The organism is Bacillus sp. REN3 (assembly GCF_017912555.1).
GTDB lineage: Bacteria > Bacillota > Bacilli > Bacillales > Cytobacillaceae > Mesobacillus.
In genome coordinates this window covers 56,916-112,850 of sequence record NZ_JAERSD010000014.1, presented here as the reverse complement: position 1 = coordinate 112,850, position 55,935 = coordinate 56,916, and the positions used below count along the sequence as shown (strand labels likewise).

Sequence of the window (55,935 nt, the reverse complement as noted above, 5' to 3'; positions counted from 1 at the left end):
TTTCAAGGCGGACCGGGATTCCCTTCATTTCGTATTCATTGAACTTCCAACCAGGCTTTTTGTCGCTGGCATCTATATCAGTTCTTGCGATTGTGGAGAGCTTTTCCTTCAACCCATATGCAAAATCCAGAACCCCTTCCTTATGGTGGGCTATTGGCACGATCATTACCTGTGTTGGAGCAGCCTTTGGAGGAATGACAAGTCCGCGGTTATCTCCATGGACCATTATCATGGCTCCAATCACCCTTGTTGTAAATCCCCACGATGTTTGCTGAACATACTGCAAGTCCCCCTCCTTGTCGGTGAACTGGATCCCAAACGCTTTGGCAAACCCATCTCCAAGATGGTGGGAAGTCCCTGTTTGCAGTGCTTTGCCGTCATGCATCAAGCTTTCAATCGTATAGGTTAGCTTGGCTCCAGCAAATTTTTCCTTATCAGTTTTTTGTCCTTGAATAACAGGAATTGCCAATATATTTTCGCATACATCCGCATAGACCTTTAGCATCCTGACGGTTTCGTCAAGTGCCTCTTCATCGGTTGCATGGCATGTATGTCCTTCCTGCCACAGAAATTCAAGCGTTCTAAGGAACGGCCTGGTCGTTTTTTCCCAGCGGACAACATTCGCCCATTGATTATATAGCTTTGGAAGATCCCGATATGAATGGATGATATCTTTATAGTGTTCGCAGAATAGAACTTCTGATGTCGGCCTGACAACAAGCCGTTCAGCTAGCTCTTCGGAGCCGCCGTGCGTAACCCATGCTACCTCGGGAGCGAATCCTTCGACATGGTCCTTTTCTTTTTGCAGCAAACTCTCCGGAATGAAAAGCGGCATATAAACGTTTTCGTGCCCAGTCTCTTTAATGCGGGAATCCAGTTCATTTTTGATATTTTCCCATAAGGAGTATCCATATGGGCGAATGATCATCGACCCTTTAACACTCGAGTAGTCAATCAATTCCGCTTTTGTAACTACGTCGGTATACCACTGGGCAAAATCCTCCTCCATTGATGTAATTTCTTTTACATAATCTTTTGTCATGTCTACACCTCGCCAAATTTTTAATAAAGAAACCATCTTCCTCTTCTCATTCGATCCTTTATGGATAACAGCCATACTCCGCCATAGGTGTTTGAACGGCTGGGTTAAGCTCATCGGCGTCCCTCTTGTTAAGGCAATTCGTGTCTTAAAGACACAAAAAGGCCCTGATCCCAAAAGGGGCCAAGGCCTGGCGGTACCACCCTATTTCATAAAGCAGATTGCTTTAACTCTCCATGATAACGGAATTGATCCGCCGTGATCTTCAATAAATCCGATCCGGGACTCAGAGGCAGGTTCAAACGGCAGCCAATAGGAGCTTCACAGCTATAGCCCCCTCTCTGGAAATGACCTCTTCCATTTTAATGATCCTCATCAGCGTCACTATTTTTGTGATGATTATATATACAATGAAGGATGGTGTCAATTCTATACTGAAAAACCATGGTATTTAGTCAAACAAACCTTCTCAGCTAGATAGATAATAAATAAACCAATGATGACAGGCAAGAGCGACCTTATTTTGGGATGGGAGCCACTTTTGGTTTCAACTGATGCGGCGTGCAACCGCTTTCTTATGCAATGGGCCATAGAAAAAACAGCCTAAATGACTGCGGGATTCAATTTTGCCCCCTTATTTTGATCACAATCTTTCCTTTGGCATGGTGGGACTCGCTTAACCCATGGGCTTCCTGAAGTCCCGTCTCTGAAAAATCGAATAAATGTCCGACAAGCGGTTTCAATTCGCCATTTTTCATCATTGCTGCAAGCTGACCAAGTTGTTCACCGTTTGGTTTCAACCAGACAAAAAAAGCTTTGGCTCCATAGCTTGAAGCTTCTTCCTCGTTTGGCGGCTGGACAATCGAGACAAGCCGTCCTCCTTTTTTCAGGACCTTGAAACTTTTGCTTTGGATTTCGCCGCCCATTGTGTCGAAGACCACATCGTAATCCGAGAGTATGTCTTCAAAGTTTAATGTTCTATAGTCAATGCATTCATCCGCACCAAGTTCTTTCAGCATGCTATGATTCTGGCTGCTTGCTGTTGTTGCCACATATGCCCCTTTTTGTTTTGCAATCTGGATTGCGAGGCTGCCAACACCACCGGCCCCTGCATGGATTAAAACTTTCTCGCCCTTCTCAAGACGGGCAGCATCGAACAGGCTTTGCCAGGCTGTCATTCCAGCAAGAGGAATCGAAGCCGCTTCCTCAAAACTAATGTTATCTGGTATTCTCGCAACAAGGTCTTCCTCAGTTACGATATATTCCGCATAGCAGCCGAATCTGGTTGTTTCCGGACGGACAAATACCCTTTCGCCAATCCTGAATTTATTCGCATTCGCCCCTGTCTCTTTGACCGTCCCGGCTGCGTCCCAGCCAAGAATGATAGGAAATTCAAATGGAAGCATGTCCTTTAAGTATCCCTCACGGACCTTCCAGTCAATCGGATTAATCGAAGTGGCATGCATTTCAATCAAAACCTGGTTATCGCTTACTTTCGGTGTTTCAACTTCTTTTTCCTGCAGGACATCTTTCCCGCCATATTGTTCGATAACGATAGCTTTCAAAGGAAATACCTCCTTAGTCGATTTGAATCAGAATCTCCTTCTCACTTTGTGTTTCCCTTATTCCATAAAAATAATCACGCAATCGAATCATCGGAATATACAGAAATCATCCGCTTTCCGCATTTGGAGTGGTAAAAACGGAAAGTATTTTACAATATCCCCCAGAACCTTCAATGATGCGCTGAAAGGCATATACTGGAACATCAGGGATAATGGGAATCGGGAATCAAGCCACATTCCATATTTTTCAAATCGTTAGTTCTGTCAATAAAAGGCTAGTCGAGGATAGCGGATTTTAGTATCATTAAGGAATGTGATTGTTAAAACATGGCGATGAAAATAGATAGAAGTGAGGATACAAATATGAGTTTATTGAATGTCGAAAATTTAAGCCATACTTTTGGGGACCGAACCTTATTCAAGGATGTTTCATTCAGGCTTTTGGCTGAGGACCATGCAGGTTTGGTCGGCGCCAATGGTGTGGGAAAATCCACCTTGATGAACATCATCACTGGCCAATTGATCCATGACTCAGGAAAAGTGGAATGGACGCCTGGAGTGGAATATGGTTACCTGGACCAGCATACGGTGCTGAGCCCGGGAAAAACGATTCGAGATGTGCTTCGGGATGCGTTCCTCCCGCTTTTTGAAAAAGAAGCGGAACTTAATGAAGTAACTGTCAGGATGGCAGAAGCGACACCTGATGAATTGGAGCTTTTGCTTGAAAGGATGGCTGAAATCCAGGATGCACTTGATGCAGGTGGGTTCTATTCGCTTGATATCGAAGTCGAAGAAGCTGCGCGGGGCCTTGGCCTCGATGCGATTGGATTAGACAGGGATGTATCGGCTTTAAGCGGCGGCCAGCGGACAAAAGTATTATTAGCAAAGCTATTGCTGGAAAAACCGAAAGTCCTGTTGCTTGACGAGCCGACCAACTATCTTGACACCGAACATATCCAGTGGCTGGCGAGGTACCTAAAGGAATACCCTTATGCCTTTATCTTGATTTCTCATGATACTGAATTCATGAATCAAGTTTCCAATGTGATTTTCCAGCTTGAATTTTCAAAGTTGACACGCTATACGGCCACATATGAAAAATTCCTTGAATTAGCTGAAATCAATAAGAACCAACATATTAACGCATATGAAAAACAGCAGGAATTCATCAAGAAACAAGAGGAATTCATTGCGAAGAACAAAGCGCGATATTCCACGACTGGACGTGCAAAGAGCAGGCAAAAACAGCTGGAGAGGATGGAACGGATCGATCGGCCGGAAACAGCTATAAAACCCACATTCGAATTTAAGGAATCACGCGCAAGCAGCCGTTATGTCTTCGAAGGAACAGAGTTTGAAATTGGGTACACCCACCCTTTGCTTCCTAAGATGTCAATCACGATTGAGCGAGGAGAAAAAATCGCAATTGTAGGCTGCAACGGTGTTGGAAAATCAACCTTGTTGAAAACGATGCTTGGAAAGATTCCCCCTTTGAGCGGCAAAATTGAACACGGGGATTTCCTATTCCCTTCCTATTTTGAGCAGGAAATAAAGGCAGGAAGCATAACGCCAATCGAGGACTTGTGGAATGAATTCCCAGGCCTTGACCAACACCAGGTGCGCGCAGCGCTTGCCCGCAGCGGCTTGAAAAACGAGCATATATCCAGACCCCTTAAACAGCTGAGTGGCGGAGAGCAGGCTAAAGTCAGGCTGACTAAACTGCTCATGCATGAAAGCAATTGGCTTTTGTTTGATGAACCAACAAACCACCTGGACATAACAGCGAAAGCTGAGTTGAAAAAAGCTCTCAAAGCCTATAGAGGAACGATTGTCCTTGTCAGCCACGAGCCGGAATTTTATGAGGACTGGGTGACAAAGGTTTGGAATGTGGAAGAATGGGCCGGAAGAAATGAATAAAGTTTCTTTCGAAGCCAATTTTCAAAACTTCTCATATCACATCTGTCAATAAAAAGAGATTGTTTCAACAGTTGGGACAAAAATATTTTAAAAAGGATAATTCAAAAAGCCGGGTTCCTTCCATATGTTTGGAAGGAACCCGGCTTTTTTGAATTTAGGATACAAAGAAGCAAAGATAGGCGGATGTTCAGTGACTTAGGCTTTTCGTCAGTTGAAAAGTTCGATGGGCAATCTAAGTTTCTTTCCCCAGATAGCAAAGAGACGAGCCCCGTCCTTCGATTTGTCCTTTATATATTTTATGAGTGAAAGGTATTGAGAAATTTTCATTATATTGATAAATTTTATAAAGTGTATAAAATTTTTTTATGAAGGTGATATACAAATGAAGAAAATGATGGCTTTGCTCTTTTTATTCCTGGTTTTTACACTTGCTGCTTGTTCGGGTGAAAAAGCGGAAGATAAAGAGAAACAAGAGACTATAAAAATCGGTGCCATTCCTGATCAGAATGCGGCAGACTTAAATCGGAGCATGGAAGACTTCGCAAAGGATCTTGGCGAGAAAACCGGACTTACCGTAGAATATATTCCTTCAGTTGATTATTCTGCGCTCGTTACCGCTTTTGAACGCGGAGATATCCAGCTTGCCTGGTTCGGAGGCCTTACTGGCGTCCAGGCAAGGCATCGGGTTCCTGAAGCCGAAGCGATTGCCCAGCGTCCTGTCGATAAGGAATTCAAGTCCGTCTTCATTGCCCAAAAAGATTTGGAGATTAATAGTCTTAAGGACCTGAAAGGTTTATCATTCACTTTTGGCAGTGAAAGCTCTACGTCTGGACATTTGATGCCGCGTTATTTCATGGTGGAATCTGGCATCAACCCTGATAAAGATTTGGATGGAAGCCCTAATTATTCTGGATCCCATGATAAAACCTATAAACTGGTGGAATCCGGCGCTTTTCAGACCGGCGCCTTGAATATTTCTGTCTGGGAAGCTGCCGTTAAGGACGGCAAGGTCGATGAATCCAAAGTCAAAGTTTTTTATTCGACTCCAGAGTATTATGATTACAACTGGACAGTTAACGATATTGAAGATCAAACAAAAGAGAAACTGAAAAAAGCGATCCTCTCGATGACTGTCGAGGACAACGAAATCATGGAGCTATTCCAAACAGATAAGTTCATAGAAACCAAGAATGAAAACTATAAGGCAATCGAAAAGGTTGCCAGGGAATTGCAGATTATCAAGTAGGTGATATAAAATGCCTTCACGGCAAGAAGTAATCAGTTTCAATCGGATATCAAAAACATTTGAGCGGAAGATAGCTTTATCTTCCCTTTCTTTTCGGATCCGAAAAGGAGAGCATATTGCGTTGATCGGACCAAGCGGAGCAGGGAAAACCACATTGCTGAACCTGATGGCCTCGATCATTTCGCCTGATGAGGGCGCGATCCTGTTGGATGGCGAGCCATTGTCTTCCCTATCAAACCAAAAGAAGAGAGCAAAAAAAATCGGGATCATCCGCCAGCAGTTCGATCTTGTCGGCCAACTCCCTGTCATCCACAATGTCCTTGTTGGCAAGCTTGCTGACTGGGGATTGTTGAAATCCCTTTTATCGCTTGCCATTCCACAGGATAGGCAAACTGCGATTGAAGCCCTTGAACGAGTTGGCCTTAGCGAAAAGCTTTATGACCACACCTCGACTCTCTCAGGCGGTGAGCAACAGCGGGTTGCACTTGCGCGACTGCTTGTGCAGAATCCTGAAATCATCCTTGCAGATGAACCGGTCGCTTCCCTGGATCCTGCTAGGGCGGAAGATGTATTGGATTTGTTGACTAAGATTGCGAATGAAGAAAAGCAAACTTTGATTGCAAGCTTGCATTCTGTTGAGTATGCAAGGAAGTATTTTACAAGGTTGATTGCCCTGAAGGATGGCGGTCTCTTTTTTGATGTTCCGTCCGATCGGTTGACAGACTCACAAATAACCGCCCTCTACCAGTTAAAGGAGCAGGGGTGATGGGAAAGACCTGGTTGGATATTGACCTTCATAAACGTAAAGTATTGACACTGCTTCTTGTCTTGTTTTTTCTTTGGAGTTTAACTTCGATTAGCTGGAATCCTGATTTGCTCCATGGCGGAGGCACCAAAACAGCTGCCCAGATATTTGAGGCGTTTTTTAAACCTGATTTATCAAGAGGCATATTGCTCCTCGCCCTTGAATCTAGCTGGAAAACTTTATCATATGCTGTATCAGGCATGAGCCTGGCCGCATTTATTGCTTTTATCTTCGGAGTCCCTGCCTCGGGCATTCTCTCCAAACATAAGCGGTCAAAAGGATATATAAAAGCAAGCTTTCGTGGGCTGCTAGGCTTAATGAGAGCGATCCATGAGCTAGTTTGGGCATGGCTGTTCGTTGCTGCGATTGGCCTTTCTCCTTTTGCGGCCATTTTTGCTATTGCCATCCCATATGGCGGTATCCTGGGAAGGATTTTCGCCGATATGCTGAACGATGTCCCTGACGAGCCAATCCAGGCACTTGAAGCTTCTGGTGCATCGAAACTCCAGACTTTGTGGTATGGCTATTTGCCGATGGCTGGCCCGCATATCATCAGTTATGCTATGTATCGGTTCGAGTGTGCAGTCAGATCCTCAGCCATTATGAGCTTTGTAGGGATTGGCGGCCTCGGTTACCAAATCCAACTTTCACTTGATGACCTGCAATACAATGAGATGTGGACGTTCATGTTCTTCTTGCTTATGCTCGTATTGGCCATTGACGGGTGGAGCAATCTTTTAAGAAAGAAGCTGAGTGGATGAATACAAATACACGCTGGAAGTTGAATATCGTTTTACTCTCTTTTTATGTCATGATTTTTCTGACAGCGGCCTCCTGGCTATCGATTATCATGATCGAAAAAGCGGATATTCAGTCACTCTTTTCTATGGGGAACATTGAAAACACAAAGAAGTTCCTGTTTGGCCTTGCGGGGTTCGGCGAAGATTCCGTGGCTTTCATGGAGAAGGATAAATGGGTACTTGCTTTTAATCTGACAAAGGAAACCTTGCAAATGAGTGTTATGGCGACTGGTTTTGCTACGATTGCCATGATCTTAACAGTCCTTCCAGCAGCAAGGAATATCGCGGACGGCTCCCTTACGCTCCAAAGAAAAAAATTTGGACGTTCAACCTTCTGGTTCATTCGCGCAGGGTACGTTTTTTCCAGGGCAGTGCCGGAATTAGTCTGGGCCATGCTGATTATCTTCATCTTCAAACCAGGTATCCTCCCGGGTGCAATCGCACTTGCGCTACACAATTTTGGAATTCTCGGGAAGCTTTGTGCGGAAGTCATTGAAGACTTGGATCCCAGGCCAATAAGGAATCTGGCAACATGCGGTGCCAGTCGGCTGCAGATACTATTCTACGGCATCCTTCCTTCCATCCTGCCCAAGTTCTTGACTTATATTCTCTATCGTTGGGAGGTTATCATGCGGACGACGATTGTCGTTGGGTTTGTGGGCGCGGGTGGTCTTGGCCAGCAATTCAAGTTAAGTATGAGTTTCTTCCACTACACCGATATTTCCATGCTGTTAGTATGTTACCTGATCCTTGTTTTTGCGGCTGATTTCATTTCAGAGAAAGCAAGAGCATTCATAAAATAAACTGGCCGGCCACAGGATGAATACTGGCCGGCCTTCTTTTCATAGGCGCTCCTTCTAATTGAACTCACCGTGCTGACCAGGGCAATAGTTTTTCTTTATTCTCTTTCTGATGCCATGAATCCTGGCCGTGTCTTCAGAGTACATGAAGCGGAAAATGCCTTCTTTTTGGAAGGTATCATTAAAAGATCGTTAGATTCTCCAGACCGTTTTTTAAAAAGTATTTTTCATATTGTTCCTTCAGCTGGAACATCCTATTGATTTTCTCATCAATCGTAGAGTCCATTTTAATCTGTTTTTTAAGATCGATTGTCGCAAGCTTATGTGTCAATTGATCCCAGAAAACATATTCCTCGTATTCATCGATAATGAGTTCAACCTTTTCTTTTAAGCGTTCAACAAGGTGGTAACATTCTTCCTCCCGATCAAAAAAGACTTGGTCACGTAAACTGAAATCATCTGCTAATGATAAAATATATTGTTCCAGTCCTTCGGCTTTCCTGGCTAATTCTTCACCGGCAGCTGTCAGCCCGAGCGGCCAATTTGCAAGCTGCAGCAATTTCGCAAGTGTCAGATACTGTTCTTGCGACAATTCGATTTTCATTCCCAACTCTCCCTTCAACCTGCTTGTTCCATGTATATGTCGAATGACAGCTTGATTTTCCAATTTCGATAAAAAATGATGTATTGACGCTTCAGGACAAGCTGGTAAGGAGTGTTGAAGAACGTAAAAAATTTGCCTTCCTTTTAATTGCATCAGCCAACAACCGGATAGATTGGTGCGTTTCCTTTTTCAGACATCATACTTGGAGGTGAAGAAAAAGCACCCTAGTTCCTTGATAAAACTAACATTACCCGTGATCATAAATCAATTGGTGTGAAAGAAGGAACAGTTGCAAAAAACTTCGGCCAGGTCATTCGCTTGTTCTAGAGAAAAGTGAATATTGCCGCTTTTATCCCAAGTTTGTTTACTCCATCCCTTTGGGAGGAAAGGATACATGAAAGGAAATTATTTAATAATGGAGACAGGGGGTATAAAATGTGGATACATAAACCATTTTTTAAATACGCGACAGGAACAATTCTCATCCTGGTGATCATCTATTTATTCGGAAAAATCGACTACTTTTTATGGCCGTTGCAAAATTTCATCATCGCCATTTTCTTTCCTGTCTTGATTTCCGGCCTCGTCTACTATATTCTAAGAAAACCTGTCCGCTGGCTGGCCGCATATATTCCGAAAACAATTAGTATCTTGATCATTTTTGCGGCAGCGGCAGGAATTCTTTCTGTAGTATTCTATTTCGCCGGTTCGCTTGTTGCAGAGCAGACCGAAAAGTTGTCAGATAACTTCCCGAAGACGATTGATGTGCTCACAAAGGAATCTGAAAAAATAATGGAAAGCAGCCATTTCAATATAATGGATTCCAATCAAATGAAGCAGCGAGCCTTTTCCTCCCTGAGAAAAGTTGTTGAAACCATGGGTCAAAACCTTTTGACCGTGTTTTCTGTGATCACAAGTGTAGCAACTGTGACGGTGGTCGTACCGTTCCTTGCCTTCTTCTTCCTGAAGGATGACGAGAAATTAAGGCCTTACTTCAGGAAGTGGATTCCAGATGAACATGAGAATGAAGGCAACAAAATCCTCAAGGACATTGATAGAACACTTTTTACTTATGTAACCGGGCAATTCATCATTGCTGTTGTTGACGGCACGCTCATGTATATTGGCTATCTGATAATAGGCCTGGACTATGCGTTGCTATTAGCCATTTTTGCGATGATGCTGACAATCGTTCCATTTTTCGGGCCGTTAATGGGTGTCATACCAGCATTATTCATTGCACTGGCTAGCAGCCCGATCATGGCGGTTAAGGTCCTTATTGTACTTTTGATCGTCCAGCAGCTTGAGGGCAACTTTGTTACGCCTCAGGTTATGGGAAAGAAACTGAGCATCCATCCGATTACTGTCATCCTCTTGCTGATTGCTGCAGGATCGCTTTATGGTTTTATTGGAATTCTTATCGCAATCCCGCTTTATTCGGTGGTAAAAATCATCCTTAAGGATGTATGGAAATTTTACAGGCTCAGGAAAAGGAACGAAACAATCCATTCATGATAGATAAAAACAGGAAAACCGGCCCGAAAGCCGGTTTTCCTGTTTTTCATGTCAAGAAAGGCGTCTGCTCCTTCCTTCTTTCCTATCCAGCTCTTCATCGATCATCTTATCCAGCCGGATAATGCTCTGTTTTGCCCGGTCATTGTTTATTTTGCGGTAATGATGGTTGCCCCCTTCTTCTTCGTCCCTTTCATCGGCCCATTTTACAACCTGCTGGAGCGGGGTACGGACGATATCGTTCGTCGGCAAAAAAGAATCGGTATGAAAAAGGATAGCAAGCGAAACAGTTCTTGCCTGGACGGGGTTCTCCCCTAGCCTGATCAGGAGTTTATGCGCTCTTTCCGCTCCTTTGATTGGATGGATGTCATTTTTCCTGTAGAGTTCGTAGTCCCATTTTCCGTTTCTATACCAGGTGAAATGTCCGATATCATGCAAAAATCCGGCTTTCGCAGCTAAATCTACGTTCACTCCGTGTTCCTTAGCCAGATGAAACGCATGGTAGGCGACCGCAATTGCATGGGCCATGCCCGATCGTTTAAGGTATTTTTGGGCTATATGGTGTTCGAAAATGTCCAATAAAGTTACGTCCCTCATTCCAATACCTCCTTACTTGAAAGGTTACCCTTATTTTTATGAATGTTAACAGAATTTGTCCATGATTGCATCCATTATATCCCGATTGAATACCGACAGGCATGGCTTCAGAGCAGTCATGCCGGTTTTGAATAAAATCCATTCCAATTTTTCAGCGCCAAAAGGTTTTTTTCCCTTATTGAACAACAATTTTTGTTCGAGAAATCAAGGGTTGGCGCCATTCTTTTTGCTTGTTATACCGAAATAATTTTCGTTGTTTTTTACTATAACAACCTAATCATCCATTCGTTTTAAAACTAGCAGCAGAGTTAAAATGCCTTTTTCTTAGTACCTGGTAATAGTACTTAGGTTTTTTGAGATTCTGTCCATTCCAGGAATACACTTAGGTCTTCCAGGCTATTTTTTGGTATTAAACAAGGCTTGAACTGATAGGTTCAAGCCTTGTTTAATATATCTATGGATTTGTTGACCACATTCCTGCTGTTTTAATGAACACGCGACGATTCAGTTTTAATTGCGCAACGATTAGTTCGGCTATATCTTCAGGTTGCATGACTTTTTCTGGATTCCCATCAGTAAGGTTTGATTCGATTGCAAGGTCTGTCGCCACTGTACTAGGGGTTAGGGCTGTCACTCTGATATTGTGCTTCCGGACTTCAAGCATCAAAGACTCCGTAAGCCCCAATACACCGAATTTTGAAGCGCTGTATGCACTTGTCACTGGAGCTCCTTTTTGCCCTGCAGTTGACGAGACATTGATGATATCGCCTGTTTTACGCTCAATCATACCTGGTAATACAGCACGGGTTACATAGTAGGTACCCATCAGGTTCACCTGTATGATTTTTTCCCATTCTTCAGGTTCAAGATCAAGGAAGCCTCCAAATTTGGCTATACCTGCGTTATTGATCAAGATGTCGATTGGTCCAAGTTCCTCAATAAGATGGTCAACTCCATATTGTACCGATTCCATATTGGAGATATCCGCAACGGCCCCGGCAACATTTACATCGTATTGAGCTAATTCCGCCGCTGCTTTTTCAAGATTTTCGGAAGTCCGTCCAATCATGCCGATATGGACTCCTTCTTTCGCGAGTTCAATAGCAACGGCTCGTCCGATGCCCCTGCCGGCCCCTGTTATCAGAGCCGTTTTCCCTTTTAAAGATTCCATCGTAAGACCCCTTTCAAAGTTATTTACAAATGTCCATTATAGGGAAGGAACGAGGATATGACAAATTATGCGTCTTCATAAAAAAACAGCGGAACGAAATTTGTTCCGCTGATGCCATACTCTTTACTATGCAAGCAGTCCCATTCAATCGGGCTGCCTATTTTCCGGGTTTTTTAATATTTATGGATCGCTAAAGGTTTCTTTCATCACATCGTGTCAAACTATATTTTTCTGCTTTTTCCCAGTCTGGATAAAGATCCGTTCGGCGGTCGCGCCATGTAGTGACCGACCCACGTTCACGGACTTCGTACAACAGCTTCAAGTCAAGATCGGCCGTTACGATCATGTCGTTATTCAGTTCTCCTTCCGCAAGGAGCCCTTTTGGAGGGAATGGGATATCATTAGGAGTGATGACTGCTGCCTGGCCGAAATTGGCACGCATGAAGTCTACTGTCGGCAGGGCACCAACTGTACCAGTCAATACAACATAGACCTGGTTCTCGACGGCTCTTGCATGGCTTGTATAACGTATACGGTGGAAGCCATGGCGATCATCGGTGCAGGATGGACAGAAGATTACATCAGCCCCCTTCGCTTTCGCCATTCTGACGATTTCCGGGAACTCGATATCATAGCATGTCAGCAGGGCGATTCTCCCTTTGTCTGTATCGAAGACCTTGAAATCCTCTCCAGCACGCATGTCCCATTTTTGGACTTCAGTCGGGGTGATATGGAGTTTTGCCTGCTCATCAATCCTTCCGTCAGGATAGAACAAGTGTGCCACATTATATAGTTTGCCTTTGCGAGCAACCACGTGGGTTCCGCCAATTATATGCATTCCTTTATGGATGGCAAAGCTCTGGAACAGATTCAAGTATTGTTCTGTAAAGCCAGGCAGTTCATTGATTGTCAGCCTGGTTCCCTGTTCGCTGCCTATCGATAGCAGCTGAGTGGTGAAAAACTCGGGGAACAGGACAAATTCTGAACCATATTCCTGTGCTGTTTTTATATAATGCTCACATTGAAGAGCGAATTCATCAAAGGATTTAATCGTATGAAGATGATATTGAACAGCTGAGACACTCATTTTCATGCAACTTTCCCCCTGTTTCCTATGAAAATTTACTTCTCGAATTATATTTTCGGAAATACGAAATTCAATATAAAACATTTTCTGCTTCATGAATATACATTTCCAAAAGAAAACCGGGAACTTTTAGTTGATCCTGTTTTCAGTTTCATTTTAACTTATTTTGTTTTGGGTTCTAATTGGTGGGAGTTCTGCTTCTCTTAGGAGGATGTTTAGATCGGGGAAGGAGCATTTAGCGTCGGATTGCTGGCATCAGTGGCAAAGTGAAAAAATGTCTGATATTGTTTTGGAAATCAAAGGGCGGAAAGCGTCCCGCCCTTCACCAGGCTAAAGGATATCATTTTGTTAGGCCTTGATAACAGGTTGATAGCAAATGATATACAAGTGATATCGGTATTTGTCGAGGTTTGTTTGTTATTGGGAATGGCCTATTAAAAAGTCATTCAAGTGCCTGCCGATTTGACGAATTGTAGAACTTCCTTCCTCACGGTTAACAAGCTGATCGATCAGCACGGCTACGTAGATACGATGGTTATTATAATCCAATATTGCGCAGTCATGCTGGACTCCATTTAACTCACCCGTTTTATTTCCGACTTTTATGTCTAAGGAGATAAAAGCTGGCAGTTTGTCTTTAAATTGCTGCTTTTCCAATATAGAAAAGAATGAAGGATTGATGCTTCCTTCTGCACCAGCCTTCAGACAGGCAGCGATGTCCGCTGCCGCGGTGAAGTTATCTTTCCCGCTGTTGATCTGGGTAAAATCCAGCATTTTTCGCTGAAGGACTGTCTTATTTAGATCCAGCTTCTTGATATTTTGGTTGATGTTTTGCATTCCTAAAAGGTCGATCAAAATATTTGTTGCTGAATTATCTGAAACAATAATCATCAATGTAATCAAATCCATAAAGGACATACTGTCCTGCTTGAGTGCCTGCAAGATGCCCGTATCCCCGATTTTATCTTCCTGGTTGATCACGATCATCTGTTCCGGAGGGATGGTTCCAGCTTTAATTCGCTGAAAGGCTTCAAGCATGATTGGGAGTTTGATGAGACTTGCAGCTTGGTAGATTTCGCCGCTTCTGTACTCAATGACATCGCCATCAACATCCAGAAACATACTCGCCCGACCCTGGCACCTGGCGAGTTCCTGAAAAATGTTATCTTTTAAGTTATTCAGATTCATATTGATGCACCGTTATCGAATATTCACGATCATGTCTTTGTTTTCGTTTTCTGAGACTCCGTCGCTATACAGGTGGCAGGCAACAAAATGCCCATTCCCGATCTCCTGCCAGTCAGGTTTCCTCCTTGCGCACACTTCCATCGCACGAGGGCATCGGGTCCTGAAAACACATCCACTTGGAGGGTCCATTGGGCTTGGAAGCTCTCCTTTCAGGATAATCCTTTCCCGCTTGTCTTCAACGTCAGGATCCGGGATGGGAATCGCTGAGAGCAATGCTTGAGTATAGGGATGGCAGGGATTTTTGTATAGTTCGCTGCTTGATGTCAGTTCAACGATATGGCCAAGGTACATAACACCTATCCTGCTGCTGATTTGCTTCACCATGGAGAGATCGTGGGCAATGAATAAGTATGTCAGTCCTTTTTCTTTTTGTAGCCTTTTAAGCAGGTTGACTACCTGGGCTTGTACAGATACATCAAGTGCCGAAATCGGTTCATCAGCAATGATGAATTCAGGATCAAGTGCCAGCGCTCTTGCAATCCCTATCCGCTGCCGCTGGCCGCCACTGAACTCATGTGGATACCTGTTAGCGTGATCTTGATTCAGGCCGACAGCTTCAAGAAGGTGATAGACGCGCTCGATTCGCTCTTTTTTTCCTGGATACAGCCCATGGACCTCCATTGGCTCAGAAATGATTTCCCTTACGGTTGAACGCGGATTCAGAGAAGCGTATGGATCTTGGAAAATCATCTGCATTTGCCTGTGGAATTGGAATGTCTCTTTTTCTGAGAGTTTATGGACATCTTTCCCTTTAAAGATGACTTCACCATCCGTCCGGTCATATAATCCAATGATGGTTCTTCCGGCAGTCGATTTGCCGCAACCGGATTCGCCGACTAACCCGAATGTTTCCCCTCTATATAGATTGAAAGAGATTCCATCAACCGCTTTTAGGACTTGGTTTTTCCCCATTTGAAAATGTTTCTTCAAATCTTTCACACTCAAAATAACTTGTTTTTCCATGATCATTCCTCCGTCTCGATCCAGTAGCGTCTCGCTGCGCAAAGTTCCTTTTCGTAAATGGTACCTTCGAGACGGATGACTTCAATATTCTTTCCCGTGGAAGGGGAATGAAGCAGCTTACCGTCCCCATAATAAATCCCTACATGGTGAATTTTCCCTTTCCCTTCCTGATAGGCGAAAAACAACAGGTCCCCTGGTTGTATCTCGGTTAATTCAACCCTGTTCCCTGCTGCCGCTTGTTCATGTGCATCCCTAGGAATGATATAGCCGTTTGCCCTGCACATATTGTAGCTAAAGCCGGAACAGTCATAGCCAAAGCTGCTCATTCCACCCCATAAGTAAGGAAGGCCAACGAATTGTTTTCCTTCGTTCACGATGGACTCTCCATTTTGTTTCGGAATGCTTCTTTCAGAAGGATAGATCGCAATATCCTCTCTCCGCAAAATCCCGATACCTGTCGGCGTCTTTACTCGGATCCGGTCAACAGCATCCTCGATTGCGGGAAGGATTGTCTGGTAGCTTAATTTCAACAACTGTTCTTCTTTTTCGGAATAAAGCAAAGCTTCTTTTGATGTTATGACAGCTACTGGCCCGTCCTTTATATACCAGTCAGACTGCTGGATTAGCTGCACTTTGGGAATCCAGCCGGGATAACCGCGAGTATCCTTTCCGGAAGGCTGGCTAGGGACAACCACCTTTGCCCAGCCATCTTTTTCGTCAACGATTAGTACTATCTCACCAAATAAGACCTGTGACTGAACAAGGTTATTATCACATAATTGGAGCCGTGGTTCATATGTAAGCTTGTTAAGCCAGGCATCAAGGTCTACAGGGATAGAGATGGCTTCATGATCGATTTCCCTTGCTGATTCAGGTTCTGTCCATAGCGTAGCAACAGGGACGTTCACAAGCCAAAAATTATTGCTTTCCATTTGGGTTGCCTCCTTCAAGTTGAATCTGTCCTATTCCTAAACCAGGAGTTCCTGGCAATTTGATCTTCCTCCCGTCATACTGGATCCCCCCTGAAACAGATTCTTTTGCAAGCATCAACGGTGCGTCAAAGTCAAAACGGGAGATGTTCTTCTTGCTCGCAGCAAAATGGGCAGCTGCTGTGATTCCAAGCTTGGATTCAATCATGCTTCCAACCATGCACTCGATGCCTGCCGCCTCCGCCAGCTGGTTGATTACTTGTGCCTGGTAGATTCCACCAGATTTCATCAATTTAATGTTGATTAAATCGGCGCTTCTTCGCCTGATCACTTCCAAAGCTTGCTTTGGCGAAAATACACTTTCATCTGCCATGATCAACGTCTCTACGGCATCGGTCACTTGCTTAAGACCATCAAGGTCATCGGCTTTTACGGGCTGTTCAACAAGCTCAACATCAAGATTCTGGTCCTCCATCATTGTGATTGCGCGGATAGCATCTTTTGGCGTCCAGCCCTGGTTCGCATCAAGTCTTATTTTCACTGTGTTGCCTGCACGCTCGCGAATTTTCCTGACACGTTCGATGTCGGTTGAAATTTCCCCGATCCCCACTTTCACCTTCAGGACATTAAAGCCTTTTTGTATATATTCAGCCGCATCCATCCCCATTTCTTCCGGGCTGTTCACACTCACGGTAAAATCAGTTTCGATTTCACTCCTGTACCCTCCAAGGAATTGATAGAGAGGCAATCCGCAATGTTTGGAAAGGCAATCGTATAAGGCCATATCGACTGCCGCTTTCGCGCTGGTATTCCCTGCAAGGATTGTTTTCATGCCCTGAAAGATCCCTTCATAGTTCAATAGATTCTTGCCGATCAAGAACGGTTGCAATACTTCATTAATCGCGGCATCGATGCTTTTAAGGCTATCTCCGGTTATCACAAGTGTGGGCGGAGCTTCTCCCCAGCCTGTAATACCATTGTCACATGTTATTTTTACAAGGACAGCCTCAGCGACCGTAACGGTACGAAGGGCAGTCTTGAAAGGTTTAGTCATAGGGACCGCTGTCTGGAAAGTTTCTATTTTTTGTATGATCATTCTTTTCTCCATCCTTTTTGGAAGTCTTACTGAATGCCGCTTTCAATTATCAATGCTTTCGCCGCTGTATCCAATTTCGCCCTTGTTCCTAATGGAACAGAGATATGCGGCGAACAATGGCCAATCCCGAATCCCTTAAGCGCCGGACGTTTTGCAAGTTTCATATAATGTGCCAAAACCTCATCAAGGGAGAGAGAACGCTCTCTTTCGGGGACACAATTATTGAAATCCCCTATAACAATTCCTTCTGCAGCCTCAAGCTTCCCTGCCATATGAAGCTGATTCAGCATCCGGTCAATGGCACGTGGTTCTTCGTTTACATCTTCAATCAACAGGATTTTCCCTTCAGTGTCTATCTCAAATGGCGTTCCCATTGAACTTGATAGCAGCGATAGATTTCCCCCGACCAAAATGCCTTCAGCTATTCCGGGCACAATTTCTTCAAGCGGAGCAATCTTTTCGTTATAAACAATTTCAATAGGTTCGAACAATTGACTGAAGTAATCCTTTGAAATTTGATTGGCATCGACTTTCCCGATATCTGACGCTAGCATAGGTCCGTGGAATGTGACAAGGCCAGTCTGCTGCCTGATTGCCGTATGCAAAAAAGTGATATCGCTGTAACCCCAGAAGATCTTTGGATTGGTTTTTACCATTTCGAAGTCCATACGCGCAGCAATCCTGGCAGTCCCATACCCACCGCCTGCGCAAATGATGCCTTTAATACTCTCATCAATGAACATATCGTGTAAATCGGACAATCTTTCTTCATCTTTCCCGGACAAATATCCATGCTCTTCTTTTATATATTTTCCTAGTTTATATGTAAGTCCCAATTCTTCAATGAATTTTAAGCCGCGAGTGAGATTTTCCTGGTTTGGCGGGCTTGCTGGAGCAATGACTCCAACCGTATCTCCTTTTTTGAGACGAGGTGGTTTAACCATCTATACCGACTCCTTTTTAGAATGGCTTCATAACTATATTTATAGAAAATAATCCCGTTGTATGAGTGAAAAAGAGGCGTTCCGGGAAGGACACCTCTTTTTCAACAAAGCAGTGTTTGTGGACAATCCTGCTCCTTTAGCGACTTCCACCCCATGCTGCCCCTGAGGCTGCTTGGAGAACCCCTCCTGCGCGCTGGGCCTAAGGTTTCCCGTCTGCCCGCTCCTCCTGCCAAAAAGTGATGTGCTAACTTGTGCTGGCTTACTCTGAAAGAAATATGTTATCAATTGTGAGGAGTTTTGGACCTATTGTTTGAGTTTAGTCTTATCCATAGTTGTTCGCCTTTAAAACCATTGTGATAAACAGCGAACAATTAGTTAAAGCCTTCAAGCTAAAGCAAGACAATCTTCTATTTTTTATCTGCCCATTTGAGCTCATGGTAGCCAACCGGATGGCGGACAATGCCAGAAACATCTTCATTCTGCAGGTAAACTTGGTTATAAAAGTGGATCGTGAAGATCGGCGCTTCATCAAATAGGATTTGTTCAGCTTCGTACATCATTTCAAACCGTTTTTCTTCGTTTGACTCTTTTTTAGCTTTCTGGATCAATTGATCATATTGAGGATTTCCCCAGCCTGTGCGGTTCATGGAATGGCCAGTCTGGAAGTTCTCCAGGAAGTTGATTGGATCCGCGTAATCAGCTAGGAACGAACTGCGGGAAAGCTGATGCTTCAGTGCTTTCTGTTCTTCAGCGAATACATTCCATTCCATGTTGGCAAGCTTCACATCAACTCCGAGATTTTCCTTGAACATTTGCTGGAGTGATTCAGCGATTTTTTTGTGGACATCATCTGTGCTGTATGTCAAAGTAACTTGAGGCAGCTTGTCGTAGCCTTCCTCTTCCATCCCTTTTTTCAGCAAAGCTTTTGCCTGTTCAATATCAGTCTTATTGAATTCTCCATTTACTTCACGGAAATCCTTTCCGGAAGGATCCTTGAAACCAGGGGAAACAAATCCGTAGGCAGCTTCTTCCTTGTTCTTGGTAACGAAGTCAACGATCTTCTGCTGGTCGACAGCAAGAGCGAATGCCTTGCGGATATTCACATTCTGGAACGGTTCTTTTGTGACGTTGAAACGGTAGAAATAGTCGCCAGCCTGGTCTTCAACCTTCACCTTGCCATCCTTGAAAAGCTTATCTGCCAATTCGGATGGCACATCGGATACATCCAGATCCCCTGCCTGGAACATCTGGTATTCAGTGTTTGTATCATCAACGATGGCCCATTCCACTTTATCGAGTTTTACGTTTTCTGCATCCCAGTATTTGTTGTTCTTTTCCATGACAAATTTTGTGTCATGCTCCCAGCTTGCCAGATTGAATGGGCCATTTCCGACAAAGGTGTCAGCTTCAGCAAACCACTTTGGATTTTCCTTTGCGACCTTTTCGTTTATCGGGAAGAAGGCTGGGTTCGCGATGACGCTCAGGAAATACGCCTGCGGACTGATAAGGGTAACTTCAAAAGTTTTATCGTCTATTGCCTTCACTTTTACATTATCAGCACTCCCCTTTCCATTGTTGAACTCTTCACCGCCTTCGATGAAGTATCCCAAGAAAGCTGCTGCAGAACCTGTAGCTGGATCAAGCAGCCGTTTCCAGGCGAAAACGAAATCATTTGCGGTAACATCGTCACCATTAGACCATTTGGCATCTTCACGGATTTTGAATGTATAGGTCTTCCCATCCTCAGATACCGTCCAGCTTTCTGCTGTTGCCTCTTCTGGCTGATGCTCCTTGTTCAGCCGGGTCAAGCCTTCCATTAAATTATTCAATGCATTCCATGAAGCGGAATCAAAGCCGATTGGCGGATCGAATGAGGTTGGTTCCTGGCCGTTGTTCATATACAGGACCTTTTCCCCGCCCTTTTCTTTGTTTTTTCCGTCCTTCCCGTCTGTTTCTTTGCCTGCATTCTCGTTCGCAGTACAGGCTGCAAGCGTGAATGCGAGCAAGGCTGCCAACAGTATTGCCAAATACTTTTTCATCCTGTTTCCCCCTTTTTTTGATAAGTTGTCTATATGAAAAAGGCATTCGCCTCAGTTGTCCATCAATTTCTGGCTAAGAGGATTTTTGCGCGCTCATCTTGAAGCCAACAGTCCACTTGATGGTTAATGGACAGTTTTGTTTCAGGTGGGTACACTCTATCACATACCTCCATGGCGAACGGGCACCTTGCGGTAAACGGACAGCCTGCAGGCGGCGAAAATAGATCAGGCGGCGTGCCGCCAATGGGGAAAAGCTCGGCTTCTTCTGCATCCAATCGAGGTACTGAATGAAGCAAGCCTTTTGTATAGGGATGCTGGGGATGAAAGAAAATCTCCCGCCTTGTTCCCGTCTCAACGATTTTACCAGCATACATGACGGCAATCCTGTCTGCTACTTGTGCCACCACGCCGAGGTCATGTGTAATGAGGATGATCGAAACACCCGTTTTCTTTTGAATATCACGGAAGAGCTCAAGAATTTGGGCCTGAATTGTCACATCAAGGGCGGTAGTCGGTTCGTCTGCGATCAGAATATCAGGTTGGCAAACAAGAGCCATCGCAATGACTATCCTTTGCCTCATCCCGCCACTGAATTGATGGGGATATTGTTTCAGGCGTACCTGCGGGCTGGGAATACCGACGAGATCAAGCATATCAACAGCTAATTTCTTCGCCTGCTCTCTTGAGAGCTTCATATGCTGGAGAATTCCCTCAGTGAGCTGATCTCCGATGGTAAGAGTCGGATTCAGCGCTGTCATTGGATCCTGGAAAATCATCGAGATATCAGAACCGCGGATTTTCCTCATTTCGTGATCCTTCAGCTTTGTCAAATCTTTGCCCTTGTAAAGGATCGAACCGCCATCAAACTTTCCTGGTGGTTCTGGGATCAAGCGCATGATACTCTGTGCGGTTACGCTTTTACCGCACCCCGATTCCCCGACGATTGCCAATGTCTCTCCTTCATTCAAGTCAAAAGTAACGCCGCGGACTGCTTTTACTTCCCCGCCATATGTCTTGAAGGAAACATGAAGGTCCTTTACTTCAAGTGCTTTTTCCATCTTGTTTACCTCCTTAGCTTCGGATCGAGTGCATCCTGCAGCCCATCCCCTAATACGTTAAACGAGAACATTGTCAGTGAGATAAAAAAGGCTGGGAAGAACAGCCGCCACCAATCACCTGACAAAATGACCGGAAGTGCATCGCTCGCCATAGAACCCCAGCTTGCCAAAGGGGGCTGGATGCCAAGGCCAAGGAAACTCAGGAATGCTTCAGCAAATATTGCCGACGGGACTGTAAGGGTCATCTGGACGATGATAGGCCCCATTGTATTCGGAAGCAAATTCTTCCGAATGATCCTGCCAGTTTTTGTACCGAACGTTTTAGATGCCAAGACAAATTCATAATTTTTGATTTGCAGTACCTGGCCCCGGACAATCCTGGCCATCCCAATCCACCCTGTGATGGTAAGTGCAAAAATGATGGTCGCCAGGCTTGGACCCATGACAACACTGATCAAAATGACAACGAGCAAATAGGGGAGGCCATATAGTACTTCTATCACACGCATCATGTAATGGTCCGTCCTTCCGCCCTTATAACCAGCAATACCCCCATATAGGACACCGATAAGAAAATCGATCATTGCGGCCGCAATTCCTACGAACAAGGAAATTCTTGCACCATACCAGGTCCTTGTGAAGACGTCCCTTCCCAATTCATCCGTACCGAACCAGTGTTTAGCTGAAGGCGGCGTGTTCTGATCCTCCAGGACCTGATGGCCGACAGTGTATGGTGAGATGATTGGGCCGATTATTGCCATGATACCAAGGAAAATCAAAAAGAAAAGCCCAAGCATGGCAAGTTTGTTTTTCAAAAGCCGCCTCCAGGCATCCTGCCAATAGGATAAACTCGGCCTGACAACCGCTTCTGCCTCTGAGTCATCCTTCTGCAAAGGAACAAACCAATCATCGGGAATGGCTGAATTTTCTTGGTTTTCCTGTGGTTTACGCAGAGCCATCATTTCCCCTCCTTTTTATGCAGTTTGATTCTAGGATCAAGGATTCCATAGGCGATATCGACCAGGAAGAGCATGATGATAAGTACAGTACTGTAAAAAATGGTCGTACCCATGATAACCGGGTAATCACGCTGGTTGATGCTCTCGACAAAGTATTTTCCCATTCCTGGAATGGCAAAAATTTTCTCGATAACGAACGTTCCAGTCAAAATACTGGCTGCGAGTGATCCCAGAATCGTGACAACAGGAAGCAATGCATTTTTTAACGCGTGTTTGAAGACTATTTTCACTGGTGACAGCCCTTTGGCTTTTGCCGTTCGTATGTAATCCTGCGTCAGCACTTCAAGCATGCTGGCCCTCGTCAATCTTGCGATGATGGCCATGGGTCCGGTCGCCAGTGCCAGTGTTGGCAGGATCATGTGCTTTAGGCTTGCCCAAGTGGCTACAGGGAAGAGCGGCCAATTAACCGCTAATTGTTGGATCAAAAGTGTAGCCATCACAAAGTTAGGGACGGAAATGCCAATGACGGCAATGGTCATGGCAAGATAATCAATCAAGCCGTTATGTCTAAGGGCAGCGAGTATTCCCAATAAGAGTCCTGAAAAAACGGCAACAGTAAGTGTCGCCATCCCTAGCTCGAATGATACCGGAAATCCCCTTCCAAGCATTTCATTGACCGTCTGGGAAGATTTTTTGATTGATGGCCCGAAATCAAAAGAGGCAATCGATTTTAGATATAGAAGGTATTGAATATACAGAGGTTCATCCAGATGATAATAGGCTTCCAAGTTTTTTTGGACGGCTTCGCTTGTAGCCCTCTCTTCATTGAATGGGGATCCTGGGATCAAGTGCATCAGGAAAAAGGTCAAAGTGATGATCATCAGCAGTGTTAACGCCATTGCCCCCAACCTTTTAAGTATGTATCCAAGCATTTCCTCACTTCCTTATCAAAACATGTATGTATGTCTTGCGGTCTATCCGGTATCAGGAAAAGGTAGTTCTCATTGCCAGCTCGGTCATCACAAGCATCGCCTGATAGGCCTCAAGGATATCTTTTGCCTCAAAGCGGACAATTGTTGTCCCTTCCTCGATTGAAGTTCCCGGCATCAAGTTCGCCCATTCAGCCTGGCCATAGTTGGCGAATTCGATCCTGAGGATTGGATTTTCAGGTGGGGTAAGCGGTTTCACTTTATCGCGGTTTTTAATGGCATATTCTGTTTTTTTCGCAAGCAGCTGCCGGGCTTTTTCTGGTGTTAGCGATTTGGCAGCCGATCTTGAAATCGACTCCTTTACTATCGCTGTGGTCACATATGGAATAAGATCTTCAGCTTCGATGGCAGCACCGTCATCACCTGCCACCATGATGACAGGAACTCCATAGTAACCTGCAACATAGGCATTGAAACCAAGTTCGCCAATCTGGACATCGTTAATATACATATGGCGGACCCCAAAGATCATGGAATGGGACATGACTCCCATCGTCGAGGCCCTTGCATGATAGCCAGTAAAAATAGCTCCTGCAAAGCTTGAATCCAGGCCTTCCACCATTGAAAGCGGTTTCACATCTCCGGTAATCAACTGTGTTTCGGGATGAAGCTCTTCAATCAGCAGATTGTTCATCTTCGAATGGCTGTCATTGACAACAACTTCTTTACAGCCTGTATCAAAAGCTGTTTGGATCACCTGGTTGGCCTCCTGTGTCATGATCCTCCTTCCGCGCTCATAATTATGCTTGGAGGGGTCAACATGAGTATGGTCGACTAATCCAGTGATGCCTTCCATGTCCACTGATATGTATATTTTCATAAATTTGACCAACTTTCTATTGATAATTATCTTAATATTATAAATAATAAATCTATCAGAAGCAACCTTTTCTGGCAAAAAAATGTGATGCTACAAGGAAATGGGAGGAACCTCCTGTATGTTCATCGTTGAATTTAATACTTTTCTGGAATAATAAATGGCGGGATCAATTAATTGAGAAAAAGCGGAAATTCCTAGCGGGTTTTTTTTAGAAGAAGATGGCATCAAGGGTTTACATTTTTGCACAAAAACAATAAAAAAGTGCCATCGCTGGCACTCATCCTTTATCGGTTTCTTCGGGATCGATTAATTCGATGAAATGATTCAAGATCTTAGCTGTCAAACCCCAAATGACTTTTTCGTTGTACCGGAAGAAATATTCTTCCATTCCTCTTGCCTGCCAGTTATAATTTTCTCCGCCGATAATCAAATCAAATGGAAAGCCAGCCTCTGGTTCAACCTGGAAATTGATTTTATATCGATCCGGCTGATTCTTTCTGAAAAATGATAATGGTACTGTGAAGACTTCACCAACTTCAGCGGCATTCGGGAAGATATTATCAGGGTTTTTGATCACACCCGCAAAAGGATAAATGACTGTACCGAACGCAGAAACCATGTAATCAAGGGGAAAAACATCCATAACCTCATTTTGGCCAATCCCAAGTTCCTCGGAGGTTTCACGGATGGCTGCCTGCATGGGCTCTTCCCCATTTTCAATTTTGCCTCCTGGAAAACAAATCTCCCCAGGCTGTCTTCTCATTGTCATCGCGCGGACCTCAAATAAAATATGTGCTTCGTCCCTTACCTGTACAAGCGGAAGCAAGATGGCGAATTTCAGGAATTTTTCATGGCCAAGTATTGATGGTGTACGCCCTGAATTTGTATTGGTTATTTGATTGATTTTCATAGGACCTCCACTTTCCCTGCACTTATATGAATATCATTGTAGTATGAAGGGGATAGGAAATGAAAGAAATCCGCTTATCGCGTAAAAGGAAAAACAGCAGCATTTTGCCGCTGTCCTGTCTTCCTATCTTCCTGTTTTTCTGGCTTAGGTAGCCCTCCCTTTGATTGCTTTATAGGCGATCATGAGCAATCCGATTACCAGGAGGATGTGGATAATGCCGCCGGCTATATCGAAAATGAGCCCAAGAACCCAAAGTGCAAGTAAGATCGAAGCGATGGTCCAAAGCATTTTCATTGTCTCCTTTCACGGCTTACTTGTTATCATAGTACCCTCAACAGAGATTGACCAAACAAGGAGAAAACCCAAGGGAAAATGATTTTCCTTACTATTTGATAATGCTCCCTTTATTATGTAACACTAAACTGGTAACCATATATTTTAAGGAGATAGGCATGTATAAAATCTTATTTTTGGATATTGATGGGACGATCCTTCGTCCTGATGACACAATTGAGGCTTCAACAAAAGCCGCGATCCGGCAAATGAAAGAAAAAAATATCGATGTTGTACTTGCTACCGGACGGCCAGTCCATGAGATTACGGAGATAGGTGATGAATTGCAAGTTTCATCTTTCATCGGATATAACGGTGCCCTTGCCATTTATGAAGGAGAAACGATTTTTGCTAAACCAATGGATCCAAGCGAAGTTCAGGTCATTTTGGATACTGCCAAAAAAAATGGACATGAGGCCGTTTTGTATACAGATTCTAAAAACTACCTGACAACACAAGATTCGGCATCAGTGAAACAGTTTCTCGAAAAATTCCATCTTAAGAAGAACGAGCTTTTTACCGCGGAGGTCGTAAAGGGAATTCTCGGAATGACAATCATCACAAATGATGAACAAGATAATTCCTATTATCAATTGGGTGAAGGAATCCGATTGTCCCAGGTGAATATCGAGGGGATGCGTCATTGCTTTGATGTTATCAGAGAGGAAGTGAACAAAGGAGTGGGTGTCCGTTTCTTGCTTCAGAGGCTTGGGATTCCTCGCGAGGGCTCGATAGCCTTTGGAGATGGAATGAACGATAAGGAAATGCTGACCTTTGCCGGGGAGGGATTTGCCATGGGCAACAGCCACCCGGATTTATTCCAGTACGCTAAGCACAGGACGACAGAAGTGATGGATTCAGGCATTTACAATGGATTGAAAACATTAGGACTGGTGAAGGAATGACGGAAATGGGAACCCCCAGCTTTTTGGGGCTCCCTTTCAACTTTCCTCTTCATTCTTACCTTGCAGCCTTTTTTCTCTCACTTGCTTTTGAAATCTGATTTACTGGCTTCTGTGTCAGCTTTTCAATGGTTCCTTTGTAGCTGAACCAATAGATTGCCCCAACAAATATCCCTCCACCAACGGCATTGCCTAAATAGACAGGGACGAAATTCGTGAAATAATCTCCCCAGCTGTAATGCCCAGCAAAGATGGCAGCTGGAATGACGAACATATTCGCTACAACGTGCTGGAAGCCAATTGCGACGAATCCCATGATTGGGAACCAGATAGCGAGGATCTTTCCAGACATTTCGGATGCACCGTACGATAACCATACTGCGAGCCCTACGAGCCAATTGCAGCCGATTCCAGAGAAAAATGCTGCCCAGAAACCATCATCCAGTTTTGAGCCAGCTACTGATACGGTTTTATCCAAATAAGGACCAGTTTCTGTCAAACCGACGATATGGCCGAAAACATAGGCAACGAAGAGCGCGCCGATAAAATTGCTGATCGTGATCCAGAACCAGTTATAGAGCAGCTTTTGAACAGTTACCTTTTTCGCGAGACTAGCAATCGAGATTGCAGTCATGTTCCCAGTCAGCAACTCCCCGCCAGCAAGCAGAATCAAAATCAGCCCCAATGGAAAAACGGAAGCTCCAAGAAAAGTCCCAAATGAACCCCAATCATCTGGGAGGTTTGCGATGACCCTGATATCCAGGAGGTAGCCAATCGCAATGAAAGCTCCTCCTAGGAAGCCGAGAGCCAGCATATTTTTCACAGGCATGGATGATTTGTTCATTCCCGCTTCTATAGCTGAGATGGCTATTTCAGGCGGTTTTTTAAAAGCCATTGTATACCTCCTCTATAATCGATGTTGCGTGATGATGAAAAAATACGCTCTTGCTTGCTTTTCCCTTTGCGGAAATAAAAAAACTGCCATATTGAATTCATATCGAATTTTTACAAAACATTGGAAAGTTGCTCCTTTTTCCATTGCCTCGACTTTGCCGCAGGACGCGGCGGTCTTAGTCGCCCGGCGCTTGTCGGGGCTGACCAAAGCGCTTCCGCTTTTCTTTCTCCTCGTAGCTCCGCTCCTGGGGGGTCTCCCCAGCCACTCACTCCCGCAGGACACTGAATGGGCTTCCTCGAGTTTAACTACGCATGACGGAAATGCGTTAGCATTTTTGAGGAGGCTCCGTGCCTTCCGCTCCCATCAACTAAGTGTGCAATGACTATGGTGATAGACAAAAAATCTATTCTTCCCGCATCATTGCCTAACAACTGGACTTCAGTCTTCACCATCGGGCAAGGAATCCTGGCTGCCTGCGGGCACATATGGAATTATTGTAGAATGATAACCGAAAAAAAACTGGAACGGGCTATCGGTGATTCAGGGTTTGGCATTGAGGAGAACTATTCCTGTCTGGATGAGGAAGAAATCGCGGCTTACATAAAATACAATACGCTAAGGATATGCGCCTCCTGATGCGAAGAACCATGGAAAACCGTTAGGTTTTACATGAAAAAGAAAAAAGGCTGCCAAAAGGTCAAAAATCATGACCTTTTGGGACAGCCTTTTTTTAAATCAATCTTTGTTCAGTAGCTCTTCCCCGGCTATACCAGGATTCGTCATTTCATATGGATTGAGGATCAAATCCAGCTCCTCTTCTGTCAGGACATCATAGGCAAGACATAATTCACGTACTGATTTGCCTGTCAGGATGGCTTCCCTAGCGATTCTCGAAACAGCTTCATAACCAAGATGCGGATTAACTGCTGTAATGATTCCAACGCTGCGTTCAACATCTTTTTTTAGTTTGTCGACATTCGCTTCGATTCCCACTAGACAATGATCCGTAAAGACTTTGAACCCGTTGTTCATGATACTGATTGATTGAATCAGGTTGAAAACCAACACGGGTTCCATGACATTCAGTTCAAGTTGCCCTGCTTCGGAAGCGAGGCAGATGGTATTGTCATTCCCGATTACCTGGAAGGCAACTTGGTTGATGAGCTCAGGCATGACCGGATTCACTTTTCCTGGCATTATGGAGGAACCAGGCTGGCGGGCTGGCAAATTGATTTCATTAAACCCAACCCGTGGTCCTGATGCCATCAATCGCAGATCATTGGCAATCTTGGACATATTCATCATGCATACCTTCAGGGCAGCTGAAACAGTTGTATAGGCATCAGTGTTTTGTGTGGCATCAACCAAATGTTCCGCATTTTTTAGCGGATATCCGCTTATTTCAGATAAATGGCGGACGACATTCTGGATATACTTTGGATTCGCGTTGAGTCCTGTTCCTACAGCTGTAGCACCCATATTCACTTCATAAAGAAAACTTCTTGTATATTTTATTCGTTCGATGTCACGAGCAATTACACGGGTATACGCTTCAAATTCCTGGCCAAGGCGGATCGGCACAGCATCCTGTAAGTGAGTCCTCCCCATTTTAATCACTGCATCGAATTGTCTTGCCTTTTTGGAAAACACGTCATGCATTACCTGCATCGTATCAAGCAATTTATCAAGCAAAGAGAGCGCCGCCAAATGGATGGCTGTCGGGAATGCATCATTAGTGGACTGCGCCATATTGACGTGCGAGTTCGGGCTGAGGGTAAAATAATCTCCTTTTTTTTCGCCAAGCAGTTCAAGCGCCCTGTTCGCAATTACTTCATTCGTATTCATGTTGATTGAGGTTCCTGCACCGCCCTGGATGGGATCAACAATGAATTGGTCATGTAATTTTCCATCGATAATTTCATCTGCTGCCTTGACAATCACCTCTCCAAGGCCTCCATAAAGCCTGCCAGTTTCCATATTGGCCAGGGCGGCTGCTTTTTTTACCATTGCCATTGCTTTAATCAATTCACTATGTACTCTGTATCCGGTAATCGGGAAGTTCTCTACCGCCCTTAACGTTTGGATTCCATAATAGGCATCCGCCAAAACTTCCTTTGTTCCTAAAAAGTCTTTTTCAATGCGCACTTTTACTTCGGACATTCTCTTTCCCTCCACAATTGTGTATTGGTGATTAGGCTTCATTCAAATGGACAGCAGGCAAACTTCTTGTCGACAGCAAAATTTGCGACATTTCACAATTATTCCCCGCTTGGATAACGCTTACATGTTTATTGTAAATCAAAATCACTAAATCATCACGACAATTTAAGCTTCAATCTCTATTTTTAACTTTTGTGAATATTCGCTCGCTTCCTGTTTATTTTTTGCCATATATGCGGAAAGTCCACTAGTTTTGATAACTTTTGTCATGTTGCAGGAAATCAGGAAGCCCTTTGGTGAATTTATTCCCTATCCTAGTTTTATCTATGGCTGTGTAAAACATCCCTGCTGATTTGCGTTCGATTTCTTTTGTTGGTCCCCGCCCGCCCTCTCGAATAGTTGAAGCGGGAAGGTCTTTCTTGACCCGTTTCTTTTACTCCGGATTTGAACGGTAAGGAAACTCCGCCGCGGAAGCATGTTTGCTTCAGTGCTATCAACTTTTGTCGCAAGGGCAGTATCAAGTATACATAGCCTTAATATTCAACAGAAAGGGTTGTGCATGATGACAGAAACACAATACATGAAAGCGTACACGATCAAAGAGGTATCCAAGAGAATGAATGTTCCCTCAGGGACACTCAGGCAATGGGAAAAAGATTTGGAAGGTCTTTTATTCATTCCGCGTACAAAACAAGGCGCTAGATTTTATACAGATATCGAAATAGAAATGCTAATGAAAATCAAGCAGATGCGTGACAAAAATTTAAGCAAGGAAGTAATCCGCGATTTACTGCAAAGGCACAATGAGTCCCATGCCGGCTCGGAACCTTTCGAAGCTACACGGGAATTGAGCATTGAGCCATCTGGGCCAGCCACTTCATACACCCATAATGAAATTGGTTATCAGGCTATAATGTCAGCAATGGAGCAATATAAGGAATCTCTGATCGAAGAAGTGAAGATTGAAATTCGCAATGGCATCAGGAAAGAAGTACTGGAGGAAGTAAAAAAAGAGATTTCCAAAGGGACCTATACGACGGTCAGGGCGATTTCCGATTCAGTTTATAAGTCCAGTGAAAAAACGGCAGAACAAATAACAGAATTATCAAATTCCATCGTGAAAAGTTCAGAACAGAATTCAGAAGTTTTAGGGGTGATTTCTGCAAAAATCTCAAATGTTTCTAAAGGAACATCGGATCGAATCAACTCTTTGACTAACAGCCTGGCAAAATCATCGAAAGGAACAATGGAGAAAATTATCCGTCTGACTAATTCTGTGGAAAAGCTTTCATTGGGAACAAATAAAGATATCTCAAAACTTGTGAAACGGCTGAATCAAACAACGGAAACAATATCAGAGGAATTCCAGATATTTGCTAACTACCAGGAAGCGAGAAATGAGGAATTTTCCAATTTAAGCGAAGCCATGAATCAAGAAAGAAATCATATGTGGAGAACAATGAAAAATGAGCGCGAGGAATTCAGGCAGCTTATCATCAAGCGGGACGAAATGTTTAAAGGGATGGTGGAAAGCTTCAGAGAAACCGCGGCAGCTAAAAGCAGCAGGAGAAATTGGTGGAAGGTATGGAAATAACTTAATCCTTTCGTATAATGGGATTTTCTCAGGCTTATTGTCCATAATAATATCTAAATTCAGGAAGGTCTCACTCGTAACCCTCTCCAGACTCCATGTTTCCGATTACAAACCAGAGAGGAGGATTTCGGGATGAAAAGCGTAATAAAATATGCCTTGGCTGCCTCTGTCATCTATTTGACGATGCCTGTCAGTATTTCGGCTGCCATGGGTCAGAAACCTGCTTTTGTCAATTTTGTCACTCTTGCCCATCGGGGTGCATCCGGTTATGCACCTGAACATACTTTCCCTGCATACGAGCTTGGTGTCAGGATGAAATCGGATTATATTGAAATCGATCTCCAAATGACAAAGGATGGAGAATTGATTGCGATGCATGATGAAACCGTTGACCGGACAACAAATGGGAAAGGGCTAGTCAAGGACTTGACCTTAAAGGAAATTAAAAAGCTCGATGCGGGTTCGTGGTTCAATAAAGCCTATCCCGCTAAGTCACGGTCAGAGTATGCAGGACTAAAGGTGCCGACACTGAAGGAAATACTTCAGCAATTTGGCATGACAAGCAAATTCTATATAGAAACGAAGACACCCGACATGTATCCGGGCATTGAGGAAAAATTGGTACAGATCCTGAAGGAGTACAGCCTTACAGGCATTGAAGGTCAACCCAGCAGGGTGGTCATTCAATCCTTTAGTGCCGAGAGTCTAAAAAAAATCCATCAGTTGGACAGAGGACTGCCTCTGATTCAGCTTCTTTCCTATTACTCACCTGCTGTGATCAGTGATTCAGAGATAGCTGCACTTAAGAAGTATGCTGACGGCATAGGCATGCATTACACTGCTCTAAGTCCAGGTTATGTGAAAAAGGTCCGCGATTCCGGACTTTTCATCCATCCTTACACTGTAAATGTAAAAGAAGAGATGGATAAGCTCCTTGGCTGGGGCGTGACAGGTATGTTCACCAATTACCCTGATAAGCTCAATGAAGTAATGCGCGGAAAAAAATGAAACGAAAGCTGCATATAAAAAGCAGCTTTCGTTATTTCCTGTAAAGGAATTCAGTCGGAAGATAATCGTCGTACAAAAAAATGACAAAGGACCATAACTATTTACGCGCATCCATTGTGACTTTTAAGGATTTCTCTTTTCTTCTTTTTGGTTGATAGCGTTCTTTGCGCTTTTGATGCTTTTCTAATATAAACGATTCATATAACCGTCTTTCAATTTTTCTTCAATTTCTTTCTCTGTTGTTCCCGACAAATTTGCGTGGGCAGCCAAAATTTCTGCAGCGGACGGCAATGAATGAAGATCCGGCCAACTTTCACTCTGCCATAAACCGGAACGCTTTATTGCCTTGCCACACTGAATGAAGCATTCATCTACCTCAATTTCGATGCCTACGACAGGAACCTTTCCGTTAACAGCCATTTTTCTCAATATGTAACGGTCAACTGTCAGCCTGGCCTTTCCGTTTACCCGTAATGCCTCCTGCATCCCCGGTGAACAGGATGCCGGCCTGAGGATTTGTTATTATATTTTTTAAAGAATCCATACGTTTATTCCCGCGGCGTTCAGGAATTACCAGCCGTTTCTCATCAAGAATCAAAACAAAGCCAGGTGCGTCGCCCCGCGGGGATGCATCCAAAAACCCTGAAGCATCAGCTGTTGATAAAATCAAAAAGGGGGACTTGCTAATATATTCCCTGCAATGTTTGTCTATGAATGTGATAACCTTTCGTTTAGCTAGTTCGCCTGGTTCTCCAGCAAGCTCGGTCAACTCCTGGACATTAGTTATATACTTACTCAAGATCTTCTCCTCCCTTTTAAATTAAGTCTATAGACGCCTTGTGTAAGGCAATTGTTACAACTTGTCTGTGAGTGGTTTCCTGTTATATGGGACAGATAGAGACCATTTTCCATGAAACATTGCGCACTCATAACTTTACGTTGATCCAATTGTAATTTATTTTAATCCTTATCCACTTTTTTAACATGTGTTTTCTAAGTGAAAAAGGAATAAAAATATAAATACTGGATAGGAATCACTTTCATTTCGTCGGGTATATTATTCATTATCCATATAATTTGCCATCATTATGGAAAGGAGGTTCTGAATGAATCAGTCGATCAATCATTTTATTAATAAAGCAAAAATGTCGCTAAACCAAGCTTTTGGCTACGCAAAGGAGACATTCTACTCAATTACTGGTACCTCTTCAGCTACCATTCAGCAGATTGCCGATTATGTAAAACATCATCCTGATACAAATATAGTCAGAAAAGAATACTTAGGGATCCCTCTCTTTTTTTATGAACTTGTGCAAGATCAGTTGAACTATTCCCTAGAAACAAAACATGATAAAATCCTGCAATTGGATGTCCAGTCAAACGGTCATAACGTGATTTCCTATCGTTCCTATCGTGATGGCATGAAGTTGGATACACCTGTAAAGTTCCCGGTACTAGCTCGGGACCGGAAGTAAGATAAGGAATGCCGGGGACATAGGGATCCTTTTGATCCGTGGCCTGATCATGCGGTTTTCATGTTCACCTAATCGTATATAGTCTGGTTACTCCGTTTTCCCCTAATGAAAATGGGTATATATGAAATACAAACATTAAGGAGGCCAAAACCATGAATGATGATCAGACAAAAGGAAGGCTTGACCAGTTGAAAGGAGAAGCGAAGAAACAATTCGGAAAAATGACTGATAATGAATCCATGGAAGCTGAGGGCCGGATGGATAAAGGAAAAGGTAAGGTACAAGAAAAAACCGGAGATGTTAAAGAAAGCATTTCAAGAGCTTTCAATGATACAGTGGATGATAAATAAGAAAGAGAAAGAAGCCTTCGCAATAAGCGAAGGCTTCTTTCATTGTGTTTTTTATAATCCGTTTCTTCACAGTGGTCCAGTGGTATGCACCATCCGGCTGCATTTGAGTTTTCCCTGAATCAGGTTTCAATCAATGTCATGCTTATGTTTTCCCTTGACAAACCTGTAAGCAAGATAGGCGATATATAATGGGGTAGCGATATAAATTAAATATGGAAACTGTCCATATGTCCCTTTATAGATCACGAATAAAAGTGAGCCAAGGAAAATGGTGACGATTGTCCCATACTTGGGCAATGGGATTTCCTTGAAGCTGGGGATCCTGATCCTGCTCACCATTAAAAAACTTAATGCAGTGAAGACCACGGTTGTTACGATATTAGGTATTTTATCTCCGAACAATGTCAAAATTGCCATGATTCCGCCGGCTGCGGTGATGGGAACCCCAATGAAGTAATTAAGGGAAGTCTTGTCTGTGCTGATATTGAACCTGGCCAGACGGTATGCGCCAAATAGCGGAAACAATCCTGCTACAAGAAGGCCCCATAGGCCGAATTGATAAAAATATGTATAATAGACAAGGAATGACGGTGCAACACCGAATGTCACGATATCAGCCAGTGAGTCCAGTTCCTTCCCCAACTTGGTATCTGCTTTTAGCATTCTGGCAAGCCTGCCATCCATACTGTCCAACATCATGCCAATTAAGACTAAAATAGCAGCGTTATTGAACTGGCCATTAGCCGCAAAACCAATTGATAAAAAACCGCAATAAAGATTCCCTAATGTGAACGTATTGGGAATCATTTTAGTAAAACGCAAACGCATCAGTTGCCCTCACTCTCCGAGAATCAATTTTAATATATGGATATTGTTACCCTATCTGTCAACAAATCATGTTTATTCTTTTTGTAAATCGCCGACACTGAAGTTTAACTATACCATTATATCGTATTTTCATTAGGGATTTATAACCAAAATTGTACTTTTTGAAGAAATATATTTGGGCGGTATTAAAAAGATTTTGGTAAAATAGCTGTTCAATTGCTGCTCTAACCTGTATACTAATTTCGGAGCTGGTGATGATGATTAAGTTAATGCTACGAAGATTTAAATTCCTGTTGATCAGATTATTCAGGATTAAAGGGAATTCCCATAAAATTTCTTTAGGATTCACACTTGGTTTTTTAGTCAATTTCATCCCTACTTTTGGAATTGGACCGTTTCTTTCCGTTGCTGGAGCCAAAGTTTTTCGTGGCAATCCGGTGGCTGGGTTAATAGGCGGTGTTTCTCTGACTTGGCTTTTTCCGTTATTGTTTTATATGAACGTCCTTGTTGGCGAAAAGCTGTTACCTTCGAAGTTTCTGCCATTTTCAGAAGGGGTCGGACCTGCCGGCCACACTGCCATAAACGCTGGCATGCATATAAGCACTGCTTTTTTCCTTGGTATGCTTGTGAATATGATCCTGTTCGGGATGGCTGTATACTACTTTCTTTTCATGACAATCCAAAAGCATAGGCTGCAATTCTTGTCCTTGCTCAGGAAATGGGAAGTGAAAAAATAAAGGAGTGCAAATCGATTTGTTAAATAAACAAAAATAATGAGAGGATATTATGTTCAGCATATGATCATATATCCTTTTTTTTCATCCATATTGTCCTGATCAATCGAATTTTGAAATTATAGTTTTTTGGAGTTATTATGGCAGTCATGTCACTTTTAAAGAGTGATATAATGATAATGTTGAAGTGATCATATAGTATGAGGGGAAATTTCATATGGCATTCCTTCCAAAAACGCCTATTGGCAAATGGTCTATTTTCCTGTTTATTATTTGCATACTGTTAAATATTGTTGCTTCAATAGTCTCATCTATACAAGAACCAGTAGTAATTGAAACATTTTATAGAAGAATGACTGTTAACATATCTGCGATTACAGGCCTTGTGGCTATGGCAGGTGCTTTCATTTTAGGAATTGTCTCAATCACTAGAAGTAAAGAACGTTCCTTTTTGGTTTTCCTTGTTTCTTTTTTAGGATTTTTGGCGCTAATCTTCTTAATTGGAGAACTTATTTTCTGATGCTAATTCAAAAAAATGCTTAAATTCAAGTTTGAATAATAGGTTTGTATTTTCTACCCTATACGCAAATCCTTATTGAATGGATGCTTTAGTTAAAGAAAAGGAGATAATATATTATTTGTTATCTCCTTTGATTTATTTGCATTTTAAATTGATAAGCGATTCTGCAAGAATTCAATCGTTTCCTCATCCGGTCCGATGTAAAAAACTGTTTTCCAGCCATTCTCGAGCTGATATGGCCCTTCTGAAGGAAGATGGCCAAGGTTCTTCATCAGTTCTATTTTTTGATCCAAGTTCCTGACTTCAAAGCATAGATGGGTTCGGTCATTTTTGGCACATGCCTGTTTGTTTTCAAGAATTTCCATTCTGAACCCGTCAAGCAATAAGAAATCGATTACTTTCCCTTGATAAGAGATTCCGTCTTCTTCAGCGAATCCCAGGATTTTTTGATAAAATTCCTTTGTTGCTGATACATTCCTCACCTCGAGAGCATAGTGATGAAAGAACATGGAACTTCCCCCCCTGTTTCTAAATTATCAAGTTAATGTCCCCAAACTCATGCCACAAGTATTTCTCACTCATCGCTGATTCGTATGCTGCGAACATTTTTTCTTTATCTATGAAGGCTGTCAGCATGTCCAGATGGCTAGCCTTTGGCTCATGGAAACCAGTAATGATCCCGTCGGTCAATTTAAGGTCGTAATCAGCAGTGACATATAAATTTGTCCATCCGCTTAAACACCCCTTGGTGGCTGCGGCTTCGATGGCACGCACGACGGTTGTACCTGCTGCGATGACTTTGTTCTCCGTCCGCTTAGCCTGGAGGATGGTTTCGAATGCTTCCTTGGATATGACATACTCTTCATGGTGATTTTCAGGAGAATGATCATAGTCGTCATCGAGCAAATAACTGAGACCTGAATGGAGCTGGATGAATGCCAGCTTTATTCCTTTTTTCCGAAGTTTGAATAATAATTCCCAGCTGAATGCCCTCCCGGCTGATGGCATTTCAACAGACCCTGGACTTGAGGCAAATACTGTCTGGTAATAGTCCAACTCCCAAGGATGATCGATGTATTCGTATCTTACAGGTTCCCCTACGGAATAAATTTCTTCCAGCAATGCCGTGCCTCCTAAGGAAAACCGGATTTTTTTCAGTGGAGAATGTACTTTATTGGCAATCACTTTTGCTGTCAATGTTTTATCGAAAAGGAAATCATCGCCAATCCTAACGTCTTCCGCAACAATCAATGCTTCCCAGGTGGAATCATCGTTTCTCGATGCCAGCCTGATTTCAATTTCTTTGCCCAATGAATGATGCTGCCTTTTCCAGTCCGCTTTCAAAATTGCCGGAATTGTTCTGCTGCTGTTTAGTACAAGAACATCCCCTGGTTTCAAATATTCATCAACCTGGTTAAAAAAAGCATGCTTAATCTTTCCGGATATCCGATTGAGAACGAGCATTCTGACATGGTCCCTGCGAACTCCCCTTCTCTCAGGAGGACAGGTAGCGTTCAGTTCAGAAGGAAGAACAAAGTCATGCATTGGTTCCTTAATATTCATTTGCATCATGCTCCCTCCCTCGTGAATTCCTGGGCCTTCAGGCGCTGTCCATTGATAGGTTCAGCTTCCTCAGATGCGAGGTATATGAATACGTCGACGATATCTTTTGGGTCTGCCAATTCATAGTCACAATCAGGTACTGCCAGTGCATGCATTTCTGTATCCATTTCTCCAGGATCAACCATGTTGATTCGGACATTTGTTTCACTCAGTTCATCCGCCCAGGTTTGGGTGAGACCTTCAACAGCGAATTTTGAAATTCCGTAAGCTCCCCATCCAGCATAGCCTACATTCCCCGCCTCGGAAGTGACATTGATAATTGACCCTGTATTCCGCTCCAGCATGCCTGGAAGAACTCTCCTTGTAACAAGGAAAGGGCTGATGCTGTTTACTCTGAGCACTTCTGCGAAGTCATCCGAAGGAAAATCTGCCAAAAGGGGCATTGGGCTCGGGCCGAGGATTGAGGCGTTATTGATCAAGACATCAATATGACCGAACTCTTTTTCTGTGATGGAAACAAACTTTTCCACATCTCTTGGAATGGAAATATCTGCCTGGACTGCAATAACTTTTCCCCCTGCAGCATTCGCTTCCTTCTTTACATCTTCAAGTTTATCTCCTCTTCTTGCGCATACAGCAAGTTTCGCTCCTTGTCTTGCGAATGCCATTGTCAATGCCTTTCCAAGTCCCTGGGTCACACCTGTAATCATGACAACCTTCTCATTCAACATTTGTATCTCCTCCTGAGGTTTCCTATCTGTCTCTATATTAAGTCGTCATGGAAAACATTACTTCGGAAAGAAGCTTGATATTCATTCCTACTTTAGTATGAACAGCCATGAAAAAAAGGCTGCTCATCACAGCCTTCTGAAGTTCAGTTATGAATCAAAAAGACAATCGCTTCATAAGGTTTCAGATTCAATCTGGAGGAAAGTCCATATTCGCCATAATTTGTAATAAGAACTTCAGTTTCCTTGCCAAGAAGCTCTTCAGGTACATGCAATTCTTGATTTTTAGCGGAAAAATTCAAGGCCACCAGCAATTCCTGTGATTGATAAGTCCTTGTATAGGCGTAAATATTTTTATCATCAGGAACGATGATATCATAGCTTCCATGTACGATAATCGGGTTTTCTTTCCTCAGCTGGATCAATTTTCGATAATAATGGTAAATCGAGTTCTCATCCGCGACCGCTGCCATGGCGTTTATATCAGTATAGTTTGGATTCACTTTGATCCACGGCTTCCCTGTCGTGAATCCTGCATTTCTGCTATCATCCCACTGGAACGGAGTCCGTGCATTATCGCGGCCCTTCACATAGATCGATTCCATTACCTTTGCTGGATTTTCCTTGTCCTGCTCCACTTTTTCCTTGTAAATATTCAAGGTTTCAATATCTTTATAGTCTTCAATCGAATCGAAACGGACATTTGTCATACCGATTTCTTCGCCCTGATAGATATAAGGAGTCCCTTTCAGCATATGAAGGAAGGTGGCCAGCATCTTTGCTGATTCTACCCGGTATTGCTTATCATTGCCAAATCTGGACACCATCCTTGGCTGATCATGGTTGTTCAAATAGAGGCTATTCCAGCCCGTTTGCTCAAGACCCTTTTGCCATTTTGTGATGTTTTCCTTCAAATCATTAAGCTTGAGTGGTCTGAGATCCCATTTGCCTCCTGGCCCTGAATCAAGATCCATATGTTCAAATTGGAAAATCATATTGACTTCATTCCTGGATTCATCTGTATACAGCTTTGCTTGTTCAACATCCGCCCCAGGCATTTCCCCGACAGTCATGACGTCATATTGATCAAGAACTTCCCGATTCATTTCCTGAAGGTACTCATGGATTTTCGGACCATTCATGAAGGATTGGCTTCCCGAAACATACTTTTTTCCTTCAGGATTAGGGGCATCAGGAAGGCCATCTACCTTGGAAATGAAATTAATAACGTCCATCCTGAAACCATCGATCCCTTTATCGAGCCAGAACTTCATCATGTCGTATATTTCCTGACGAAGTTTTGGGTTTTCCCAATTGAGGTCTGGCTGCTTTTTGCTGAAAATATGAAGATAGTATTCTCTTGTTGTTTCATCATATTGCCATGCAGAGCCGCTGAAAGTCGACTTCCAGTTATTCGGTTCCTTTCCATCCTTCCCAGGACGCCAGATGTAGTAGTCTCGATAAGGATTGTCCTTTGACTTACGGGACTCTATAAACCATTGATGTTCATCTGAACTATGATTGACAACAAGGTCCATGATCAGTTTTAAACCGCGGGTATGCATTTCCTTTAAAAGCAACTCCCAATCTTCCATCGTGCCAAAATCATCCATGATGTCACGGTAGTCGCTGATATCATATCCATTGTCATCATTCGGTGATTTATATACAGGAGAAAGCCAGATGACATCAACCCCAAGTTCTTTTAAATAATCGAGCTTTGAAATAATTCCCGGAATATCGCCAATTCCATCCCCATTTGAATCCATGAAGCTTCGAGGATAGATTTGATAGATTACAGATTCTTTCCACCAATGTTTTTTCATTTTGCCACCTCATTTGTGATATGTTTCAGTAAACGTTTACGAATCTTCAAAGGCTTCTGACCGTTTCTCTTTCAATGATCTTATGCGGCATGATCCTGCTTTCAACTTTTTCTCCGGATTGCATCATGCTAAACAGCATTTCTGCTGCTATACTCCCCATTCCTTCCAGTGGCTGCTCAACTGTGGTAAGCGGTGGGATGCTCATTTCAGCAATCGGTAAATTGTCGTATCCGATGATAGACAGGTCTTGAGGAATGTTTAGCCCCATTTTATAGGCAGCTGAAATGGCGCCAATGGCGATTTCGTCACTCGCGGCGAAAATTGCGGTCAAATCAGGAGCTTTTTCAAGGAGGATCGGCAGGCTATCGACTCCGTCCTTAAATGAAAAACCCTTTGCGGAAACGATATCAGCCTCGTTAAGTGGTAATCCGTGAGCCGCAAGCGCCTTTTGATATCCGGTAATCCGCGGCTCCCCTGCAATTGAATCGTCCTGGCTGCCGCTGATCATTCCAATCCTTTTGTGCCCTTTCCTGATCAAGTAGTGTGTCGCTGTAAAGGCTGCATGCTGATCATCCACCTTTACGAACGGAAAGGGAAATAAATAAGATTCAGTTGCTGCGAGTACTACCGGTATATCCATTGACACCAGTTTTGTATAGTATTCTTCTGTCATCAATTCGCTGACAAAAATAATCCCATCGACACGTTTTTCTGATAAAAGCTGTAAATACTTCATTGTACGCGTACCATGGGATGAAGTATTGCAGACGATGACGCTGGATCCAAAACGATTGGCTGTACCCTCCGCTCCTTTGAGGATCCTGGCGGAAAATTGGCTTGATACCTCCGGGAAGAGCAGAGCAACTGTGTTTGATTTATTGTTGATCAAACTTCTGGCAACTGCATTGGGCTGATAGCCCAGGTCCCGGATTGCCTTCACTACCCTCTCTTCTGTAGCTTTGGAGTATCCGCCAGCGTTATTCAACACCCTGGAAACGGTAGCAATCGAAACATTGGCTTTCTTTGCGACATCTTTAATTGTATAACCCATTATCATTCAATTCCTTTGCGTAAACGTTTACGTTCCTATGTTCATGATAGTATCTTTTGCTGCGATTTACAATTATGTGGTTGTTTTTTTTGGCTATGTTAAATTTGTTTGTTGATTTTTACTTCCGGCACTTCGACGGACAGGAAGTCCTAGTGCCGACTTTGCCGCAGGACTCGGCGGTTTTAGTCGGCCGCTTTCCGGGGCGTGCCGTGGAGCCTCCTCGTCGCAAAAGCGCCTGTGGGGCCTCCTCCTGCCTCGTATTCCCGCTGGACCTGAATGTGCTTCCTCGAGTTTGCCACGCACGAAGGAAATGCGTTCGCATTTTCGAGGAGTCTGCGTGCCTTCCGTTCCAACAAAAAGGTATTAAAAATCAACACTGGTCTTTAACATAGCCTTTCTTTTAAAACTCAAAAACCTGGATTTTCAATATCCAGGTTTTGGTGCGCTATTCATTGTTCAATCCCCATCCTTATATTAAGCAGGTTCAGGGGTGACGCCTTTTGTGATCCCTGTTGCCGTTTTTCTTACAAGCTTGGTCTGGTCTTTTCCCATTCCAGGTAAAGTGTTTGCCATTGGCAGCTGTTCGAGCTCTTTTCCTCTAGGCATGCAAGCACCTCCTTTTGTTATAAATTGCCTCATTCACGCAAAAAACCACATGGAATTCCATCTTTTTCATTTGAAGAAAGAGGTATTGGGAATAAGATGCAGAATCATATATTCATCAAGCATGAACAGGATGAGTAAAATGAAGGTTGGTTTGTTGAGGCATTTTAAAGTAACACTTGGATACCCGAATAAGCTTGTGTCATCAGCTGAGCTCCTGCAATGGCAAAGGGAATATGATGAATCGGGTTTGGAGGAAATAAACATCGATTTGCATGGGGTTGAATGGAAACGATGCTATTCCAGTGATTTAGGAAGAGCGAGACAAACGGCAGAGAAGGCTTTTTCGGGACATATTTTTTGTTCAGAAGATCTGCGGGAGATAGCCATTTCGCCAATCCTGAAATCCGGCGTCAAGATCCCTCTTTGGCTCTATTTATCGATGATAAGGACGGCATGGTTTTTTGGTCATGAATCCCAAAAAGAATCCAAGAAGCAAGTATTGGAAAGAATCAATAAAGCGCTCGACTATGCCCTTGCCCATGGAGAAGATGTACTTATCGTAGGACATGGAGGTATTATGATGTTCATGAGGAAAGAGCTATTGAAGAGAGGTTTTTCGGGCCCGAAATTCAACAGGCCGGAAAATGCCAGAATATATATCTTCGAAAAATAAGCCAAATCAAGGGTCAGTTGTTTTTACATCATGGACCGATCCTTGCAGGGCTGGCTATTTTATTTCTTCCATTGCTTTTCCCAGATCAAGTAGTTGGAGATAATACCTATCCTTATAATGTCAATCGGCCGTAGCGAACAGGGACAATGCCTTTGGCCTGAATGAATGGAATCAAACTGTATAGGCAATAGTAATGTCATCCCATGCTTGTAAGGAGGACATAAAATGGAAAATACCCATGATTATGTGAAAAATCTTCAAGAAAACCAGAAGAAAGACGAAAAGAATCAGAAACGCCAGGGGAATGGGCACCCGAGCCGAAAGCTTCCCAACAAGCAGCATTAGAGAGAAAATAGACCTCATAGCAGGTCTATTTTTTGTCCCTGCAATAGAAAAGCTGATAAGTTAAGGGAAAACTTCAGCTTTTTCTTGAATTCGAAGAGATTCTTTTATTTGATCCACTACTAAGGGAATCAGTATGCTTCTTGTCTTTCGCTAATCTTCCTGTTCGATGCTTCGGAGATCGTGCGTCTCCCCAGGATCCCTTCTGGACGAATGCTTCACGGTTGTCCTTCAATCCAGGGTGCCGCTTACCCTTTGTTTTTGTCACTGGACGTTTGCTGCTAGGGTTTTCAATCGTTGGGGCACCAGCCGATCTAATCCCAGGCAGATGTTTTTGCGTGCCATTCGCCCGCTGATCCTGCATTTCCCTGTCCTGTGTTCTGTCACGCATTCCCTCATGGTTCCTCGTATACTTTCCTTTAATTTCCCCGCTTCGTGAAGGATTTTCTTTTGTGTTTTTCCTCTTAGCTGGCTGTATGGCCATTTCTTTATGTTTTAAGCGACCGTTTTTCCTTTCGATTCTTATGTTCAAATCGGTTTCAATCATTTTAAGCAGCTTCTCGTCCTTAGCGGAGTAGAACGTTACTGCCATGCCTTCACGCCCGGCTCTCCCTGTCCGCCCAATCCTATGGATATAACTTTCACTATCATGCGGCAGGTCATAGTTAAATACATGGGTGACGCCGTCTACATCAAGCCCTCTAGCCGCAACATCAGTGGCGATGAGGAATTGGATCCTTGCCTGGCGGAAATTGATCATTACCTCCTCCCTCTTTGCCTGTGAAAGGTCACCATGAAGCTCGTCACAGCTGAAGAAGTTCGCCTGTAGAATTTCATTCAACTTGTGAACCCGTCTTTTTGTACGGCAAAAAATCACCCCAAGGAATGGCTCGTACAACCTCAATGATTCTATAAGATCATTCTGTTTCGCTCTATCTGTAGTACGGATGGCAATTTGTTCGACATTAGCTGAGGGCGCCTGTTTTTTTTCGGCCTGAATATATTCAGGACCACGCATGTGGGATTTCCCCAATTCGCGTATTTTTTTCGGCATTGTAGCGGAAAACAAAAGAGTTTGTCTAGTTTTGGGTGTTTGTTTGATAATCGTTTCAACTTCTTCTAAAAAACCAATCTGGAGCATCTGGTCTCCTTCATCAAGCACAAGCATGTTTACGTAAGAGAAATCGATTGTTTGCTGTCTGATATGATCAAGCAGCCTTCCTGGCGTGCCGATGACAATCTGAATTCCTTTTTTCAGCTCCTTCATTTGTGCCTTTGCATCCTGTCCTCCATATACAGCGAGAATGCCTGGCCCCTCTTTACCAGCGGTAAGCTTTTTGAATTCGTCAGTGATTTGAAGCGCCAGTTCCCTTGTGGGAGTTAGGATTAGAGCCTGTAAAGAAGGGTTGCGGGGATCCACTTTTTCCAGAATCGGTACTGCGAACGCGAATGTCTTGCCTGTACCGGTTTGGGACCGGACCATCAAGTCCCTTCCCTCCATTATCTTTGGGATAGCTTGTGCCTGTATGGAATTCGGGTAACTGATCCCGATGTTTTTCAATGTTTCAGCCAACCATTCGGATATGCCCATTGATATAAAACTTTTCAATTGCATCCCTGCTTTCTCTGATCAGTGCTAGCTATTCTTTCTTTCTTCTGCAGCCTTTCTAATTATCCCCCTTTTCGGGCAGAAAAGGCAAGAATCCTTCTGTGCTTAAAGTCTTTTAAATACAGCTGGTTTTTTGTGAGGAAAACTGTATCTTCAGCATAGCTGCATCTTTCATTACGCGAAAGGCTTAGTCATTGGCGTCAAAGGCTATTATGGCGAGAATGATCACAATGGGCGGTGGGACGGGCAGCTAATGAGCTATGGAGATGGAAAATGATGATTTCTTTGTCAGCCAGGCTGGGTGTATAAGGGCGGAGTGCATATCAACTATTCGATTATCGACTACGAAGCCTGCCTTAATGTTATGGAAATCGGAAAAGAAAAGCTTGGCCCATATAACTGCGCCTTGACGGTCAATTTAACAGCAGAATCGAAATTCAGCGATGCTAGAAAAGCGCTCAACTTATCAATCGAACACACCTATGGCCAAGACAGCCCTGAAGCGGAAGCAGCAGAAGCAGGACTCAATCGAGTCGGAATCACAGGAAAGGTCCTCAAAGTTCTATACCGGCACGCACGTCCAAAAAAACAATGGGGTTTTCAGGTGGATTTTCATCAATTCATATGATACGATTGATAAATTGATAAATAGGAAGTGATGAAAAATGATTAAAATTGAAATCCCTTCGCCTGATGTTGTACTGACGAGGAGCAAACAGCTTGGAGCAAAGGCTGAATCGGTGATCAGCAGTGAATACGGTTTTACTGATTACAATCGGATACCAAGAGATAAAGGCGGACTCATCATGTTCTATGATGCCGCTGACGAATTGATGTTTGTGGGAAAGGCCCGCAAACTAAGGCAGCGAGTGAAAAAACATTTCGAGGACAATGTTTCCCCAATTAAGAACTACCGGCATGATGTGAACAAAATTGCGGTCTTCTACGTAGAGGATCCAATGGAACGTGATATTTATGAAACGTATATCATCAACCGCCACAAAGCGAAATACAATATCGACAAGGTTTTCTTTAAATAAGAAAGAGCCTGTCCCCGTTGCACCCATTGCCTAACGGGACAGGCTCTTTGTCATTTGAACCAGCCTTTTTCCCTGGATTGGGTAATGGCTTCAATGCGGTTTGTCACCTGGAGCTTGTCCAGGATAGTTGAGATGTAATTACGTACCGTACCGGTCGTTATGCTGAGCTGGCCTGCGATTTCTTTTGTGTTTTTCCCCTCTGCCACGAGTTCGAGGACTTCCATCTCACGCTCGGTCAGTGGATTTTCCTCGCTATACACATCATCCATCAATTCAGGAGCATAGATCCTCCTGCCTTCCATGACGCGGCGGATCGAACTTGCCAGTTCCTCGCTGGGACTATCTTTGAGCAAATATCCGCTTACTCCTGCCTTCAATGCTCTCTGGAAATAGCCTGAACGGGCAAATGTCGTCAGAATGATTACTTTGCAACCCAATTCCTTCAGCTCTTCCGCAGCTTCCAGTCCGGTCTTGCCTGGCATCTCAATGTCCATAATGCAAATATCAGGGTTCAGCTTTTTCGCCAAGTCAACAGCCTCCTCCCCGTTGGCCGCTTTTCCGACTACATCCATATCGTCCTCGAGACTGAGCAATGAACCTAGCGCACCGAGGAGCATCCGCTGGTCTTCAGCAATGACAATCCGGATCATGTCATTCCCTCCTTGTCTGTATGTTGCAATACTTTTGGAATCGTGACCAAGAGGTTTGTGCCCCCATTAGAATGAACTTCAAGCGTGCCATTCACAAATTCCAGCCTCTCCCTCATCCCCTGGAGCCCGCTGCCTTTGAAAAAATCTTCCTCGGAAATATTCCCGATTCCATCATCAGTGACTTCCATGGTGACTTCTTTTTCTTTTTGCTGGATAGATACGGTGCAGCGGGAAGCCTTACTGTGTTTCACAACATTCGTTACGGCTTCCTTCAAACACATGCTGAGAATATTTTCAGACAACAATGAAACATTTGAAAGGTTGAAATCTTCTTCATTGCCGATAAATTCGATTTGTGCGGCTTTAAGGAGTTGTTTGATGCGGATGATTTCATCCCTAAGGCGGATGCCACGCATCTCAGCTACCAGCTTCCTTACCTCGTTCAAGGCAGTCCTGGCAGTTTGCTGGACATCCATCAATTCTTCCTTAGCCTGTTCAGGATTCTTGTTGATTAGTTTTCTGGCCAAGTCACTCTTCAAACCGATAAGGGATAGCTTCTGTCCCAGGGTATCGTGGAGGTCACGGGCGATCCGCTGACGTTCCTCTATTTTGATCAATTCGGAAATCTTCTTGTTCGCATCTTCGAGCTTTTCCTCAAGCTGGCCGCGTTCGTTCCGGTTAAAGATGCTGAATGGAAGAAGGATGACGCTGATCCAGACAATCACTATGATTGGCAGCTGCGTGATGAAAAGCTGCTCCTGCAGGACAATTTCAAAATTGATGACAACCGATGTACCAACCAGGTGAATGAAGTAAAGAACGAGGAAAGGAACACGTTCTTTTAAATTCCCGATAAAATAGGCAATGAAAAATGCAAAGTAAACATAACTGAAAAGACTAGCTGAAGCGATGGATATGCCGATAAGGATACATGTCCATAAATAAACGGTCCACCCTTTTGAAACAAAAGCTATCCAGTAAAACAGGAAAAACAGCACCGTCAGTATCGTTCCGGCTACCTTCCCTGAAACGGAAGGAACCTGCCAGATAAAATAAAATGGAAGGATAGCAAGGATTGTCCATATGTATGGTGAAATGCCGGTACTTCTCAAAGAATCAAAAAACTTTTTGAACATGTAATGACCTCTGTTTCGAATGGCGGAATTTTCATTCATTTTACCATAAAAACACTCCCCTCGCTAAGAATCCATTTTTCAATAAAATGGGTCCTGCTTAAAGGGGAGTCTGGTAAAATATATTTCAGGAAATTTCTATGCAGTGATTTTGCTTGCCTTGACTAATGTTTTTAATTCCTTGAAACCGATGAATTGCTTGCTTTCTTCATCCCATAAACGGAATTTCAAGGAACTCAAACTGGTTGTCAATGTAATTGTCGGGACGTTTTGCAATGGTTTTGTATTATTATGAACCTCTTCAAGCTTATAATTAGGAACACGCGGGCTTAAATGGTGGACATGGTGGTACCCGATATTTCCCGTGATCCACTGGAGCACCTTGGGCAGCTTATAATAAGAACTGCCTTCTACTGCAGCCTTTACATATTCCCAATCTTTGTCCGATTCAAAATAGGAATCTTCGAATGTATGCTGGATATAGAAAAGCCATATGCCAAGTGACCCCGAGATAAAGAAAATTGGTCCTTGCACCATCAGGAATGCTTCCCAGCCGATTGCCCAGATCAGCAGGCCGGCAACAGAAAAAATCAAGATGTTTGTCAAATACGTATTCAACTTTTCAGGCGTCCTTGCCCCCTTGCGATTAAAGCGATTCTTAATCAGGACAAGATAAATTGGTCCTAGGATAAACATGACGATGGGATTGCGATAAAGCCTGTACGCAAGCTTGAGCGAAACTGGCGCAGCCAAATATTCATCGACAGTCATCACCCATATATCCCCTGTTCCCCTTTTGTCAAGGTTGCTGCTCGTCGCATGGTGGACGGCATGATCATGGCCCCATTGGCTGTATGGGAACATTGTCAGGACGCCTGTCAATGTGCCGACAACTTTATTCGCTTTTCGGCTTTTGAAAAAAGAATGATGTGTGCAATCGTGGAAAATAATGAATATCCTGATTAACAATCCAGCTGCTGCAACCGAGAATAAAAGAGATAGTAAATAGGATATTGACAGGCTTTGGTAGGCCAAAATCCATAGTGCTAAAAATGGAACGACCGTATTCAGCAATTGAAAGATACTGTCTTTCATGTTTGACTGTTCATAAGGGGCGATCTGTTTTCTGAGTTCTTTTGTCTTGTGTGTAACCATGTTTGGAATTAATCCCCTTTCGGATTTTTATGTTAAGCAAATTATATATAATGGAATGGATTCTGTGCAGTAGCAGGTGTCATATATTACACATGATAAATGTCATATCGACTTCATTTAATGTACTCACGAAATGCCTGAATGAAGCCAGGAATCATCCTGAGTTTTATGATAAAAATGAACCGGTTCATCGATCATATCAAGTGTTTAGGATACAGAGGTATCAATAAAAAAATGGCTGTTTTCTAAAACATTATTGTTTCTGAATCAACTTCAAGAAAAACAAATCGTTTTCGAAAAGATTGGTTGGAACGGAAGGTACGAGACCCCGGAGGGATTCATTGGGAAAGTTAAGAGCCGACAGGCACTTTTGCGCGGAGGAGGCTCAACTCATGCCCCGCTGAAAGCGAGCAGCTTTGAGTGTAAATCAGCCATTTATTAAAAAGAAACAAAGTTTACGAAAACAGCTAAGACAAAAAAGGAGAAGGAAATGAAAAACGCTGTCATTACGGGGGCTTCGAGTGGATTTGGCAAGCTGATTGCCATAGAGTTAGCTAAAGCTGGATTTCATGTCATCGCAACCATGCGTGATTTAAAAAAAGCAGAGGGGCTGCAATCCGCAGCTGCTTTGGAAAATGTGGAGAAAAGAATCGTCATCCTTTCGCTTGATGTAACATCACAACAATCTGTGAATGATTTCAAGAAGGAACTTGACACCATCCAATCGGTCGATGTTCTTGTCAATAATGCGGGGTTTGCATTGGGAGGTTTCGGGGAAGAACTGTCCCTGGATGAATTTCGGCAGCAATTCGAAACAAATTTCTTTGGAACAGTAGCCGTCAGCCAGGCGGCTATCCCATACATGCGGGCAAAAGGTTCAGGGAAAATTATCAATATGAGCAACATAAGCGGCAGATTCGGATTCCCCGGCTTATCTGCTTATGTGGCTTCAAAACACGCACTTGAGGGGTTCAGCGAAAGTCTCCGGCTGGAACTGAGACCTTTCGGGATAGATGTCGTCCTTATTGAACCAGGCTCTTATAAAACGAATATTTGGTCAAATGTTGAAAAAGTTAGGATCCATGAAAAATCACCATACAAATCGGCGATGGCTGCGTTGCTGAAACAAGTAAACGCTGGAAAAAACCATCAAGGTGAACCGCTCGAGGTAGCAAGGGCAGTTGTTAAGATTGCAACAAGCAGCAGGATTTCAAAGCTAAGGTACCCAGTTGGCAGAGGGGTCGGAAGATTGCTGTTCTTCAAAAGCGTGCTGCCGTGGCGCCTGATTGAAAGAATTGTCATGAAAAGAATGCAATAGCTATGATGAAGTTTTTAAAAAAAGGTGCCGGAAATCCAGCACCTTAACTTGATACCATTTTCTTATTCAATAAATTGTTAATCGGATTCAAAAGCATTGCCCCGACGGCCTGGATGACGGTTTTGACGATAACCTGGCCAAGGATGGCTGCAGGCACGGCTTCCCATGGCAGGAAGTTTGCGCCAATCGGGCTTAAACCAATCACCACAAATATTATGGAATCAAGCAGGCCTCCAACGAGGCCGCTGTAAAATACCCTCCAGCTCATCGGCAGCCGCAGCCTCGTGTAAATTTCGGTATCTGTGGTTTCGGCTGCCGCAAAACTCAAGGCGGAAGCCATGACAATCAGCAATGTATCGCCGAGAATATAAGAAGCGATTGCTGATAACATCAGTGCCGTTCCAATAAACAAATAGGTTTTACCCCTGCCGTACATATTTTGGACCAGGTCACGGAAAATGAAGGTAGCACCGATTAGCAGTGTGCCCATCGGTACGATGAATACCCCAAATTGAAGCGGCGCGAATGCCGCTGTCACGACATTGGCTGCAATAATTGAAACAAGGTAAAGGAAAACCCGCATCTCTTTTCCTCCTAAACTCCTCTTTTATTTCCCCAGATGTAAGTATGAAGCTGTGGCAGGACCCTGACGTTCTTCATTTCATGATCGCTTGTGACTTGTCTGACAAGCAATTGAAATTTATGGATCAAATTTTCAACCAGCTTTTCCTTGTCAGCCGCAGCAGTCTCAACATTCCCTACTTGTAAAAAAAAGGGGACGTCTGGGTATCGGTCGTGTATGATTTTGGCATATTGATAATCCTGTTCGTCAAAGACGATGATTTTCAGGCTGATGTTCTGACTGCCTTTATTCATCTTCAGCCTGTGAATGATTTCATCAAGCACTGCGAAATCCGTCTTCATTTTTGAACTTGGAGGTTTTGGCGATAATGTCAGTTCATCAATCTCCATGAACCACTCCTGCCATCTGCTCCCCTGTGTTTCAAGAGCGACTTTGATATCGTTCCTTTTTAAAAGCTCAATCAGGAAAGATAAATTATTTATGAGGGCAGGGTTGCCTCCTGAGATGGTGACAAGTGAGAACCCATTGCCGCCGAGCGTCTTCAATTCCTGCCAAATCTCTTCCGCTTCCAGCTGTCTGATCAAACCCTTTCCAGAACCATCCCAAGTGAAGGAGGAATCACACCACGCACAAGAATAATCACAGCCTGCAGTGCGGACAAACATTGTTTTTTGGCCAATGACCATCCCTTCTCCCTGGATGGTCGGGCCAAAGATTTCTATGACGGGAATTTTACTCACTCTTCATCCACTCCCGTCTTGCCTCAGCGTAACTAGTAGGTGTTTCATATAAACGGACAAACTCGACTCTTGCGCCATCATAAAGGTACTCTCTGTCTTCAAGTGCCGCAGCCATCTTCTCATAAATCCAGACAACCACATTTTCGGCTGTCGTGTTCATCGGCGGCAGTGTTTCATTCAGGTATTTATGATCAAGGAATATTTCGATTTCTGTTTTCCAAATTTCTTTTATGTCGCCAAAATCAATCATCAGCCCGCGGCCATCGACGAAACCGCTCAGGCCAAATATAACTTTATACGTATGTCCATGAAGGTTTTTGCACTTTCCTTCATAAGCGTGCAGGTGGTGCGCTGAATCAAAGGTGAATTCCTTGCTGACAAGCACCCGTTTAGAATGGTATTTCAGCTGATCCCTTTCAATGTCTTCGTCAATTTTTTGAAGCTGTTCGACAATCCGGAATCCGAACATTTTATACAGCTCCTTCCAGAAACGAATCAAGCCCTTTTTTACGCAGCTTGCAGGCTGGACAAACGCCACATCCATCGGCAATGATCCCGTTATAGCATGTCAAAGTTTTCTCACGGATGAATTGAAGCGCCCCCAGATCATCTGCAAGCTTCCATGTTTCCGCTTTATTGAGCCACATCAAGGGAGTGTGGATGACAAAGTCTTGATTCATTGAGAGATTTAGCGTCACATTCAGTGATTTGATGAAGACATCCCGGCAATCAGGATAGCCGCTGAAGTCTGTTTCACAAACACCTGTTACGATATGCCTGGCGTTAACCTGGCTGGCAAGTACGCCTGCAAAAGACATAAACAAGAGATTGCGGCCTGGAACAAATGTATTTGGCAATCCACCTTCTTCCCCGTCCTTTACTTCGATTTCACTTCTTGTCAGGGCATTCGGCGCCAATTGATTCAGTAGATCCATATCAAGGATATGGTGTTTGATGCCGAGTTCTTCTGCAATAGTTTTTGCGCAATCAATCTCGGTCCGGTGCCTTTGATTGTAATCGAATGTGATGGCCTCTACTTCATGGAATCGTTCCATTGCCCAGAACAGGCAAGTTGTACTGTCCTGTCCGCCGCTAAAAACGACTACTGCTTTTTCTTTCTTCATGAATGAACTCCTTTTGAACGAAAAAACAGCACCACTAAGACAGCAGTACTGTTTTCTCTTAGTTTTTTTGAGAGGGTAGCTAGAACCTCTTCCGTCATGACGGATGTATAAAACTATAACTTCTATATTCTATCATAAATCCAAATATATTAAAGCGGAAATTGCTTCTTCCTCTCATCACTGTCCATATGCCAGAACAGGAATGCCGATCGTTTTTTTCTTGATACATTGTTGGCGGCCATTATTCTATCTGTTTCCCAATATGCTAACAGACCGTTTAGAATGGTGATGAAATTACCTTTTCACGAAATTCGGAATGCGTTCACCATCGCTTTCTTGATTTCCTGGCTGCAGCAATGGAAAAATAGCCTTGAATATTTATTGCTGTTCCAAGCAAACAGTGATCATCCCTTGGTCAAAATGTCCTGAGCTGTCTTCCAATCACTTAAGGGAAAACCCATCGAACAGCCTGCCGCCAAATGGCTGCAAAATCAAGTCTGTAATTGCAATCACCTGGCTTTTATCCCCATTTTTGTAGAAGCAGTCAAACGCTTTTGCGAATGAATCAGCCAGCTCTTTATCGAATTTTTCCATCTCTCTGTACATCCATTTCGAGGATCCAATCCAACATTTGTTTGACCGCAACACAAATTCATGAAGAAGGTTTATTAGGCTGCTGGCGATGAAAAGCTCCTCTGTTCGATAGCTGGATCCGATAAAATCATCAAGGATATCTGAAATGAAATATTGCTTGATCCGGATTTCCTTTTCAGACCATTCGCCAGGTCCGTTTGAAAGAATAGCGGCAGCCTCCTTCTGGATTTTCCGCAGCCTCCCGTGATCTTTTATTGGCAGCCCCTCTGCCAGCATCCTTGGCAAAGAAGGCCGCGCTCTTTTAACATCCCTTTCAAAAAAGCCTCTATAATTGTCAAAATTATAGACAAATACTTCAATTGGCCAGCCATAAATAAGCAATGACTCTCTATAAGGATCAGCAATCTTTTGATCGAAGACGACAATATCGAGATCAGATGTCTCTGTCGCTTCGCCTCTTATAACACTGCCTGCCAGCAGAGCAGCATCAGATCCTGGGAAGCGATCATCAACGAACAATTTGGCAGCATCTTTAGGCAATCGTCTGTTATCCATTCATTTTTGCTCCTTTTTGGTAATACCTTGGATCTTGCATACTGTCGGCTTCCAGATTCAAGTCCCTGTCTCGCGACACCTGTTCTATTTTTTTCATTATTCTATATTCAAGTGGAATGGTCAATTGAATTTAAGGAATGTTACATGTTTGCAAAAAAGCGGCCAGTGGTATTTTTATTGATACACACTGACAGGGAGGAATACCGGATGATGACTAAGAATATTGGATTATTGATTTGTTTATCAATCGTTGCCTTAAGCGGATGCAGCAGTGAGGAAACAGGACAGAGCGCAAAGCAGCTTGAGGAGAAAACGAAAGAAGCAGCGGAAAAAGTCAAAAAGGAAACGCCAGGCCTCATCGAGAATATGAAAGAGACCTATAAGGAAAGTGAAAAAGAAGTCATGGACAATACTTTGCAAAAAGGAGAAATCGTAATTGTTGAAAAAAATGCCTACCTTGCGTTGACTACTGATGCTTATGAGGAATTATACCAGTTGATTGAATTTAATAATCTTGAAGGTGTTGACCAGATTATCAAGAAAGATAAAGTGAAAGAGGTCGAAAAAGGAAGTAAAGCAGAAATCCTTGAGCGGGATATCCGCCGTGTAAAAGTGAAAATGAACGTTTCCAGACAAGAGGGCTACTTGCCTGTATCCCTCCTTCAACCTAAAAAATAATATAGGAAAAGGCCCTGGAATTATCCAGAGCCCTTTCCAATTAGCCTTCTTCTTTAGCAAGAAAGCTGCTTGGCATCACAACAGCAATGACCTCTCCTGCTGCCAACTTCACATCCCCAGCAAGGACTTCTACTTCCACTTTCCACTTTTTCGGATGAATTTCATGAATAGTACCTAACGCCTTCAATTCATTTTCCTGTGGTGTCGGGTTGAGGAAATCGACATGAAGCGAAGCTGTCACAAATCTTGGTGGCTCTGCCCCATCCCCTGGTTCGTTGCCATTTTTCCGATGGAGTGCCAGCGCTGCAGAACCTGTCCCATGACAATCAATGAGAGAGGCAATCACACCTCCATACACAAAACCCGGAAGTGCCATATGTTCCTTCGCAGGTTTGTAAAGGGTAACAGTCTGGTCCCCTGACCATGACGTACGGAAATGGTGTCCGGCTTCATTCAGCCTTCCGCAACCATAGCACCAGGAAAAATCATCTGGGTATTCATCTTGAATTGCTTTTGATACTTCATCTGCCATTTTAGTCCCTCCTTCATTTTTATTAGTTCTGCCAAAGGTAAGGAATATCCTTTAAAGCAAGCGATAATTTTTCTAAAGGCAGTTTCTGTATAATAAACGCAACGAAGATGGTCCTAATGGGTAATTTGAGCCGAGATCTTTTGCAACGGAATCCAGATAGTCTAAAGGATCCCACAAGTAATCGGTGTGCAGATCAATATCCAAACTGATTGAGTCGGCCGTTTGGTTGGTGTAGGCGAAGCAATCATAAGAAGCCCTTTTGAGTCAATCATTAAAGGCCAGTTAAACTCTATGTATATATGGTATAATTTTATAAAAAAGGAGGCGTAACATTGATGAAAAAAGGGTTTTATTTGGGATATTTCATGTTTGTTATCGCCATGATTATTGTCTATTTTACCATCCCGCATGAATACGGTTTTTACGCATTACTTGCGTTGGCAATCCTATTTGGGTTTTATCAATTTTTTTTGCTTTCAAAAAATAAAACTCATAAGAGTTGATTCTTTTATTGCGTTAAACCGTTCTTCTTATTTTCCATAAGTTCTTGAGGCGGATGTTGCTGCATCGTTCTTTATTTCTAATCTGCGTCGGTTGGCCCGGATATAGATTTTTCCAGCTTACTTTCTGTATTTGTTCGCCTTTTTCAAAAGGAATAATCTTTCAAAAAGAATTCTTTGAAGATATATCGTGTATAATTTGACTATAGTTTTTCAGCTCCAGGCATTTCGCCTTCCGCGGCCGTGCCGGTGAGGCTCCAGGGCGCTTTAGGCTTCCGGTGCCTCCCTTGCCCCTTTCTCCCGGCGGATTCTTCATGCCCTCCGCCCGAAACCAACGTGGAATCAAAAATCAACACTGTTCTTTAACATAGCTTAGAAATAATAAAGACGGTAAATCAAAAATCGTTCATCTATATTCTTTTCGAACAAGCTGATTTCCTTGATCTTCCTGAATGGAGTTCGTGTGTCAAGGTAATGGATATAATCTTGAGAAGGATAATAAAGGATAATTTCGATCTCCCTCGCGTTTTTTTCTGCTGAAATAAGGATATTTTTCATTACTTTCATGAATATCTGTACAGAAAATGGATTGAAAAAATAAAACTTGTTTTCTCTACTGCTGATTTCATATTCTTCTGCGAGGCAATTTTCAAATCGGATCCTGTCGCCCCTGTTCTTGAAGTTCCGCAAGTAGCTGTTCCTGTTTTTGATAGCCTCATAGTAAAAGGCAGGATTGTGTTCAATCCCTACTACAAACGAATTGAATAAATAATTCAAATAGAAATTCAGTCTTCCTTTTCCAGAGCCAAAATCAACCACTTCGTCACTGCTGCTTAGCTTATAATCAGCAAACAGCTTATCCAATGCGAAGTAGGGAGTCGGTTCGTATGGATGGTAGTGAAAATGGTTATGAAAGCCTATTTGGTCTCCTTCTGTTTTAACACCTAACATTTTTTCTATGAAAGCTTCTTTCATTGGCAAGCTCCGTTCTTCAATGAATAATGTTTTTTGGCGAACTGCCTAGTGACAGGGTTGCTG

The 55,935-nt window shown here is 43.4% G+C and carries 59 protein-coding genes, 1 pseudogene, 1 riboswitch and 1 other annotated feature (1 of these 62 cut by a window edge); of the genes and pseudogenes, 21 read left to right on the top strand and 39 right to left on the bottom strand.

Translation table 11 applies throughout. The annotated features are described in order from the left end of the window. Both proS and JJQ88_RS13675 read right to left on the bottom strand, forming a co-directional pair. On the bottom strand, positions 1-1,042 hold the 5' portion of the coding sequence (gene proS / locus JJQ88_RS13680; RefSeq protein WP_210366599.1) for a proline--tRNA ligase. It extends 389 nt beyond the left edge of the window; 1,042 of the gene's 1,431 nt are visible here — the first part of the coding sequence; its start codon is at positions 1,040-1,042; its stop codon lies off the left edge, out of view. A 172-nt stretch (positions 1,043-1,214) separates the two neighbouring features. Further along, positions 1,215-1,427, bottom strand: a binding site (T-box leader). 232 nt (positions 1,428-1,659) lie between these two features. After that, positions 1,660-2,604, bottom strand: coding sequence for an NADP-dependent oxidoreductase (locus tag JJQ88_RS13675; protein WP_210366598.1), 945 nt, complete (start codon positions 2,602-2,604; stop codon positions 1,660-1,662). 363 nt (positions 2,605-2,967) lie between these two features. Here JJQ88_RS13675 and JJQ88_RS13670 point away from each other — a divergent pair, with 363 nt between their 5' ends. From JJQ88_RS13670 to JJQ88_RS21280, 5 genes are all read left to right on the top strand, one after another. Further along, on the top strand, positions 2,968-4,521 hold the full coding sequence (locus JJQ88_RS13670) for an ABC-F family ATP-binding cassette domain-containing protein (protein ID WP_210366597.1): 1,554 nt from the start codon (positions 2,968-2,970) through the stop codon (positions 4,519-4,521). Positions 4,522-4,903: 382 nt separating this feature from the next. After that, on the top strand, positions 4,904-5,767 hold the full coding sequence (locus JJQ88_RS13665; protein ID WP_210366596.1) for a putative selenate ABC transporter substrate-binding protein: 864 nt from the start codon (positions 4,904-4,906) through the stop codon (positions 5,765-5,767). 10 nt (positions 5,768-5,777) lie between these two features. After that, complete coding sequence (locus JJQ88_RS13660) at positions 5,778-6,533, top strand: phosphonate ABC transporter ATP-binding protein (protein WP_210366595.1); 756 nt, start codon at positions 5,778-5,780, stop codon at positions 6,531-6,533. Beyond that, positions 6,533-7,333, top strand: a complete 801-nt coding sequence (locus JJQ88_RS21285; RefSeq protein ID WP_246861175.1) for a PhnE/PtxC family ABC transporter permease — start codon at positions 6,533-6,535, stop codon at positions 7,331-7,333. The genes JJQ88_RS13660 and JJQ88_RS21285 overlap by 1 nt, the downstream gene beginning before the upstream one ends. Continuing rightward, positions 7,330-8,175, top strand: a complete 846-nt coding sequence (locus tag JJQ88_RS21280) for a PhnE/PtxC family ABC transporter permease (protein ID WP_246861173.1) — start codon at positions 7,330-7,332, stop codon at positions 8,173-8,175. Before JJQ88_RS21285 ends, JJQ88_RS21280 begins: the two co-directional genes overlap by 4 nt. A 178-nt stretch (positions 8,176-8,353) precedes the next feature. Here the strand turns inward: JJQ88_RS21280 and JJQ88_RS13650 are convergent, their stop codons facing one another. Beyond that, the gene (locus JJQ88_RS13650; protein WP_210366594.1) at positions 8,354-8,776 is read right to left on the bottom strand and encodes a hypothetical protein; all 423 of its coding nucleotides are present in this window, start codon (positions 8,774-8,776) and stop codon (positions 8,354-8,356) included. Positions 8,777-9,211: 435 nt separating this feature from the next. Between JJQ88_RS13650 and JJQ88_RS13645 the strand changes: the two genes are divergently transcribed. After that, a complete protein-coding gene (locus JJQ88_RS13645; RefSeq protein WP_210366593.1) occupies positions 9,212-10,291 on the top strand; it encodes an AI-2E family transporter in 1,080 nt (359 codons plus the stop codon). A gap of 51 nt (positions 10,292-10,342) precedes the next feature. On the opposite strand, the gene JJQ88_RS13640 is transcribed toward JJQ88_RS13645, so the two are convergent. From JJQ88_RS13640 to JJQ88_RS13570, 15 genes are all read right to left on the bottom strand, one after another. Next, positions 10,343-10,885, bottom strand: a complete 543-nt coding sequence (locus JJQ88_RS13640; protein ID WP_210366592.1) for an HD domain-containing protein — start codon at positions 10,883-10,885, stop codon at positions 10,343-10,345. A gap of 454 nt (positions 10,886-11,339) precedes the next feature. Next, positions 11,340-12,056 (bottom strand): 3-ketoacyl-ACP reductase, encoded by a 717-nt coding sequence (locus JJQ88_RS13635; RefSeq protein ID WP_210366591.1) that lies wholly within the window; start codon positions 12,054-12,056, stop codon positions 11,340-11,342. 190 nt (positions 12,057-12,246) lie between these two features. Next, complete coding sequence (locus tag JJQ88_RS13630; protein WP_210366590.1) at positions 12,247-13,149, bottom strand: carbon-nitrogen hydrolase family protein; 903 nt, start codon at positions 13,147-13,149, stop codon at positions 12,247-12,249. Positions 13,150-13,560: 411 nt separating this feature from the next. Continuing rightward, the gene (locus JJQ88_RS13625) at positions 13,561-14,265 is read right to left on the bottom strand and encodes a serine hydrolase (RefSeq protein ID WP_210366589.1); all 705 of its coding nucleotides are present in this window, start codon (positions 14,263-14,265) and stop codon (positions 13,561-13,563) included. A 78-nt stretch (positions 14,266-14,343) separates the two neighbouring features. Continuing rightward, positions 14,344-15,354, bottom strand: coding sequence for an ABC transporter ATP-binding protein (locus JJQ88_RS13620; RefSeq protein WP_210366588.1), 1,011 nt, complete (start codon positions 15,352-15,354; stop codon positions 14,344-14,346). 2 nt (positions 15,355-15,356) lie between these two features. After that, positions 15,357-16,286, bottom strand: a complete 930-nt coding sequence (locus tag JJQ88_RS13615; RefSeq protein ID WP_210366587.1) for a C40 family peptidase — start codon at positions 16,284-16,286, stop codon at positions 15,357-15,359. Beyond that, positions 16,273-17,379 carry a mandelate racemase/muconate lactonizing enzyme family protein gene (locus JJQ88_RS13610; protein ID WP_210366586.1) on the bottom strand — a complete coding sequence of 369 codons (1,107 nt, stop codon included), beginning with the start codon at positions 17,377-17,379 and terminating at the stop codon, positions 16,273-16,275. The genes JJQ88_RS13615 and JJQ88_RS13610 overlap by 14 nt, the downstream gene beginning before the upstream one ends. Before the next feature lie 26 nt (positions 17,380-17,405). Then, complete coding sequence (locus JJQ88_RS13605; protein ID WP_210366585.1) at positions 17,406-18,323, bottom strand: S66 peptidase family protein; 918 nt, start codon at positions 18,321-18,323, stop codon at positions 17,406-17,408. A 407-nt stretch (positions 18,324-18,730) separates the two neighbouring features. Next, positions 18,731-20,362, bottom strand: a complete 1,632-nt coding sequence (locus JJQ88_RS13600) for a peptide ABC transporter substrate-binding protein (protein ID WP_210366584.1) — start codon at positions 20,360-20,362, stop codon at positions 18,731-18,733. A 62-nt stretch (positions 20,363-20,424) separates the two neighbouring features. Beyond that, positions 20,425-21,420, bottom strand: coding sequence for an ABC transporter ATP-binding protein (locus tag JJQ88_RS13595; protein ID WP_210366583.1), 996 nt, complete (start codon positions 21,418-21,420; stop codon positions 20,425-20,427). 5 nt (positions 21,421-21,425) lie between these two features. Further along, a complete protein-coding gene (locus tag JJQ88_RS13590) occupies positions 21,426-22,379 on the bottom strand; it encodes an ABC transporter permease (RefSeq protein ID WP_210366582.1) in 954 nt (317 codons plus the stop codon). Beyond that, positions 22,379-23,311 carry an ABC transporter permease gene (locus JJQ88_RS13585; RefSeq protein WP_210366581.1) on the bottom strand — a complete coding sequence of 311 codons (933 nt, stop codon included), beginning with the start codon at positions 23,309-23,311 and terminating at the stop codon, positions 22,379-22,381. The genes JJQ88_RS13590 and JJQ88_RS13585 overlap by 1 nt, the downstream gene beginning before the upstream one ends. Before the next feature lie 52 nt (positions 23,312-23,363). Then, positions 23,364-24,188: a M55 family metallopeptidase gene (locus tag JJQ88_RS13580; RefSeq protein WP_210366580.1), complete on the bottom strand. Its 825-nt coding sequence runs from the start codon at positions 24,186-24,188 to the stop codon at positions 23,364-23,366. A gap of 277 nt (positions 24,189-24,465) precedes the next feature. Beyond that, the gene (locus JJQ88_RS13575; RefSeq protein ID WP_210366579.1) at positions 24,466-25,098 is read right to left on the bottom strand and encodes an NUDIX hydrolase; all 633 of its coding nucleotides are present in this window, start codon (positions 25,096-25,098) and stop codon (positions 24,466-24,468) included. Positions 25,099-25,242: 144 nt separating this feature from the next. Further along, complete coding sequence (locus JJQ88_RS13570; RefSeq protein WP_210366578.1) at positions 25,243-25,386, bottom strand: lmo0937 family membrane protein; 144 nt, start codon at positions 25,384-25,386, stop codon at positions 25,243-25,245. Positions 25,387-25,544: 158 nt separating this feature from the next. On the opposite strand from JJQ88_RS13570, the gene JJQ88_RS13565 reads away from it, so the two are divergent. Further along, the gene (locus JJQ88_RS13565; protein ID WP_210366613.1) at positions 25,545-26,336 is read left to right on the top strand and encodes an HAD family hydrolase; all 792 of its coding nucleotides are present in this window, start codon (positions 25,545-25,547) and stop codon (positions 26,334-26,336) included. 55 nt (positions 26,337-26,391) lie between these two features. Here the strand turns inward: JJQ88_RS13565 and JJQ88_RS13560 are convergent, their stop codons facing one another. Further along, the gene (locus JJQ88_RS13560) at positions 26,392-27,228 is read right to left on the bottom strand and encodes a formate/nitrite transporter family protein (protein WP_210366577.1); all 837 of its coding nucleotides are present in this window, start codon (positions 27,226-27,228) and stop codon (positions 26,392-26,394) included. A gap of 384 nt (positions 27,229-27,612) precedes the next feature. Here JJQ88_RS13560 and JJQ88_RS13555 point away from each other — a divergent pair, with 384 nt between their 5' ends. Next, positions 27,613-27,864 (top strand): hypothetical protein, encoded by a 252-nt coding sequence (locus tag JJQ88_RS13555; RefSeq protein ID WP_210366576.1) that lies wholly within the window; start codon positions 27,613-27,615, stop codon positions 27,862-27,864. Positions 27,865-27,963: 99 nt separating this feature from the next. Here JJQ88_RS13555 and aspA read toward each other — a convergent pair whose 3' ends face one another. Further along, a complete protein-coding gene (aspA, locus tag JJQ88_RS13550; protein WP_481748306.1) occupies positions 27,964-29,388 on the bottom strand; it encodes an aspartate ammonia-lyase in 1,425 nt (474 codons plus the stop codon). Between the two features lie 562 nt (positions 29,389-29,950). Here aspA and JJQ88_RS13545 point away from each other — a divergent pair. Together JJQ88_RS13545 and JJQ88_RS13540 are read left to right on the top strand one after the other, a co-directional pair. Next, positions 29,951-30,982: a MerR family transcriptional regulator gene (locus JJQ88_RS13545; protein ID WP_210366575.1), complete on the top strand. Its 1,032-nt coding sequence runs from the start codon at positions 29,951-29,953 to the stop codon at positions 30,980-30,982. Positions 30,983-31,114: 132 nt separating this feature from the next. Next, positions 31,115-31,990 (top strand): glycerophosphodiester phosphodiesterase, encoded by an 876-nt coding sequence (locus JJQ88_RS13540; RefSeq protein WP_210366574.1) that lies wholly within the window; start codon positions 31,115-31,117, stop codon positions 31,988-31,990. 183 nt (positions 31,991-32,173) lie between these two features. Here the strand turns inward: JJQ88_RS13540 and JJQ88_RS13535 are convergent. Continuing rightward, a pseudogene (locus tag JJQ88_RS13535) lies at positions 32,174-32,792 on the bottom strand (pyridoxamine 5'-phosphate oxidase family protein). 304 nt (positions 32,793-33,096) lie between these two features. Between JJQ88_RS13535 and JJQ88_RS13530 the strand changes: the two are divergent. Both JJQ88_RS13530 and JJQ88_RS13525 read left to right on the top strand, forming a co-directional pair. Further along, positions 33,097-33,465, top strand: a complete 369-nt coding sequence (locus tag JJQ88_RS13530) for a hypothetical protein (protein ID WP_210366573.1) — start codon at positions 33,097-33,099, stop codon at positions 33,463-33,465. A gap of 152 nt (positions 33,466-33,617) precedes the next feature. Further along, positions 33,618-33,815 carry a CsbD family protein gene (locus JJQ88_RS13525; protein WP_210366572.1) on the top strand — a complete coding sequence of 66 codons (198 nt, stop codon included), beginning with the start codon at positions 33,618-33,620 and terminating at the stop codon, positions 33,813-33,815. A gap of 126 nt (positions 33,816-33,941) precedes the next feature. Here the strand turns inward: JJQ88_RS13525 and pssA are convergent, their stop codons facing one another. After that, positions 33,942-34,637 carry a CDP-diacylglycerol--serine O-phosphatidyltransferase gene (pssA, locus tag JJQ88_RS13520; protein WP_210366611.1) on the bottom strand — a complete coding sequence of 232 codons (696 nt, stop codon included), beginning with the start codon at positions 34,635-34,637 and terminating at the stop codon, positions 33,942-33,944. 263 nt (positions 34,638-34,900) lie between these two features. Between pssA and JJQ88_RS13515 the strand changes: the two genes are divergently transcribed. Together JJQ88_RS13515 and JJQ88_RS13510 are read left to right on the top strand one after the other, a co-directional pair. Next, entirely contained in the window at positions 34,901-35,380 is a 480-nt protein-coding gene (locus tag JJQ88_RS13515; RefSeq protein ID WP_210366571.1) for a DUF2062 domain-containing protein, read from the top strand. Positions 35,381-35,594: 214 nt separating this feature from the next. Then, the gene (locus JJQ88_RS13510) at positions 35,595-35,897 is read left to right on the top strand and encodes a hypothetical protein (protein WP_210366570.1); all 303 of its coding nucleotides are present in this window, start codon (positions 35,595-35,597) and stop codon (positions 35,895-35,897) included. 146 nt (positions 35,898-36,043) lie between these two features. Here the strand turns inward: JJQ88_RS13510 and JJQ88_RS13505 are convergent, their stop codons facing one another. From JJQ88_RS13505 to JJQ88_RS21565, 6 genes are all read right to left on the bottom strand, one after another. Further along, entirely contained in the window at positions 36,044-36,406 is a 363-nt protein-coding gene (locus JJQ88_RS13505) for a VOC family protein (protein WP_210366569.1), read from the bottom strand. Positions 36,407-36,425: 19 nt separating this feature from the next. Next, complete coding sequence (locus JJQ88_RS13500; protein ID WP_246861166.1) at positions 36,426-37,466, bottom strand: S-adenosylmethionine:tRNA ribosyltransferase-isomerase; 1,041 nt, start codon at positions 37,464-37,466, stop codon at positions 36,426-36,428. Continuing rightward, positions 37,466-38,191 carry an SDR family NAD(P)-dependent oxidoreductase gene (locus JJQ88_RS13495; protein ID WP_210366568.1) on the bottom strand — a complete coding sequence of 242 codons (726 nt, stop codon included), beginning with the start codon at positions 38,189-38,191 and terminating at the stop codon, positions 37,466-37,468. Before JJQ88_RS13495 ends, JJQ88_RS13500 begins: the two co-directional genes overlap by 1 nt. Before the next feature lie 143 nt (positions 38,192-38,334). Further along, positions 38,335-40,014, bottom strand: coding sequence for a glycoside hydrolase family 13 protein (locus JJQ88_RS13490; protein ID WP_210366567.1), 1,680 nt, complete (start codon positions 40,012-40,014; stop codon positions 38,335-38,337). A gap of 46 nt (positions 40,015-40,060) precedes the next feature. After that, the gene (locus JJQ88_RS13485) at positions 40,061-41,065 is read right to left on the bottom strand and encodes a LacI family DNA-binding transcriptional regulator (RefSeq protein WP_210366566.1); all 1,005 of its coding nucleotides are present in this window, start codon (positions 41,063-41,065) and stop codon (positions 40,061-40,063) included. A gap of 474 nt (positions 41,066-41,539) precedes the next feature. Beyond that, a complete protein-coding gene (locus JJQ88_RS21565) occupies positions 41,540-41,671 on the bottom strand; it encodes a hypothetical protein (RefSeq protein ID WP_282597702.1) in 132 nt (43 codons plus the stop codon). A gap of 139 nt (positions 41,672-41,810) precedes the next feature. On the opposite strand from JJQ88_RS21565, the gene JJQ88_RS13480 reads away from it, so the two are divergent. Then, positions 41,811-42,344: a histidine phosphatase family protein gene (locus JJQ88_RS13480; RefSeq protein ID WP_210366565.1), complete on the top strand. Its 534-nt coding sequence runs from the start codon at positions 41,811-41,813 to the stop codon at positions 42,342-42,344. A gap of 225 nt (positions 42,345-42,569) precedes the next feature. Continuing rightward, positions 42,570-42,689 carry a DUF4023 domain-containing protein gene (locus JJQ88_RS13475; RefSeq protein ID WP_210366564.1) on the top strand — a complete coding sequence of 40 codons (120 nt, stop codon included), beginning with the start codon at positions 42,570-42,572 and terminating at the stop codon, positions 42,687-42,689. A gap of 73 nt (positions 42,690-42,762) precedes the next feature. On the opposite strand, the gene JJQ88_RS13470 is transcribed toward JJQ88_RS13475, so the two are convergent. Further along, on the bottom strand, positions 42,763-44,301 hold the full coding sequence (locus JJQ88_RS13470) for a DEAD/DEAH box helicase (RefSeq protein ID WP_481748305.1): 1,539 nt from the start codon (positions 44,299-44,301) through the stop codon (positions 42,763-42,765). A gap of 310 nt (positions 44,302-44,611) precedes the next feature. Here JJQ88_RS13470 and JJQ88_RS13465 point away from each other — a divergent pair, with 310 nt between their 5' ends. Together JJQ88_RS13465 and JJQ88_RS13460 are read left to right on the top strand one after the other, a co-directional pair. Next, the gene (locus JJQ88_RS13465) at positions 44,612-44,923 is read left to right on the top strand and encodes a gluzincin family metallopeptidase (RefSeq protein ID WP_210366561.1); all 312 of its coding nucleotides are present in this window, start codon (positions 44,612-44,614) and stop codon (positions 44,921-44,923) included. A 37-nt stretch (positions 44,924-44,960) separates the two neighbouring features. Further along, positions 44,961-45,335: a nucleotide excision repair endonuclease gene (locus JJQ88_RS13460; RefSeq protein ID WP_210366559.1), complete on the top strand. Its 375-nt coding sequence runs from the start codon at positions 44,961-44,963 to the stop codon at positions 45,333-45,335. Positions 45,336-45,385: 50 nt separating this feature from the next. On the opposite strand, the gene JJQ88_RS13455 is transcribed toward JJQ88_RS13460, so the two are convergent. The 3 genes from JJQ88_RS13455 to desA form a co-directional block, all read right to left on the bottom strand. Then, a complete protein-coding gene (locus JJQ88_RS13455) occupies positions 45,386-45,985 on the bottom strand; it encodes a response regulator transcription factor (RefSeq protein ID WP_210366558.1) in 600 nt (199 codons plus the stop codon). Next, on the bottom strand, positions 45,982-47,121 hold the full coding sequence (locus JJQ88_RS13450; RefSeq protein WP_210366556.1) for a sensor histidine kinase: 1,140 nt from the start codon (positions 47,119-47,121) through the stop codon (positions 45,982-45,984). The genes JJQ88_RS13455 and JJQ88_RS13450 overlap by 4 nt, the downstream gene beginning before the upstream one ends. Before the next feature lie 135 nt (positions 47,122-47,256). After that, positions 47,257-48,273: a Delta(5) desaturase DesA gene (desA, locus tag JJQ88_RS13445; protein WP_210366554.1), complete on the bottom strand. Its 1,017-nt coding sequence runs from the start codon at positions 48,271-48,273 to the stop codon at positions 47,257-47,259. A 490-nt stretch (positions 48,274-48,763) separates the two neighbouring features. On the opposite strand from desA, the gene JJQ88_RS13440 reads away from it, so the two are divergent. Next, positions 48,764-49,591: an SDR family oxidoreductase gene (locus tag JJQ88_RS13440; RefSeq protein ID WP_210366552.1), complete on the top strand. Its 828-nt coding sequence runs from the start codon at positions 48,764-48,766 to the stop codon at positions 49,589-49,591. 43 nt (positions 49,592-49,634) lie between these two features. Here the strand turns inward: JJQ88_RS13440 and JJQ88_RS13435 are convergent, their stop codons facing one another. From JJQ88_RS13435 to JJQ88_RS13415, 5 genes are all read right to left on the bottom strand, one after another. Continuing rightward, complete coding sequence (locus JJQ88_RS13435) at positions 49,635-50,174, bottom strand: VUT family protein (protein WP_210366551.1); 540 nt, start codon at positions 50,172-50,174, stop codon at positions 49,635-49,637. An 11-nt stretch (positions 50,175-50,185) separates the two neighbouring features. Next, a complete protein-coding gene (queE, locus tag JJQ88_RS13430; protein WP_210366549.1) occupies positions 50,186-50,914 on the bottom strand; it encodes a 7-carboxy-7-deazaguanine synthase QueE in 729 nt (242 codons plus the stop codon). Then, on the bottom strand, positions 50,907-51,383 hold the full coding sequence (gene queD, locus JJQ88_RS13425) for a 6-carboxytetrahydropterin synthase QueD (protein WP_210366548.1): 477 nt from the start codon (positions 51,381-51,383) through the stop codon (positions 50,907-50,909). Before queD ends, queE begins: the two co-directional genes overlap by 8 nt. A gap of 1 nt (position 51,384) precedes the next feature. After that, on the bottom strand, positions 51,385-52,038 hold the full coding sequence (queC, locus tag JJQ88_RS13420) for a 7-cyano-7-deazaguanine synthase QueC (RefSeq protein WP_210366546.1): 654 nt from the start codon (positions 52,036-52,038) through the stop codon (positions 51,385-51,387). A gap of 52 nt (positions 52,039-52,090) precedes the next feature. Beyond that, positions 52,091-52,133, bottom strand: a riboswitch (PreQ1 riboswitch). Between the two features lie 346 nt (positions 52,134-52,479). Next, positions 52,480-53,187: a nucleotidyltransferase domain-containing protein gene (locus tag JJQ88_RS13415; RefSeq protein WP_210366544.1), complete on the bottom strand. Its 708-nt coding sequence runs from the start codon at positions 53,185-53,187 to the stop codon at positions 52,480-52,482. Between the two features lie 207 nt (positions 53,188-53,394). Here JJQ88_RS13415 and JJQ88_RS13410 point away from each other — a divergent pair, with 207 nt between their 5' ends. Then, the gene (locus JJQ88_RS13410; protein WP_210366542.1) at positions 53,395-53,865 is read left to right on the top strand and encodes a hypothetical protein; all 471 of its coding nucleotides are present in this window, start codon (positions 53,395-53,397) and stop codon (positions 53,863-53,865) included. 40 nt (positions 53,866-53,905) lie between these two features. Here the strand turns inward: JJQ88_RS13410 and JJQ88_RS13405 are convergent, their stop codons facing one another. Then, on the bottom strand, positions 53,906-54,397 hold the full coding sequence (locus JJQ88_RS13405; protein WP_210366541.1) for a PaaI family thioesterase: 492 nt from the start codon (positions 54,395-54,397) through the stop codon (positions 53,906-53,908). Between the two features lie 335 nt (positions 54,398-54,732). On the opposite strand from JJQ88_RS13405, the gene JJQ88_RS13400 reads away from it, so the two are divergent. Then, positions 54,733-54,900 carry a hypothetical protein gene (locus JJQ88_RS13400; protein WP_210366540.1) on the top strand — a complete coding sequence of 56 codons (168 nt, stop codon included), beginning with the start codon at positions 54,733-54,735 and terminating at the stop codon, positions 54,898-54,900. 369 nt (positions 54,901-55,269) lie between these two features. Here JJQ88_RS13400 and JJQ88_RS13395 read toward each other — a convergent pair whose 3' ends face one another. Further along, positions 55,270-55,872 (bottom strand): class I SAM-dependent methyltransferase, encoded by a 603-nt coding sequence (locus JJQ88_RS13395; protein ID WP_210366539.1) that lies wholly within the window; start codon positions 55,870-55,872, stop codon positions 55,270-55,272. Positions 55,873-55,935 lie beyond the last annotated feature (63 nt).

What these genes read in the sequence shown, in the direction of transcription:
- JJQ88_RS13575 (WP_210366579.1), bottom strand. Translation starts at nt 25,098, where the DNA reads ATGAAAATCAATCAAATAACCAATACAAATTCAGGGCGTACACCATCA.
- queD (WP_210366548.1), bottom strand. Translation starts at nt 51,383, where the DNA reads ATGTTCGGATTCCGGATTGTCGAACAGCTTCAAAAAATTGACGAAGAC.
- JJQ88_RS13540 (WP_210366574.1), top strand. Translation starts at nt 31,115, where the DNA reads ATGAAAAGCGTAATAAAATATGCCTTGGCTGCCTCTGTCATCTATTTG.
- JJQ88_RS13440 (WP_210366552.1), top strand. Translation starts at nt 48,764, where the DNA reads ATGAAAAACGCTGTCATTACGGGGGCTTCGAGTGGATTTGGCAAGCTG.
- JJQ88_RS13580 (WP_210366580.1), bottom strand. Translation starts at nt 24,188, where the DNA reads ATGAAAATATACATATCAGTGGACATGGAAGGCATCACTGGATTAGTC.
- JJQ88_RS13615 (WP_210366587.1), bottom strand. Translation starts at nt 16,286, where the DNA reads ATGGAAAGCAATAATTTTTGGCTTGTGAACGTCCCTGTTGCTACGCTA.
- JJQ88_RS13400 (WP_210366540.1), top strand. Translation starts at nt 54,733, where the DNA reads ATGAAAAAAGGGTTTTATTTGGGATATTTCATGTTTGTTATCGCCATG.
- JJQ88_RS13495 (WP_210366568.1), bottom strand. Translation starts at nt 38,191, where the DNA reads ATGTTGAATGAGAAGGTTGTCATGATTACAGGTGTGACCCAGGGACTT.
- JJQ88_RS13450 (WP_210366556.1), bottom strand. Translation starts at nt 47,121, where the DNA reads ATGTTCAAAAAGTTTTTTGATTCTTTGAGAAGTACCGGCATTTCACCA.
- JJQ88_RS13405 (WP_210366541.1), bottom strand. Translation starts at nt 54,397, where the DNA reads ATGGCAGATGAAGTATCAAAAGCAATTCAAGATGAATACCCAGATGAT.
- JJQ88_RS13605 (WP_210366585.1), bottom strand. Translation starts at nt 18,323, where the DNA reads ATGGTTAAACCACCTCGTCTCAAAAAAGGAGATACGGTTGGAGTCATT.
- JJQ88_RS13490 (WP_210366567.1), bottom strand. Translation starts at nt 40,014, where the DNA reads ATGAAAAAACATTGGTGGAAAGAATCTGTAATCTATCAAATCTATCCT.
- JJQ88_RS13635 (WP_210366591.1), bottom strand. Translation starts at nt 12,056, where the DNA reads ATGGAATCTTTAAAAGGGAAAACGGCTCTGATAACAGGGGCCGGCAGG.
- JJQ88_RS13640 (WP_210366592.1), bottom strand. Translation starts at nt 10,885, where the DNA reads ATGAGGGACGTAACTTTATTGGACATTTTCGAACACCATATAGCCCAA.
- JJQ88_RS13410 (WP_210366542.1), top strand. Translation starts at nt 53,395, where the DNA reads ATGATGACTAAGAATATTGGATTATTGATTTGTTTATCAATCGTTGCC.
- JJQ88_RS13555 (WP_210366576.1), top strand. Translation starts at nt 27,613, where the DNA reads ATGGTGATAGACAAAAAATCTATTCTTCCCGCATCATTGCCTAACAAC.
- JJQ88_RS13545 (WP_210366575.1), top strand. Translation starts at nt 29,951, where the DNA reads ATGACAGAAACACAATACATGAAAGCGTACACGATCAAAGAGGTATCC.
- JJQ88_RS13595 (WP_210366583.1), bottom strand. Translation starts at nt 21,420, where the DNA reads ATGGAAAAAGCACTTGAAGTAAAGGACCTTCATGTTTCCTTCAAGACA.
- JJQ88_RS13620 (WP_210366588.1), bottom strand. Translation starts at nt 15,354, where the DNA reads ATGGAAAAACAAGTTATTTTGAGTGTGAAAGATTTGAAGAAACATTTT.
- JJQ88_RS13510 (WP_210366570.1), top strand. Translation starts at nt 35,595, where the DNA reads ATGGCATTCCTTCCAAAAACGCCTATTGGCAAATGGTCTATTTTCCTG.
- aspA (WP_481748306.1), bottom strand. Translation starts at nt 29,388, where the DNA reads ATGTCCGAAGTAAAAGTGCGCATTGAAAAAGACTTTTTAGGAACAAAG.
- JJQ88_RS13505 (WP_210366569.1), bottom strand. Translation starts at nt 36,406, where the DNA reads ATGTTCTTTCATCACTATGCTCTCGAGGTGAGGAATGTATCAGCAACA.
- JJQ88_RS13415 (WP_210366544.1), bottom strand. Translation starts at nt 53,187, where the DNA reads ATGGATAACAGACGATTGCCTAAAGATGCTGCCAAATTGTTCGTTGAT.
- JJQ88_RS13600 (WP_210366584.1), bottom strand. Translation starts at nt 20,362, where the DNA reads ATGAAAAAGTATTTGGCAATACTGTTGGCAGCCTTGCTCGCATTCACG.
- JJQ88_RS13515 (WP_210366571.1), top strand. Translation starts at nt 34,901, where the DNA reads ATGATTAAGTTAATGCTACGAAGATTTAAATTCCTGTTGATCAGATTA.
- JJQ88_RS13665 (WP_210366596.1), top strand. Translation starts at nt 4,904, where the DNA reads ATGAAGAAAATGATGGCTTTGCTCTTTTTATTCCTGGTTTTTACACTT.
- JJQ88_RS21565 (WP_282597702.1), bottom strand. Translation starts at nt 41,671, where the DNA reads ATGCCTAGAGGAAAAGAGCTCGAACAGCTGCCAATGGCAAACACTTTA.
- JJQ88_RS13480 (WP_210366565.1), top strand. Translation starts at nt 41,811, where the DNA reads ATGAAGGTTGGTTTGTTGAGGCATTTTAAAGTAACACTTGGATACCCG.
- JJQ88_RS13630 (WP_210366590.1), bottom strand. Translation starts at nt 13,149, where the DNA reads ATGAAAATGAGTGTCTCAGCTGTTCAATATCATCTTCATACGATTAAA.
- JJQ88_RS13610 (WP_210366586.1), bottom strand. Translation starts at nt 17,379, where the DNA reads ATGATCATACAAAAAATAGAAACTTTCCAGACAGCGGTCCCTATGACT.
- JJQ88_RS13455 (WP_210366558.1), bottom strand. Translation starts at nt 45,985, where the DNA reads ATGATCCGGATTGTCATTGCTGAAGACCAGCGGATGCTCCTCGGTGCG.
- JJQ88_RS21285 (WP_246861175.1), top strand. Translation starts at nt 6,533, where the DNA reads ATGGGAAAGACCTGGTTGGATATTGACCTTCATAAACGTAAAGTATTG.
- JJQ88_RS13470 (WP_481748305.1), bottom strand. Translation starts at nt 44,301, where the DNA reads ATGCAATTGAAAAGTTTTATATCAATGGGCATATCCGAATGGTTGGCT.
- JJQ88_RS13670 (WP_210366597.1), top strand. Translation starts at nt 2,968, where the DNA reads ATGAGTTTATTGAATGTCGAAAATTTAAGCCATACTTTTGGGGACCGA.
- queC (WP_210366546.1), bottom strand. Translation starts at nt 52,038, where the DNA reads ATGAAGAAAGAAAAAGCAGTAGTCGTTTTTAGCGGCGGACAGGACAGT.
- JJQ88_RS13460 (WP_210366559.1), top strand. Translation starts at nt 44,961, where the DNA reads ATGATTAAAATTGAAATCCCTTCGCCTGATGTTGTACTGACGAGGAGC.
- desA (WP_210366554.1), bottom strand. Translation starts at nt 48,273, where the DNA reads ATGGTTACACACAAGACAAAAGAACTCAGAAAACAGATCGCCCCTTAT.
- JJQ88_RS13645 (WP_210366593.1), top strand. Translation starts at nt 9,212, where the DNA reads ATGTGGATACATAAACCATTTTTTAAATACGCGACAGGAACAATTCTC.
- JJQ88_RS21280 (WP_246861173.1), top strand. Translation starts at nt 7,330, where the DNA reads ATGAATACAAATACACGCTGGAAGTTGAATATCGTTTTACTCTCTTTT.
- JJQ88_RS13585 (WP_210366581.1), bottom strand. Translation starts at nt 23,311, where the DNA reads ATGCTTGGATACATACTTAAAAGGTTGGGGGCAATGGCGTTAACACTG.
- JJQ88_RS13560 (WP_210366577.1), bottom strand. Translation starts at nt 27,228, where the DNA reads ATGGCTTTTAAAAAACCGCCTGAAATAGCCATCTCAGCTATAGAAGCG.
- JJQ88_RS13500 (WP_246861166.1), bottom strand. Translation starts at nt 37,466, where the DNA reads ATGCAAATGAATATTAAGGAACCAATGCATGACTTTGTTCTTCCTTCT.
- JJQ88_RS13395 (WP_210366539.1), bottom strand. Translation starts at nt 55,872, where the DNA reads ATGAAAGAAGCTTTCATAGAAAAAATGTTAGGTGTTAAAACAGAAGGA.
- JJQ88_RS13570 (WP_210366578.1), bottom strand. Translation starts at nt 25,386, where the DNA reads ATGCTTTGGACCATCGCTTCGATCTTACTTGCACTTTGGGTTCTTGGG.
- JJQ88_RS13590 (WP_210366582.1), bottom strand. Translation starts at nt 22,379, where the DNA reads ATGGCTCTGCGTAAACCACAGGAAAACCAAGAAAATTCAGCCATTCCC.
- JJQ88_RS13660 (WP_210366595.1), top strand. Translation starts at nt 5,778, where the DNA reads ATGCCTTCACGGCAAGAAGTAATCAGTTTCAATCGGATATCAAAAACA.
- JJQ88_RS13625 (WP_210366589.1), bottom strand. Translation starts at nt 14,265, where the DNA reads ATGTTTCTGGATGTTGATGGCGATGTCATTGAGTACAGAAGCGGCGAA.
- JJQ88_RS13485 (WP_210366566.1), bottom strand. Translation starts at nt 41,065, where the DNA reads ATGGGTTATACAATTAAAGATGTCGCAAAGAAAGCCAATGTTTCGATT.
- JJQ88_RS13525 (WP_210366572.1), top strand. Translation starts at nt 33,618, where the DNA reads ATGAATGATGATCAGACAAAAGGAAGGCTTGACCAGTTGAAAGGAGAA.
- JJQ88_RS13530 (WP_210366573.1), top strand. Translation starts at nt 33,097, where the DNA reads ATGAATCAGTCGATCAATCATTTTATTAATAAAGCAAAAATGTCGCTA.
- JJQ88_RS13435 (WP_210366551.1), bottom strand. Translation starts at nt 50,174, where the DNA reads ATGCGGGTTTTCCTTTACCTTGTTTCAATTATTGCAGCCAATGTCGTG.
- JJQ88_RS13650 (WP_210366594.1), bottom strand. Translation starts at nt 8,776, where the DNA reads ATGAAAATCGAATTGTCGCAAGAACAGTATCTGACACTTGCGAAATTG.
- JJQ88_RS13475 (WP_210366564.1), top strand. Translation starts at nt 42,570, where the DNA reads ATGGAAAATACCCATGATTATGTGAAAAATCTTCAAGAAAACCAGAAG.